General features: G+C 62.7%; 53 protein-coding genes and 2 pseudogenes (1 of these 55 only partly in view). 15 read left to right on the forward strand and 40 right to left on the reverse strand.

Annotated elements, in window-relative coordinates; genetic code table 11:
- Nucleotides 1-205: 205 nt before the first annotated feature.
- The 12 genes from NKI73_RS00005 to NKI73_RS00060 all read right to left on the reverse strand — a co-directional run bounded on the left by NKI73_RS00005 (nucleotide 206) and on the right by NKI73_RS00060 (nucleotide 9564).
- Nucleotides 206-481, reverse strand: coding sequence for a sarcosine oxidase subunit delta (locus tag NKI73_RS00005; RefSeq protein ID WP_352626384.1), 276 nt, complete (start codon nucleotides 479-481; stop codon nucleotides 206-208).
- 17 nt (nucleotides 482-498) lie between these two features.
- Nucleotides 499-1752, reverse strand: a complete 1254-nt coding sequence (locus NKI73_RS00010; RefSeq protein WP_352626386.1) for a sarcosine oxidase subunit beta family protein — start codon at nucleotides 1750-1752, stop codon at nucleotides 499-501.
- A gap of 36 nt (nucleotides 1753-1788) precedes the next feature.
- The gene (gene glnT / locus NKI73_RS00015) at nucleotides 1789-3096 is read right to left on the reverse strand and encodes a type III glutamate--ammonia ligase (protein ID WP_352626388.1); all 1308 of its coding nucleotides are present in this window, start codon (nucleotides 3094-3096) and stop codon (nucleotides 1789-1791) included.
- Nucleotides 3097-3159: 63 nt separating this feature from the next.
- The gene (locus NKI73_RS00020) at nucleotides 3160-4488 is read right to left on the reverse strand and encodes an FMN-binding glutamate synthase family protein (protein WP_352626390.1); all 1329 of its coding nucleotides are present in this window, start codon (nucleotides 4486-4488) and stop codon (nucleotides 3160-3162) included.
- 6 nt (nucleotides 4489-4494) lie between these two features.
- Nucleotides 4495-5220 (reverse strand): GltB/FmdC/FwdC-like GXGXG domain-containing protein, encoded by a 726-nt coding sequence (locus NKI73_RS00025; protein ID WP_352626391.1) that lies wholly within the window; start codon nucleotides 5218-5220, stop codon nucleotides 4495-4497.
- Nucleotides 5221-5224: 4 nt separating this feature from the next.
- Nucleotides 5225-6121, reverse strand: a complete 897-nt coding sequence (locus tag NKI73_RS00030; protein ID WP_063167616.1) for a class II glutamine amidotransferase — start codon at nucleotides 6119-6121, stop codon at nucleotides 5225-5227.
- Nucleotides 6122-6206: 85 nt separating this feature from the next.
- On the reverse strand, nucleotides 6207-6530 hold the full coding sequence (locus tag NKI73_RS00035) for a hypothetical protein (RefSeq protein WP_352626393.1): 324 nt from the start codon (nucleotides 6528-6530) through the stop codon (nucleotides 6207-6209).
- Entirely contained in the window at nucleotides 6527-7216 is a 690-nt protein-coding gene (locus NKI73_RS00040; RefSeq protein WP_352626395.1) for a hypothetical protein, read from the reverse strand. Before NKI73_RS00040 ends, NKI73_RS00035 begins: the two co-directional genes overlap by 4 nt.
- A gap of 46 nt (nucleotides 7217-7262) precedes the next feature.
- Nucleotides 7263-8657 (reverse strand): APC family permease, encoded by a 1395-nt coding sequence (locus NKI73_RS00045; RefSeq protein ID WP_352626396.1) that lies wholly within the window; start codon nucleotides 8655-8657, stop codon nucleotides 7263-7265.
- Nucleotides 8658-8671: 14 nt separating this feature from the next.
- Nucleotides 8672-8833: a hypothetical protein gene (locus tag NKI73_RS00050; RefSeq protein ID WP_292180450.1), complete on the reverse strand. Its 162-nt coding sequence runs from the start codon at nucleotides 8831-8833 to the stop codon at nucleotides 8672-8674.
- A 53-nt stretch (nucleotides 8834-8886) separates the two neighbouring features.
- Nucleotides 8887-9264 (reverse strand): hypothetical protein, encoded by a 378-nt coding sequence (locus NKI73_RS00055; RefSeq protein ID WP_023759015.1) that lies wholly within the window; start codon nucleotides 9262-9264, stop codon nucleotides 8887-8889.
- Nucleotides 9265-9276: 12 nt separating this feature from the next.
- Nucleotides 9277-9564 carry a hypothetical protein gene (locus NKI73_RS00060; RefSeq protein ID WP_352626397.1) on the reverse strand — a complete coding sequence of 96 codons (288 nt, stop codon included), beginning with the start codon at nucleotides 9562-9564 and terminating at the stop codon, nucleotides 9277-9279.
- Between the two features lie 285 nt (nucleotides 9565-9849).
- Between NKI73_RS00060 and NKI73_RS00065 the strand changes: the two genes are divergently transcribed.
- The 4 genes from NKI73_RS00065 to NKI73_RS00080 are packed head-to-tail and all read left to right on the forward strand — an operon-like array spanning nucleotide 9850 to nucleotide 13633.
- On the forward strand, nucleotides 9850-10983 hold the full coding sequence (locus tag NKI73_RS00065; RefSeq protein WP_352626399.1) for an aminomethyl transferase family protein: 1134 nt from the start codon (nucleotides 9850-9852) through the stop codon (nucleotides 10981-10983).
- A 41-nt stretch (nucleotides 10984-11024) separates the two neighbouring features.
- A complete protein-coding gene (locus tag NKI73_RS00070; RefSeq protein WP_352626400.1) occupies nucleotides 11025-11621 on the forward strand; it encodes a dimethylamine monooxygenase subunit DmmA family protein in 597 nt (198 codons plus the stop codon).
- Nucleotides 11618-12583 carry a PDR/VanB family oxidoreductase gene (locus NKI73_RS00075; RefSeq protein WP_352626402.1) on the forward strand — a complete coding sequence of 322 codons (966 nt, stop codon included), beginning with the start codon at nucleotides 11618-11620 and terminating at the stop codon, nucleotides 12581-12583. Before NKI73_RS00070 ends, NKI73_RS00075 begins: the two co-directional genes overlap by 4 nt.
- Nucleotides 12584-12592: 9 nt before the next feature.
- Entirely contained in the window at nucleotides 12593-13633 is a 1041-nt protein-coding gene (locus NKI73_RS00080; RefSeq protein WP_352626404.1) for a heme-dependent oxidative N-demethylase family protein, read from the forward strand.
- Between the two features lie 168 nt (nucleotides 13634-13801).
- On the opposite strand, the gene NKI73_RS00085 is transcribed toward NKI73_RS00080, so the two are convergent.
- Nucleotides 13802-14512 carry a helix-turn-helix domain-containing protein gene (locus NKI73_RS00085; protein WP_352626406.1) on the reverse strand — a complete coding sequence of 237 codons (711 nt, stop codon included), beginning with the start codon at nucleotides 14510-14512 and terminating at the stop codon, nucleotides 13802-13804.
- A gap of 258 nt (nucleotides 14513-14770) precedes the next feature.
- Here NKI73_RS00085 and NKI73_RS00090 point away from each other — a divergent pair, with 258 nt between their 5' ends.
- The gene (locus NKI73_RS00090) at nucleotides 14771-16129 is read left to right on the forward strand and encodes a trimethylamine monooxygenase (RefSeq protein ID WP_352626408.1); all 1359 of its coding nucleotides are present in this window, start codon (nucleotides 14771-14773) and stop codon (nucleotides 16127-16129) included.
- Between the two features lie 15 nt (nucleotides 16130-16144).
- On the opposite strand, the gene NKI73_RS00095 is transcribed toward NKI73_RS00090, so the two are convergent.
- The 7 genes and pseudogenes from NKI73_RS00095 to NKI73_RS00125 all read right to left on the reverse strand — a co-directional run bounded on the left by NKI73_RS00095 (nucleotide 16145) and on the right by NKI73_RS00125 (nucleotide 24573).
- Entirely contained in the window at nucleotides 16145-16522 is a 378-nt protein-coding gene (locus tag NKI73_RS00095) for a GFA family protein (protein ID WP_352626410.1), read from the reverse strand.
- A 30-nt stretch (nucleotides 16523-16552) separates the two neighbouring features.
- On the reverse strand, nucleotides 16553-18535 hold the full coding sequence (locus NKI73_RS00100) for an ABC transporter permease (protein ID WP_352626411.1): 1983 nt from the start codon (nucleotides 18533-18535) through the stop codon (nucleotides 16553-16555).
- Complete coding sequence (locus tag NKI73_RS00105; protein WP_352626413.1) at nucleotides 18532-19617, reverse strand: quaternary amine ABC transporter ATP-binding protein; 1086 nt, start codon at nucleotides 19615-19617, stop codon at nucleotides 18532-18534. The genes NKI73_RS00100 and NKI73_RS00105 overlap by 4 nt, the downstream gene beginning before the upstream one ends.
- Nucleotides 19618-19695: 78 nt before the next feature.
- Entirely contained in the window at nucleotides 19696-20670 is a 975-nt protein-coding gene (locus tag NKI73_RS00110) for an ABC transporter substrate-binding protein (protein WP_352626415.1), read from the reverse strand.
- A 507-nt stretch (nucleotides 20671-21177) separates the two neighbouring features.
- On the reverse strand, nucleotides 21178-21942 hold the full coding sequence (locus NKI73_RS00115) for an SDR family oxidoreductase (RefSeq protein ID WP_352626416.1): 765 nt from the start codon (nucleotides 21940-21942) through the stop codon (nucleotides 21178-21180).
- Nucleotides 21943-22031: 89 nt separating this feature from the next.
- Nucleotides 22032-22829 carry a DUF427 domain-containing protein gene (locus NKI73_RS00120; RefSeq protein ID WP_502909536.1) on the reverse strand — a complete coding sequence of 266 codons (798 nt, stop codon included), beginning with the start codon at nucleotides 22827-22829 and terminating at the stop codon, nucleotides 22032-22034.
- 89 nt (nucleotides 22830-22918) lie between these two features.
- Nucleotides 22919-24573, reverse strand: a pseudogene (locus tag NKI73_RS00125) (ABC transporter substrate-binding protein).
- Nucleotides 24574-24685: 112 nt separating this feature from the next.
- On the opposite strand from NKI73_RS00125, the pseudogene NKI73_RS00130 reads away from it, so the two are divergent.
- Nucleotides 24686-25586 (forward strand): annotated as a pseudogene (locus NKI73_RS00130) (LysR family transcriptional regulator).
- Nucleotides 25587-25619: 33 nt separating this feature from the next.
- On the opposite strand, the gene NKI73_RS00135 reads toward NKI73_RS00130, so the two are convergent.
- The 9 genes from NKI73_RS00135 to NKI73_RS00175 all read right to left on the reverse strand — a co-directional run bounded on the left by NKI73_RS00135 (nucleotide 25620) and on the right by NKI73_RS00175 (nucleotide 35373).
- On the reverse strand, nucleotides 25620-27662 hold the full coding sequence (locus NKI73_RS00135) for a dipeptide ABC transporter ATP-binding protein (protein WP_352626418.1): 2043 nt from the start codon (nucleotides 27660-27662) through the stop codon (nucleotides 25620-25622).
- Nucleotides 27655-28533, reverse strand: a complete 879-nt coding sequence (locus tag NKI73_RS00140) for an ABC transporter permease (RefSeq protein ID WP_352626420.1) — start codon at nucleotides 28531-28533, stop codon at nucleotides 27655-27657. The genes NKI73_RS00135 and NKI73_RS00140 overlap by 8 nt, the downstream gene beginning before the upstream one ends.
- Nucleotides 28533-29483, reverse strand: a complete 951-nt coding sequence (locus NKI73_RS00145; protein ID WP_352627283.1) for an ABC transporter permease — start codon at nucleotides 29481-29483, stop codon at nucleotides 28533-28535. The genes NKI73_RS00140 and NKI73_RS00145 overlap by 1 nt, the downstream gene beginning before the upstream one ends.
- A gap of 71 nt (nucleotides 29484-29554) precedes the next feature.
- Nucleotides 29555-31219: an ABC transporter substrate-binding protein gene (locus NKI73_RS00150; RefSeq protein WP_352626422.1), complete on the reverse strand. Its 1665-nt coding sequence runs from the start codon at nucleotides 31217-31219 to the stop codon at nucleotides 29555-29557.
- A gap of 238 nt (nucleotides 31220-31457) precedes the next feature.
- A complete protein-coding gene (locus tag NKI73_RS00155) occupies nucleotides 31458-32210 on the reverse strand; it encodes a mandelate racemase/muconate lactonizing enzyme family protein (protein ID WP_352626424.1) in 753 nt (250 codons plus the stop codon).
- The gene (locus NKI73_RS00160) at nucleotides 32207-32641 is read right to left on the reverse strand and encodes a mandelate racemase/muconate lactonizing enzyme family protein (protein ID WP_352626426.1); all 435 of its coding nucleotides are present in this window, start codon (nucleotides 32639-32641) and stop codon (nucleotides 32207-32209) included. Before NKI73_RS00160 ends, NKI73_RS00155 begins: the two co-directional genes overlap by 4 nt.
- A gap of 1 nt (nucleotide 32642) precedes the next feature.
- Nucleotides 32643-33749: a mandelate racemase/muconate lactonizing enzyme family protein gene (locus NKI73_RS00165; RefSeq protein WP_352626428.1), complete on the reverse strand. Its 1107-nt coding sequence runs from the start codon at nucleotides 33747-33749 to the stop codon at nucleotides 32643-32645.
- 35 nt (nucleotides 33750-33784) lie between these two features.
- Complete coding sequence (locus NKI73_RS00170) at nucleotides 33785-34477, reverse strand: GntR family transcriptional regulator (RefSeq protein WP_352626430.1); 693 nt, start codon at nucleotides 34475-34477, stop codon at nucleotides 33785-33787.
- A 107-nt stretch (nucleotides 34478-34584) separates the two neighbouring features.
- Nucleotides 34585-35373, reverse strand: a complete 789-nt coding sequence (locus NKI73_RS00175) for a HalD/BesD family halogenase (RefSeq protein WP_352626432.1) — start codon at nucleotides 35371-35373, stop codon at nucleotides 34585-34587.
- A 104-nt stretch (nucleotides 35374-35477) separates the two neighbouring features.
- Between NKI73_RS00175 and NKI73_RS00180 the strand changes: the two genes are divergently transcribed.
- On the forward strand, nucleotides 35478-36410 hold the full coding sequence (locus NKI73_RS00180; RefSeq protein WP_352626434.1) for a LysR substrate-binding domain-containing protein: 933 nt from the start codon (nucleotides 35478-35480) through the stop codon (nucleotides 36408-36410).
- A gap of 22 nt (nucleotides 36411-36432) precedes the next feature.
- Here the strand turns inward: NKI73_RS00180 and NKI73_RS00185 are convergent, their stop codons facing one another.
- From NKI73_RS00185 to NKI73_RS00195, 3 genes are read right to left on the reverse strand one after another with little or no spacing between them, the layout of a single operon-like run.
- The gene (locus NKI73_RS00185; RefSeq protein ID WP_352626435.1) at nucleotides 36433-37584 is read right to left on the reverse strand and encodes an efflux RND transporter periplasmic adaptor subunit; all 1152 of its coding nucleotides are present in this window, start codon (nucleotides 37582-37584) and stop codon (nucleotides 36433-36435) included.
- Nucleotides 37585-37599: 15 nt separating this feature from the next.
- A complete protein-coding gene (locus tag NKI73_RS00190) occupies nucleotides 37600-40776 on the reverse strand; it encodes an efflux RND transporter permease subunit (RefSeq protein WP_352626437.1) in 3177 nt (1058 codons plus the stop codon).
- Nucleotides 40770-41024, reverse strand: a complete 255-nt coding sequence (locus tag NKI73_RS00195; RefSeq protein ID WP_352626439.1) for a hypothetical protein — start codon at nucleotides 41022-41024, stop codon at nucleotides 40770-40772. The genes NKI73_RS00190 and NKI73_RS00195 overlap by 7 nt, the downstream gene beginning before the upstream one ends.
- A gap of 260 nt (nucleotides 41025-41284) precedes the next feature.
- Between NKI73_RS00195 and NKI73_RS00200 the strand changes: the two genes are divergently transcribed.
- Complete coding sequence (locus NKI73_RS00200) at nucleotides 41285-41875, forward strand: TetR/AcrR family transcriptional regulator (RefSeq protein WP_352626440.1); 591 nt, start codon at nucleotides 41285-41287, stop codon at nucleotides 41873-41875.
- Nucleotides 41876-42215: 340 nt separating this feature from the next.
- Here the strand turns inward: NKI73_RS00200 and NKI73_RS00205 are convergent, their stop codons facing one another.
- From NKI73_RS00205 to NKI73_RS00225, 5 genes are all read right to left on the reverse strand, one after another.
- Complete coding sequence (locus tag NKI73_RS00205; protein WP_352626442.1) at nucleotides 42216-43238, reverse strand: LacI family DNA-binding transcriptional regulator; 1023 nt, start codon at nucleotides 43236-43238, stop codon at nucleotides 42216-42218.
- A gap of 87 nt (nucleotides 43239-43325) precedes the next feature.
- On the reverse strand, nucleotides 43326-44117 hold the full coding sequence (locus tag NKI73_RS00210; RefSeq protein ID WP_352626443.1) for an ATP-binding cassette domain-containing protein: 792 nt from the start codon (nucleotides 44115-44117) through the stop codon (nucleotides 43326-43328).
- Nucleotides 44118-44120: 3 nt separating this feature from the next.
- Entirely contained in the window at nucleotides 44121-45107 is a 987-nt protein-coding gene (locus tag NKI73_RS00215) for an ABC transporter permease (protein WP_352626444.1), read from the reverse strand.
- 117 nt (nucleotides 45108-45224) lie between these two features.
- Nucleotides 45225-46160: a substrate-binding domain-containing protein gene (locus NKI73_RS00220; RefSeq protein WP_352626445.1), complete on the reverse strand. Its 936-nt coding sequence runs from the start codon at nucleotides 46158-46160 to the stop codon at nucleotides 45225-45227.
- A 367-nt stretch (nucleotides 46161-46527) separates the two neighbouring features.
- Nucleotides 46528-47679, reverse strand: a complete 1152-nt coding sequence (locus NKI73_RS00225; protein WP_352626447.1) for a fumarylacetoacetate hydrolase family protein — start codon at nucleotides 47677-47679, stop codon at nucleotides 46528-46530.
- 215 nt (nucleotides 47680-47894) lie between these two features.
- Here NKI73_RS00225 and NKI73_RS00230 point away from each other — a divergent pair, with 215 nt between their 5' ends.
- From NKI73_RS00230 to NKI73_RS00255, 6 genes are all read left to right on the forward strand, one after another.
- Entirely contained in the window at nucleotides 47895-49178 is a 1284-nt protein-coding gene (locus tag NKI73_RS00230) for an NAD(P)/FAD-dependent oxidoreductase (RefSeq protein ID WP_352626449.1), read from the forward strand.
- A gap of 99 nt (nucleotides 49179-49277) precedes the next feature.
- Nucleotides 49278-50162, forward strand: coding sequence for an ABC transporter permease (locus tag NKI73_RS00235; RefSeq protein WP_352626450.1), 885 nt, complete (start codon nucleotides 49278-49280; stop codon nucleotides 50160-50162).
- Complete coding sequence (locus tag NKI73_RS00240; protein WP_352626452.1) at nucleotides 50159-51022, forward strand: ABC transporter permease; 864 nt, start codon at nucleotides 50159-50161, stop codon at nucleotides 51020-51022. The genes NKI73_RS00235 and NKI73_RS00240 overlap by 4 nt, the downstream gene beginning before the upstream one ends.
- Nucleotides 51007-52077 (forward strand): ABC transporter substrate-binding protein, encoded by a 1071-nt coding sequence (locus NKI73_RS00245; protein ID WP_352626454.1) that lies wholly within the window; start codon nucleotides 51007-51009, stop codon nucleotides 52075-52077. The genes NKI73_RS00240 and NKI73_RS00245 overlap by 16 nt, the downstream gene beginning before the upstream one ends.
- Before the next feature lie 269 nt (nucleotides 52078-52346).
- Nucleotides 52347-52955 carry a cupin domain-containing protein gene (locus NKI73_RS00250; RefSeq protein WP_352626455.1) on the forward strand — a complete coding sequence of 203 codons (609 nt, stop codon included), beginning with the start codon at nucleotides 52347-52349 and terminating at the stop codon, nucleotides 52953-52955.
- The gene (locus tag NKI73_RS00255) at nucleotides 52945-54030 is read left to right on the forward strand and encodes an ABC transporter ATP-binding protein (protein WP_352626456.1); all 1086 of its coding nucleotides are present in this window, start codon (nucleotides 52945-52947) and stop codon (nucleotides 54028-54030) included. The genes NKI73_RS00250 and NKI73_RS00255 overlap by 11 nt, the downstream gene beginning before the upstream one ends.
- A 484-nt stretch (nucleotides 54031-54514) precedes the next feature.
- Here the strand turns inward: NKI73_RS00255 and NKI73_RS00260 are convergent, their stop codons facing one another.
- On the reverse strand, nucleotides 54515-55219 hold the full coding sequence (locus tag NKI73_RS00260) for an SOS response-associated peptidase (protein WP_352626457.1): 705 nt from the start codon (nucleotides 55217-55219) through the stop codon (nucleotides 54515-54517).
- A 187-nt stretch (nucleotides 55220-55406) separates the two neighbouring features.
- Here NKI73_RS00260 and NKI73_RS00265 point away from each other — a divergent pair, with 187 nt between their 5' ends.
- Entirely contained in the window at nucleotides 55407-55760 is a 354-nt protein-coding gene (locus NKI73_RS00265) for a SnoaL-like domain-containing protein (protein WP_352626459.1), read from the forward strand.
- A gap of 96 nt (nucleotides 55761-55856) precedes the next feature.
- Here NKI73_RS00265 and NKI73_RS00270 read toward each other — a convergent pair whose 3' ends face one another.
- Together NKI73_RS00270 and NKI73_RS00275 are read right to left on the reverse strand one after the other, a co-directional pair.
- On the reverse strand, nucleotides 55857-56336 hold the full coding sequence (locus NKI73_RS00270; RefSeq protein WP_352626460.1) for an SRPBCC family protein: 480 nt from the start codon (nucleotides 56334-56336) through the stop codon (nucleotides 55857-55859).
- Nucleotides 56333-56643 carry the 3' portion of an ArsR/SmtB family transcription factor gene (locus NKI73_RS00275; protein WP_352626461.1) on the reverse strand. The gene runs 46 nt beyond the window's last position, so the window shows 311 of its 357 coding nt (coding positions 47-357); its start codon lies beyond the right edge, outside the window; its stop codon occupies nucleotides 56333-56335. Before NKI73_RS00275 ends, NKI73_RS00270 begins: the two co-directional genes overlap by 4 nt.

A 56643-nucleotide genomic window follows, 5' to 3' on the forward strand; every position in this document is an offset into this window, starting at 1 on the left:
CCCCCGCCCAGCGTCCCCTTGCCTCGTGCCGGGCGGCTGCCCTCCACCCCCCCCCCGCCCGCGGGGGGGGGGGGGGGCGCGCCCCCCGGGGGGGGGGCGCCCCCCGCGGCGCCGACCCCCACCCGGACCTGCGGTCCGACCTCCCCACAAGGGGGAGGTAGGGGCGTGGCGCCCTTCGCAGCAGCACTGAGCTGAACAGAAAAGCTCATCGCGCGACCTGCCTCGCCCCAGCGCCGACCGCCGGCTCCACCGCCGAAATCTCGTGCGTCAGCGTGTTGCGGGTGACCTTCAGCCAGGCCCGGCAGCCGCCGCCATGATACCAGTATTCGCTTGTCTCGCCGGCGACGTTGTCGCGCAGATAGACATAGTCGAAGACCTCGTCTTGTGAGGCGCCGGCTTCGGGCCGCACCGGCTTGGCGTCGCCGAGATAGGTGAACTCGCCGAGTTCACGTTCGCCGCAGAAGGGACAGACAATGCGCATGCTGTTCTAGACCGCCTTCAATGCAGGTTCGGTTGGGCGCCCTGGCCCTTTTCGTCGATCATCGCACCAGTCCGGAACCGGTCGAGGCGGAACCGCGCCGCCTCTTCGTGCGGCGTGTCGCGGGCCAGAAGGTGGGCGAACACGAAGCCTGATCCCGGTGTCGCCTTGAAGCCGCCATAGCACCAGCCGGCATTGAGGTAGAGCCCTTCTACGGGCGTCTTGTCGATGATCGGCGAACCATCCATCGACATGTCCATGATGCCGCCCCACTGGCGCAAAAGACGCACACGGCCGATCATCGGCATCAGCGCCATACCGCCCTCGCAGACGTCTTCCATCACAGGCATGTTGCCGCGCTGGGCGTAGGAATTGTAGCCGTCTATGTCGCCGCCGAAGACCAGCCCGCCCTTGTCGGACTGGCTGACATAGAAATGGCCGGCGCCGAAGGTCATGACGCCGGGTATGAGCGGTTTGATCGCCTCGGAGACGAAGGCTTGCAGCACATGGCTTTCGATCGGCAGGCGCAGGCCGGCCATCGCCGCGACGCGCGAGGAACTGCCGGCAACAGCCATGCCGACCTTGCCGGCGCCGATCTTGCCGCGCGATGTCTCGACGCCGGTCACCTTGCCGTTGCCGTCGCGGGTGAACCCTGTGACCTCGCAGTTCTGGATGATGTCGACGCCGAGTGCGCTCGCCGCATGCGCGTAGCCCCAGACCACCGCGTCGTGACGCGCCGTGCCGCCGCGCCGCTGCAAGAGGCCGCCTTGCACCGGAAAGCGTGCGTTGTCGAAGTTCAGGAACGGTATCATCTTCCTGACTGCGGTGAGGTCGAGCAGTTCGGCGTCGATGCCGTTGATGCGCATGGTGTTGCCGCGCCGCGCATAGGCGTCGCGCTGCGCGTCGGAATGGTAGAGGTTGATGACACCGCGCTGGCTGACCATCGTGTTGTAGTTGAGGTCCTGCTCCATCCTTTCCCACAGCTTCATCGACAATTCGTAGAAGCCGGTGTTGCCGGGCAGACCGTAATTGGAGCGGATGATGGTGGTGTTGCGGCCGGCATTGCCGGAGCCGATCCAGCCTTTTTCGAGCACGGCGACATTTTTGATGCCGTACTCGCTGGCCAGGAACCAGGCGGTGGCCAGGCCGTGGCCGCCACCGCCGATGATCACCACGTCGTAGTGGTCCTTCGGCGTGGCATCGCGCCAGGTGCGTTGCCAGTTCTTGTGGCCGGACAGGGCGGCGCGGGCGAGCGAGAAGATCGAGTATTTCATACGTTCATTCCGAGGTCGCTCGCACCACGCAGGCCGTTAAATATCCAGCGTGTGGTCGCGCTCCCATTGCGTGAAGTGCGAAGCATAGGAATTCCATTCCTGGTGCTTCAGCTTTAGGTAGGCCGACGAAAATTCCTCACCCAGCGCCGCCTTGAGCGATTTGTCCTTGTCGAACTCGCGCAAGGCGTCGAGCAGGTTGAGCGGCAGCTTCGGCGCGCCCTTCACCGTATGGCCGTTCTGGTACATGTCGATGTCGTAGCGCTTGCCGGGATCGGCCTTCGAGCGGATACCGTCGAGGCCCGCCGCGATGATGACCGCCTGCAGGAGATAGGGGTTGGCGGCACCATCCGGCAGCCGCAGTTCGAAGCGGCCAGGGCCGGGCACGCGCACCATGTGGGTGCGGTTGTTGCCGGTCCACGTCACCGTGTTCGGCGCCCAGGTCGCGCCCGAAATGGTGCGCGGCGCGTTGATGCGCTTGTAGGAATTGACCGTCGGATTGGTGATGGCGGCCAGTGCCGAAGCATGCTTCATGATGCCGCCGAGGAAATTCCTGCCCTTCGCCGACAGGCCAAGTTCCATCGAATTGTCGGCGAAGACGTTGGTCTTGCCGGCCTTGTCCCACACCGAGATATGGGCATGGCAGCCATTGCCGGTCAGCCCCTGGAAGGGTTTGGGCATGAAGGTCGCGCGCAAGCCATGCTTTTCCGCGATCGACTTGACCATGAACTTGAAGAACGAGTGCTTGTCCGCGGTCGCCAGCGCGTCGTCAAAGGCCCAGTTCATCTCGAACTGGCCGTTGGCATCCTCGTGGTCGTTCTGGTAGGCGCCCCAGCCGAGCGCCAGCATGTGGTCGCAGATCTCGGCGATGACATCGTAGCGGCGCATCACCGCTTGCTGGTCGTAGCAAGGTTTTGACGCCGTGTCGTACTCATCGGAAATCGTCTTGCCGTCTGGCGAGATCAGGAAGAACTCGGCCTCGACGCCGGTCTTGACGTGCATGCCGTCGCTGGCAGCTTCCGCTATCAGCCGATTCAGCGTGTTGCGCGGCGCCTGGTCGACCTCCTTGTCGTCCATGATGCAATTGGCGGCGACCCAGGCGACTTCAGGCTTCCATGGCAGCTGGATGACTGAATCCGGATCCGGTACCGCCAGCATGTCGGGATGCGCCGGCGTCAGATCGAGCCAGGTGGCGAAGCCGGCAAAGCCGGCGCCGTCCTTCTGCATGTCGGCGATCGCCTGCGCGGGCACCAGCTTGGCGCGTTGCCCGCTGAACAGGTCGGTGTAGGAAATCATGAAGTATTTGACGTTTTTCGCCCTTGCGAATTCAGCAAGATCAATTGTCACCGCAGTTCCCCATTTTTTGTCGATTGTTGGCCCCAGAGCCTGTGGGCTTCGGCCCTTCGTTGATCAGAAGCCGTTCTTCCCCGGTATCCAGTTGGTGCCGGCCAGCGGTACGCCGGCCATTGCGGCTGCCTCGATCGTCAGCGCGACGAGGTCCTCGGGTTCGAGATTGTGCAGGCTGTTCTTGCCGCAAGCACGCGCGATGGTCTGCGCCTCAAGCGTCATCACCTTGAGGTAGTTCGCCAGCCTGCGTCCGGCGGCCACCGGATCAACCCGCTTCATCAGTTCGGGGTCCTGCGTGGTGATGCCGGCGGGGTCGCGGCCCTCGTGCCAGTCGTCATAGGCGCCGGCCGTGGTGCCGAGCTCGTTGTATTCCGCCTCCCAGCGGGGATCGTTGTCGCCGAGCGCGACAAGGGCAGCCGTGCCGACCGAAACCGCGTCGACGCCGAGCGCCAGCGCCTTGGCGACATCGGCGCCGTTGCGGATGCCGCCAGAGACGATCAACTGCACCTTGCGGTGCATGCCGAGATCCTGCAGCGCCTGCACCGCCGGCCTGATGCAGGCAAGCGTCGGCATGCCGACATTTTCGATGAACACTTCCTGGGTCGCGGCGGTGCCGCCTTGCATGCCGTCGACGACGACGACATCGGCGCCGGCCTTCACGGCAAGCGCGGTATCATAATAGGGGCGCGCGCCGCCGACCTTGACGTAGATCGGCTTTTCCCAGTCGGTGATTTCACGCAGTTCGAGGATCTTGATCTCGAGATCGTCGGGCCCGGTCCAGTCCGGGTGGCGCGACGCCGAGCGTTGGTCGATGCCTTTCGGCAGCGTGCGCATTTCGGCGACGCGGTCGGAAATCTTCTGGCCAAGCAGCATGCCGCCGCCACCGGGCTTGGCGCCCTGGCCGACGACGACTTCGATCGCATCGGCCCGGCGTAAATCGCGTGGATTCATGCCGTAGCGAGACGGCAGGTATTGATAGACCAACTGCTTGGAATGGCCGCGCTCTTCTTCGGTCATGCCGCCGTCGCCGGTGGTGGTCGAGGTGCCCGACAGGGTTGCGCCACGCCCGAGCGCTTCCTTGGCGGGGCCTGACAGCGAGCCGAAGCTCATGCCGGCGATGGTGATCGGGATCTTCAGCTCGATCGGCTTCCTGGCATGGCGAGAGCCCAGCACGACGCTGGTGTCGCAGCGCTCGCGATAACCTTCGAGCGGATAGCGCGAGATCGAGGCGCCGAGGAACAGGAGGTCGTCGAAATGCGGCAGCTTGCGTTTGGCGCCGGCGCCACGGATATCATAGATGCCGGTCGCGGCGGCACGGCGGATTTCGGAAAGCGTGTAGTCGTCGAAGGTCGCGGATTTGCGCGGCGTCGTCGGCGGGTTCCTGTAGGTCATGCTGCCTCAATACGCGTCGGCGTTGTCGATATTGAAATTGTAGAGCGTGCGCGCCGAGCCATAGCGCTTGAATTCCGACGGCTTGACGCCAGTGACGCCGGCGCGGTCGAGCAGACCCTGTAGCAATTCCAGGTGTTCTGGCCGCATCTCCTTGGCGATGCAGTCGGCGCCCAGGCTGTCGACCTTGCCGCGCACGAACAGCCGCGCCTCGTAGATGGAATCGCCCAGCGCGTCGCCGGCGTCGCCCAGCACCACCAGATTGCCCGACTGCGCCATGAAGGCCGACATGTGGCCGATATTGCCGTGCACGACGATGTTGATGCCCTTCATCGAAATGCCGCAGCGCGACGAGGCGTTGCCTTCGATGACCAGAAGGCCGCCCTTGCCGGTGGCGCCGGCATACTGGCTGGCGTCGCCCTTGATGGTGATCGAGCCTGACATCATGTTCTCGCCGACGCCGGGGCCCGCCGAACCATGCACGGTGATCGTGCTGCCGGAATTCATGCCGCCGCAGTAATAACCGACGCTGCCGCGCACATCGATGGCAACTGGCTGGTCGACGCCGACGGCGACCGAATGGCTGCCTTTCGGGTTCAGCACTTCCCATGCTGTTTCATTCGAGCCGGGAGCCAGATTGTGCAGCGCCTGGTTGAGTTCGCGCAGCGACAGCTGGTCGAGATCGAAGACCCGGGGGTCGTGCGCCGCCGTCTTTGAAAGCGTGGTTGCCGGCATGAATTCAATGCTCCCAGAAATAGACGGTTGCGGGCTCGGGTTCCCAGACCCTCGCATTGTCTATGCCGGGCAGTTTGGTCAGCGCGCGATATTCCGAGCCGAAGGCGACATACTGGTCGGTTTCGGCCATCACGGCGGGCTTGCAGGCGATCGGATCGCGCACCACGCCAAAACCGTTCTTGGTGCCGACGACGAAAGTGAAGAAGCCGTCGAGATCCGAGAGCGTGCCTTCCAGTGCCTCGCCGAGATTCTTGCCATGCGCCATCTGCGATGAGAGATAGGCGGCCGCCACTTCGGTGTCGTTCTCGGTCTCGAAGGTCATGCCTTCGCGGATCAGCTCGCGGCGGACATTGTTGTGGTTGGATAGCGAACCATTGTGCACCAGGCACTGGTCGGCGCCGGTCGAGAACGGATGCGCGCCCATCGTCGTCACCGCCGATTCCGTCGCCATGCGGGTATGGCCGATGCCATGCGTGCCGGTCATCTTGCGGACGTCGAAGCGATCGACGACCGCCTCGGGCAGGCCGACTTCCTTGTAGATCTCGACAACGTCGCCCGCGCCCATGATGCGGATGTCGGGGCGCAACGCCTGGATGGTTTCGCGCGCTTCATCGATCTTGGCGGGCGTTGTCCTGACGACGGCATGGGTGGATTTCACCGCGATCGTCACCGGCGTGCCGATCGCTTTGGCGAGCTCCGCCTCGAGGCCGCGGAAATCGCGGTCGGGCTTGGCCGACTGGATTGTGATCTTGGCCTCATTTTTGGAAGGCGCGCCGTAGATGGCGATGCCGGCGCTGTCCGGACCACGATCGCTAAGCGAGATCAGCATCTGCGACAGCATCGCACCAAGCTGGGGTTCCAGGGACTTGTCCTTCAAGAACAGTCCGACAATTCCACACATGTCAGCCTCCCGGCGTTTGCAGCTAAGAGATGATGTATCGAATGAGTCTTATAAATTCAATCATATGAAAAAAATATTCCTCTAGTTACGTATGCGTCTCGATGTCGCTCTGCGCACTGCCGCCTTCTCGCCGGGTATTGTGAACCCATTTGGCGGTGCGAATGCGGGCGATCTTGTATGCATCGAGAATCGACAAGGCATAGATCAGGAAGCCGCCGGCGTGACGGCCGACAAAGCTGGCGTCCGGCGGCGCGATCTTGGCAGTGACCCATGCCAGGATCACCATGAAGAAAAGGAACTGAAGGCCGCGCACCGGCACGCCCAGAATGACGTGACCGCTTGCCGGCAGCACGATTGCCGCGCCGAGAACCAGATAGGGGTTGGTGGGTGCAGTGGCCGAACTGGTCATGCGGCCTGCCGTTCGCTTTTGTCGATGGCGTCGCGAAGCGCCGACGCCGACACCAGCAGCCTTTCAATCAGCGCCGGCTCAAGAGTGGCCTCGCCAAATTCGGCTTGCCGGAAAACGCCGTAGCGCGCCCGTTCGGCCTCCGCCAGCAGCCAGACGATGCGCACTCCGTTCGGGGTGATCAGCAGTTCCTTGGCGCGCCCTTCGGAAAAGATCTCGATATGGCTGGCGATGAGGCCCTGGGGAAAGCGCGCTGCCCTGCGGTCGGTGCGCAGCACCGCCTCGGCAGGAAATCCCGGAGCTTTGGGCAGCGTATGCTCGAGGTGATCGAAATTGGAGAAGGTCGTCGGCGAGCCCGGCCGCATCATCATGTCGAAGGTCGCTGGCACCGCGACCTTTTCGGTGATCGAAACACTGAGCCAACGTGCCGGCAGTTTCCGCGTCGCCAGCGTATCGACGATGGTGCGCACCTGGACGCGTTGGCCGTTCCACGATCCTTCCCAGGTGATGATGCCGGCGGTGCCGTCCGAAACATTGGCTGCGTCGGCGATGACTGTGCGGATGCGGTCCTGCTCGACGGCGAGCGCCATCGATGCCCTGTTGCGGCTGGCACGCGCCTGCCAGACTAGGTGGAGGACGAGAGCCAGGATCATGGCCCCGGCAAGCAGTGCTGACGTCAACTCGGACATTTTCTCATTGCCAGGCCCGCCCTGGATCTGGACGGGCCTATTGCCATCAATATCCCTGCGGCTTTGGCCACGGCATGGTGAACTGGTCGCCGCGCCGCACGAATCTGTAGCGGTAGAAATGGAACCACAGCGAGATCAGGAAGTAGAAGGCGACCATGGCGATCAGCTGCGAGCCGAAGCCGAGGAAGATGGCGAAGAAGGTCACCACGCAAAGGCAAAACAGCACGATGGCCGGGACCGGGTGGAAGGGATGCGTGTAGCCGCGGCGGATAGAGCCCAGCGGCCACTTCTTGCGGAACATGATGATGTTGATGCTCATGAACGTGTATTGCAACACGCCCGACAGGATCGAGAAGGTGATCGCCTGGTTGAGGTCGGCGATGAAGGCGAAGGCCAGCGCGATCGGCAGCAGGAACAGGATCGAGCGGTAGGGCGTGCGGTATCTCGGATGCACGGCCGAAAACCAGGTCGGCAGATAGCGGTCACGGCCGAGCGAGAACCAGGCGCGCGCCGCATCGTTGATACAGCCATTGGCCGACGCCAGCGCGGCAAGCAGCGTCGCGACGAACAACAGGTTTTCGAGCAGTGGGCTGCCGGTCAGCTTGCCCGCGTCCCATAGCGGATAATAGGTGATGCCCAGATATTCCCACGGCATCATCGAGGCGCAGACATACCAGGTCATGGCGGCGGCGATCAAAAGCGTGATCATGCCGGCCATGGTGCCGTAAGGCAGCGAACGCGCCGGCGAGCGCACTTCCTCGGCGGCCTGCGTAGTGCCCTCGATGCCGAGATAGTACCAGATGCCGAACTGGAAGGCGGCGATGACGCCGATCCAGCCATAGGGGAGCGCATTGCCGGGAGTGACCAGTTCGTTCAGCTTCAGCACCGCGCCTTGCGTCCACGGGCTGACCGAAAAGAACAGGATGACGATCGAGATATAGGCGATTGCGGTGATGACGAAGTTGACGTTGAGCGTCATCAGCACGCCGCGATAGTTCAGCCACGCCAGCACGACGATGGTCGCGGCGATGAAGGAATTATGGGTGAGCCCTTCGACCCCGGCCTTGGCGACGACGGTGTCGCCGAGCAGGATGGCGTCGGACACTTCGAGCATGGTGTAGGCAAAGACCAGGAACAACGCGACATTGAACGCCATCAGCGGTCCGACGATGTGCTTTGCCTGCGCATACTGGCCGCCGGCGGCGGCGACGGTCGAAGTGACCTCGGAATCGATCATCGCGACCGAGGTGTAGAGCAATCCGACGACCCAGCAGACGATCAGCGCGGCAAGCGCACCGCCCTTGTCGGCGGCAAAATTCCAGCCGGTGAATTCGCCGACGAGAACGATGCCGACGCCGAGTGCCCAGACATGGGCCGGGCCAAGCACGCGGAGCAGTGAAACCCTGTCCCCGTGAACTGCCGGTTCAAGTGTGACTGTCATTGTTCAATCCCCACTCAGATCCGGTGTTTTTCGGAAACGGCTTCAAGCTCACCTTCGCGCGATGAGGTCAGCACCTCTTCGGAGAAGGTCGTGTCGACCTTGAACCAGTCGTAGAGCATCCACAAAGCGAGCACGATCGAGATACCCCAGCATGCGTAAGAGAGTGCCACCCACATGATCGTGTCCCCAAATTACTTGTCGTCAAAAGTTTACTTGTTCGTCGAAACTCTTACTTGTCGTCGAATTTTTCGTTGATGACGTCGCGATATTCGCGGTCGGATGCGCGAAACAGGAAGACGAAATAGCCGATCAGCACCGCGGCCATGATGATCAGCGTCGGCCAGTCGATGACGTAGTGGAAGCGGTTCTGGATGATGTCGTGCGCGGTCTCGGGCGTGTAGCCGAGCTTTTCCCAGATCGACGCCATGGTCGGGTTCTGGCCGAGCGCTTCCCACGTCTTGGCGTCGAGCGCGTCGATGGATTTCGCCGCACCGGCAAGGCCCAGCTTGAGCGGCAGCCACAGCGCCACGAAAATGGCGACCACGACGACGGCGATGTCGAAAACCTGCCCAGCCTTGCTTTGCTCCGGTGGCGTGTAGCGCGGCATCTCTTCTACCCCTCAGGACTTGCGGTTGCGGAACGCGTCGGCGTTCTTGATATCGAGCCCGTAGATGAATTCCTTGTCTTCCTTGTAGTGCTTGACCATCGCCAGGATGGCGGCCGTGTTGAAGATCAGCACGGCGGCGGCGGCGACCGCGACGACGGCCTTGATGCCGCCGTGCGGGATGTAGGGCCATGTCATGAGGAGCACGAAGAGGATCGTCGCCCACAGGCAGACGATCAGGAGCGCGGATCCGCGCACGTCGGAACGGTACAGCGCTTCGATGCGCTGGTGCATGTCTGACATCGGTTTTCCCCTTTTTCCAACGGTCGACCCCGAATTGGCCGCCCGCTGCCCTCTTTCAAGAGAGTGAAATTTTTTTCATAAATTCCGTCCGAATTCCGCAATTGTCAAGCGCGATTTACGTCAGGTTAACCGTTTGCTTCGCGCAGCGGATTTTGCCTGACAATGAAATTAATTGCTTATGGGTATTGCGGCGCCGCAACGTTTGCGGTCAATATTCGACCAAAGCTCCCGCCGCTGCGCAGGGAGCAGGGAACAGCAAAGACTTTCGAAACGGAGGACGAGCGGATGACGGCATCCTGGAGATTTTCGACCCTGGCGGATCGCCATCGCGCGCTTGGTTCGAAGCTCGAAGACTGGAGCGGCATGGGGACCGCCTGGACCTACGACAAGGATGCCGACGAGGAGTACATCGCCATCCGCACCAAGGCTGGGTTGATGGATGTCTCCGGCCTCAAGAAGGTCCACATCACCGGGCCGCATGCCTCGCACCTGATCGATCTGGCGACGACGCGCGATGTTGAAAAGATCTATCCCGGCAAGTCGGCCTATGCCTGCATGTTGAACGAGGCGGGAAAATTCACCGACGATTGCATCCTCTACCGCACCGGACCGAACGCCTGGATGGTCGTGCATGGTTCCGGCACCGGCCATGAGGAGTTGCAGCGAGCTTCCGTAGGACGCGACGTCTCGCTCCGCTTCGACGACAATCTGCACGACCTGTCGCTGCAGGGGCCAACCGCCGTCGACTATCTGGCCAAGCATGTGCCTGGCATCCGCGATCTGAACTATTTCCATCATGTGCAGACGCAGCTGTTCGGCTTTCCGGTGATGATCTCGCGCACCGGCTACACCGGCGAGCGCGGCTACGAGATTTTCTGCCGCGGCCAGGATGCCGGCACGATCTGGGACAGGATACTCGACGAGGGCAAGAGCGCCGGCATCATTCCATGCCGCTTCACCACGCTCGACATGCTGCGCGTCGAAAGCTATTTGCTCTTTTATCCCTACGACAATTCGCAGAAATACCCGTTCGACAATGAAGGCCCCGGCGACACGCTGTGGGAGCTCGGCCTCGACTTTACCGTCAGCCCCGGCAAGACGGGTTTCCGAGGCGCGGAGGAACATTACCGCCTCAAGGGCAAGGAACGCTTCAAGATTTATGGCGTTCTGCTCGATGGCAAGGAGCCGGCAGACGAAGGCGCGCCCGTCTATCGCGACGGCAAAAAGGTCGGCGTGGTGACCTGCGCCATGTATTCGCCGCTGGTCGAGAAATCGATGGGCATCGCCCGGCTCGACGTCGACTGCGCGGTCAAGGACACCAAGCTCGAAATCCGCAACAAGAGCGGTGCGATCAAGGCCACCGCGCAGCCGCTTCCCTTCGATGATCCCAAGAAGACCAAGCGCACGGCGAAAGGTTGAGGCATAGTCAACGGCGAGAGGTTCGAGGCACGAAGAGTTAGATGGCAGTCAAAAGCATCATCAGCCGGCCCGTTTACGGAACCCTGTCTCCCCAACCCGGCAAGCACCATCTTTTTATCGCGGATGCAGAAGGGGCGCTGGCGATAAGGGACATGGCCGGGGGCGCGCCGGCCGGGTTCTTCGAAGGGGCCGAGATCGTCTACATTCCTGGGCCTGACGGCAAACACATCGCCGCCCTCGAAGCGTTGAAGCCGGCACAGTTTCATCAGGCGCCGTCCTTCGCCAGCCTGCTGCCACGGCTCAGGCAGACACTCGCCAACGCGCATATGGGCTTGCGCCTCTATCTCTCGGGCACTGAAGGCCTGATCGGCCAGGCCATGCAGGTGGCGCTTGAAGCCGGCATCGACCACACCTCGATCCAGACCGAGCATCGCGGCTCGCTGGCGCGGCGCATGCAGTGCGTGCACTGCAAGGGCATCACCGAGAATGTGACGACGCAGCCGGCGACCTGTGCACATTGCGGGCTGCTGCTCCTGGTGCGCGACCACTATTCCAGGCGCATCGCCGCCTTCCAGGGCGTCTGCATCAATGCGGAAGATCGCTCGGAGAGTCCTCCGATGGAGGAGGTCTTCCGATGAGCACCGGAACAACAAAACTCGACGTCGTCGTCAGCGATGTCGTACCGGTCAACGACCTGGTCACCCGTTTCCATTTCCGCCGGCGCGACGGCGAGCTTTTGCCGACCTTTTCCGGCGGCGCCCATGTCGTGGTCGAGATGCGCGACGGCGAGCGCACCAGGCTCAACCCCTATTCGCTGATGGGCTCGCCGCTCGACACGCGCGAATACACGATCTCGGTACGCCGCGACGATGTCGGCCGCGGCGGCTCACTGTTCATGCACAGGCATGTTCGCCCCGGCATGGAGATGGTGGTCAGCTATCCCGTCAATTTGTTCTCGCTCGACCTGCGCGCCAGGAAGCACCTGATGCTGGCGGGCGGCATCGGCATCACCCCGTTCATGGCGCAGACCGCGCAGCTGGCGGCGGAAGGAGGCAATTTCGAACTGCACTACACCTGCCGCACCGCATCGCTCGGCACCTATGCCGATGTGCTGCGCGAGCGCTACGGCCGCCGCATCAGGGTCTATCACGACGACCGTGAGGAGCGCATCGAGCTCGACCGGTTGCTGTCGACACAGCCGCTCGGCACGCATCTCTATGTCTGCGGTCCGGCCGGCATGATCGGCTGGGTGCGCGACCGCGCCACTGCCCTTGGCTGGCCGTCGGAGACCGTGCATTTCGAGCATTTCGCGGCACCCCAGCCCGGGTTGCCGTTCGACGTGACGCTTGCCGTCAGCGGCAAGACGATTCGCGTCGATGAACAGCAGAGCCTGCTTGAGGCGATCGAGGCGGCCGGCGTCGATCCGCCCTATCTCTGCCGCGGCGGCGTCTGCGGCCAGTGCGAAACCAACGTCATCTCTTGTGACGGCAAGTTCATCCACAACGACCACTGGCTGAGCGAGGAAGAGCACCGTTCGGGCTGCAAGATCATGCCGTGCGTGTCGCGCTTCGAGGGCCGGTCGCTGGTCTTGGAACGGTAGGAGAAAATCATGGGCATCACCTTTCGCAAGGAAACGTTCCGCGACGATTTCACCTTCAAGAACAGCCCGGAGCACATAAGGCGCTTCCCGTTTCCGTTCCACGAAGACGCCTACATGTATGCGGTCAACATCGAGCCGCATGTCGTCGGCCCGAAGGGCAGCGTGCTGGAAAACCTGATCGACGTCGACGAGCACTATGTCGCCGAGATGCAGGATCGTGCGCTGGTGCTGGCCGAGGATCCGCTGCGCTGCCAATCGCTTCCGCACATGACGCTGGCCGGCTGGGACCTGCTGGAACTCCTGATGGAGCAGCAGGCGCTCGGCTATCCCGAGCACTTCACGCTGACACGCGATGGCGACCGCTGGCGCTGGATCAACCGGCCGCTCGGCATCGACGATACCTTCACCTTCGGCGACACCTCGACACTGCCTTACGGGCCGATGGAATACATCACTCGCCAGAGCCAGGGCGATTTCTGTATCCTCGACCAGCGCGACGGCAATCTGTGGATGGATGCCGGCATGGTCACCACTCAGGCCGACTGGTCGCTCGATTTCGACATCGGCATGAACTTCTTCGAGTGGCACGCACCGGTGCCGCTGGCGCATGAGAAGGGGATTTTCGTCAGGGCGCTGAAATTCCTGACCAACATCCAGCAAGGCAAGCCGGCCCGGCGCCTGAACTGGACGATGACCATCAATCCACGCCTCGATACGAGCCCGGAAAACTACCACAAATGGGGGCCGGACCGGGCGACGGTGACGCCTGAAAATGTCGGTGACAAGGTGCATCTGCGCGTCGAACTGCAGAGCTTCTGGCGCCTGCCGCGCTCGAACGGCATCGTCTTTCCGATCCGCTGCTATCTGATCAAGATGGACGAGCTGGTGACGCAGCCAAAATGGGCACGGCGCCTGCACCGCGTCATCCGCGATCTTCCCGACGAACTCGCCAATTATAAGGGCCTGACACGATACCGCCCGGCGTTGGTCGAGTGGCTGTCGAAGCTCGATGATGGGGGTGCGACAAGTCCGGGGTTTGGGCCGGATTGAGCAAGGCCCCCTCATCCGGCCGCTACGCGGCCACCTTCTCCCCGAGGGGAGAAGAAATAGCCAACGTTGGCGCCAGCCTCCTCTCCCCTCGGGGAGAGGTCGGATTGCCCCGAATTGCCCTTCGCAATTCGGTTGGCAATCCGGGTGAGGGGGCTGCTTGCGTCCCGCTCAGCCCGCACTCTGCGGATAGCAGATGATCGAGAGATAGCGCATCGGCAGTTTCGTCAGCTGTTCCGGTCCATGCGGCGCGTCGGCGTCGAAGAACAGGCTGTCGCCGGGCTTCATCGGGTAGAGGTTGCTGCCGTGTCGGTAAACGACCTCGCCCTCGAGCATGTAGAGGAACTCCATCCCCTCATGCTGGAAGGTCGGGAACACGTCGGAATCCTCGGTCAGCGTGATCAGATAGGGCTCGACGACGACGCCGCTGGTGTTGGAGCCGATATGGCCGAGCAAATTGTACTGGTGGCCGGCGCGGGTGCCGCGGCGCTCGACATCGAGACCTTGGCCGGCCTTGACGAAGACGGCGCTGCGCTCTTCCTCGAAACGGCGGAAGAAGGCGGTGACAGGAACGCCGAGCGCCCGCGACAGCGCCTGCAAGGTGGTCAGCGACGGCGAGGTGATGCCGTTCTCGATCTTCGACAGCATGCCCAGCGAAATGTCGGTGGCGACCGCCAGGTCGGCGACGGTGATGCCGAGCTTCTTGCGGAAGGCCCGCACCTCGCGGCCGATCGCCACCTCCAGCACTTTTTCACGCGTGTCGCGAATGGCATGCGGGTTCTGCGTCAGCGGCGCACGGATCGTCCGCCCGTCAGCTGCCTTTGACGATGGCTTTGCCTTGGGAACGGCGCCGGGCTTGGGATTGGATGCTGTTTTCGCCATGTAACCGCCCCAGGATCTGCCGATTTATTTCACTCAAGGTGAACATATTCGGTGCCGATACAGAAACGCAATGGTGACAGCAAGCCCCCTTAAGTCGAATGGCGTTCTTTGGGATTTCGGGAGGCGTCGGGTTTTGCCAGAAAATCCGGTGTGGCCAAACGAGCTTTCGCCACAACCCAGTTGACAGCATTGAAGGGCCAATTACTGTCCTGTCAGTGAAATTTGTTTCGTTGGGGAAATCACAAAAGGAGGCCTGCAATGAAAAGTCGCGTTGCCGTCATCGGAGCCGGACCATCCGGCCTGGCACAGCTCAGGGCTTTCAAGTCGGCGGCCGACAAGGGCGCCGAGATTCCCGAAATCGTCTGCTTCGAAAAGCAGTCGGACTGGGGCGGCCTTTGGAATTACACCTGGCGCACCGGCCTCGACGAGCATGGCGACCCGGTGCACGGCTCGATGTACCGCTACCTCTGGTCGAACGGACCGAAGGAATGCCTGGAATTTGCCGACTATACCTTCGAGGAGCATTTCGGCCGGCCGATCGGCTCCTATCCGCCGCGCGCCGTGCTGTGGGACTACATCAAGGGCCGCGTCGAAAAATCCGGCTTGCGCAAATGGGTGCGCTTCAACAGCCCGGTGCGCATGGTGACCTTCTCAGAGGCGACGAAGAAATTCACCGTCACCGCGCATGACCGCACCAGCGACGTCACCTATTCGGAAGAGTTCGACAATGTCGTCGTCGCTTCCGGCCATTTCTCGGTGCCCAACGTGCCCTATTTCGAGGGTTTCTCCACCTTCAACGGCCGCATCCTGCACAGCCATGATTTCCGCGACGCGATGGAGTTCAAGGGCAAGGATATATTGATCATCGGCCGCTCCTATTCGGCCGAGGACATCGGCTCGCAATGCTACAAATACGGTGCCAAATCGATCACCTCCAGCTACCGCTCGAAGCCGATGGGCTTCAAATGGCCGGAGAATTGGAAAGAGGTGCCGCTGCTGCAGAAGGTCGTCGGCAAGACAGCCCATTTCAAGGACGGCACCACCAAGGATGTCGATGCCATCATCCTGTGCACCGGCTATCTCCACTCGTTCCCGTTCCTCACCGAGGACCTGAAGCTCAAGACCGCAAACCGCATGTGGCCGGACGGACTCTATGAGGGCGTCGTCTGGGAGAAAAACCCTCAACTGTCCTTCATCGGCATGCAGGACCAGTTCTACACTTTCAACATGTTCGACGCGCAGGCCTGGTTTGCGCGCGACATCATCATGGGCCGCATCAAGCTCCCCTCTGCCGAGGCGATGGCAGCGCATGGCGCCAAGTGGCGCGCGCGTGAAGAGACGCTGGAAGACGCCGAGCAGATGATCTGGTTCCAGGGCGATTACACCAAGGAACTGATGGACCAGACCGACTATCCCGGCTTTGACGTCGAGGCGGTCAACAAGACCTTCATGGAGTGGGAGCATCACAAGGGCGAAGACATCATGAGCTTCCGCGACCACGCCTACCGCTCGCTGATGACCGGCACCATGGCACCGCTGCATCATACGCCGTGGCTGCAGGCGCTGGACGATTCGATGGAGAGCTATCTCGACGTGAAGGGGGTTGCAGCGGAGTAGTAGCTCAGCTTGCCGTCAGGCGGGCACCGCGACCCAGCCGTGGCGACTCTCGCCGTAGACAGACTGCGTTGGCGCCGGGAATGACGGGTCTCCGAAACAGCCGACGGCAACGGCCACTGCCGCCGGTTTTCGTGACGGATACCAGAAGACCGTCGAGCCACACGTTCCGCAGAAATGGAAGGTGACGGGAAAGCCGCTGTCGGAATCGCGTTGGTATGTCTGGAATGAGCCGCTGATCTCGGTCGCGGCGGCATCAAAGAAAGCTGCGATCCCGAACGCACTGCCGGTCCGCCGCTGACAGTCCAGGCAATGGCAAAGCGAGACCTTGGCCGGCTCCTGCGGGCAGCGGATCTGCAATTGACCGCAGGTGCAGCAAGCGATCCGGCCAGTCATCATTCTCTCCTGTATTGGGGCGGCAGAATCCTATCCCAGCCTGGCCCTGGCCTTCCCCGTCCAGGCGCCGAACAGCCGGTCGGCGACGATACCGATGAAGGCGATGGCGAGACCAGCGACGATGCCGCGGCCGGAATCGGCCTTGGACAGCGCGATGAACACTTCCTGGCCGAGATCGCGCGTGCCGACCATGGCGCAGATGATGATCATCGCCAGCGCCATCAGGATCGTCTGGTTGACGCCCAGCATGATCTCGGGCAGCGCCAGCGGCAATTGCACACGAAAGAATGTCTGGCGCGGCGTGCAGCCCGAAACCTTGGCCGCCTCGATCAGCGCCGGCGGCACCTGCCTGATGCCGTGATTGGTGTAGCGGATCGCCGGCACCACGGCGAAGGCGACTGTGGCGATCATCGCGGTGACGTCACCGACCCGAAACAGCATCACCACCGGAATGATGAAGCAGAAGGATGGCAGCACCTGCAACGTGTCGATGATGGGCGTGACGATCTTCTCGAAGCGGTCGCTGCGCGAGGCCGCGAGCCCGATGGGGATGCCGATCAGGCAGGCGATGAAGGCCGAGATGCCGCAGAGATAGACCGTCGCCATGGTCTTTTCCCAAAGGCCGGTGATGGCGCAGAAGGCGGTCAGCGCGGCTACCAAAGCGGCCAGACGCACGCCGGAGAGCTGATAGCCGGCAAGGCCGAGCAGGAAGACGGCACCCAGCCACGGAAACCCTTCGCAGAAGGCGCGCAGCGGGTTCAGCACGTTGAGGATGAGCGCCACGCGAAACGCTTCGATCGTGTCGAAGAAATTGATCGTCACCCAGGTCACCGCCGCCTTCCACAGCGGCGCGGTGGTGAAGGTGACCGCCTTCGGCACCGCCGCGAAGGCCGGGATGAGCAGGCCGAGCAGTGTGGTCACGACAAGGATGGCGATGGCCAGCGTCAGATTGGGGTAGCGCCGCCAGACGCTCGGGCTCACCTCCCGATGGACATGACCCGTGGCCTGTTTGTGCGCGATGGCCTGGCTCAGCCGGTCGAGTGCGATGGCCAGCGCCACGATGGCAAGACCGGCTTCCATCGCTTCGCCGACCTTTAGCGCGCGCAGCGCCAGCAGCACATCGTAACCTAACCCGCCGGCGCCGATCATTGAAGCGATGATCACCATGTTCAGCGCCAGCATGATCACCTGGTTGACGCCGACCATCAGCGTCGGCCGTGCCGAGGGCAAAAGCACCCGCCACAGTTTCTGCCGCGCCGTGCAGCCGGCCATCTCGCTGAAATCGTCGATCTCGGACGGCACCCGCGACAGCCCCAGCATCGTCGCCCGCACCATCGGCGGCGTGGCGAAGATGGCCGTCGCGATCATCGCCGACACCGGGCTGTTGCCGAACAGCAGTAGCATGGGGATGAGGTAGGCGAAGGTCGGGATCGTCTGCATCAGGTCAAGGGCAGGGGAGACGACGAGCCTTTCCGCCCATGGCTTGCGCCACGCCCAGATGCCGGCGAACAGGCCGGTGACGATGCAGAACGGCACGGCGATGGAGATCAGCGCCAGCGTCAGCATGGCGCTGGTCCATTGGCCGAACAGCGCGATGTAGAGGAAGCAGCCACCAACCAGCAGGCTGAGTTTCCGGCCTCCAACGGCACGTCCGGCGAAGAAGGCGGCAGCGCAGACGCCGACCCAGGACAGGCGCGGCAGGACATAGGCCTCAGTGCCGTGGCCGATCTTGAAATTCTTGGCGAGCAGATTGAGCGCGAAATCAAGGGGAACGCCGAGCACTGCGGTGATCGAGCGGGTCAGCCACGACAGGTTCGACTTGATCCAGCGCATCAGCGCGCTGACCCAGTCGGCGACCGGCACGACGGCGCTTGCCGGATAATTGACCGCCCAGGGCAGGCGGTCCTGCAGCAGGAACACGACAAGCACGGCGGCAAGCGCGAACGCCCAGATCAGCAGCCAGATCTGAACCGGCCGCGCCCTTGCCTCATTGGCGCTTGCCGTCACCGTCATGCGCCGGCCCTCGAGCGGTCGATGCCGGCCAGCAGATCGATCACCGCTTGCGGCGTCACCTCGCCGATCGGCTCGCCGGTGCCGTTGATCACCGCGAACGGCTTGTTGGCGGCAACGATACCGGCCGAAAAGCTGGCGATCTTGGCATCGGGTGCCACCGTGCCGCCATGCTCCGAGCCGTCGCAGGGGCGCATCAGGCTGCGTGCCGAGATCACCTTGGCGCGGTCGACGTCGCGGGTGAACTCGGCGACATAGTCGGTCGCCGGATTGACCACCAGCTCCTCCGGCGTGCCGATCTGGATGACCTCGCCGTCCTTCATGATGGCGATGCGGTCGGCCAGCCGTATCGCCTCGTCGAAATCATGGGTGATGAAGACGATGGTCTTGTGCAGCATGGTCTGCAGCCGCATCAGTTCATCCTGCATCTCGCGGCGGATCAGCGGGTCGAGCGCCGAGAACGGTTCGTCGAGAAACCAGATTTCCGGTTTGGTCGCCAGGCTGCGGGCGATGCCGACACGCTGCTGCTGGCCGCCGGAAAGCTCGCGCGGATAGAAATGCTCGCGGCCGCTTAAGCCCACAAGCTCGATGACCTCGCGCGCCCTTGCTTCGCGTGTCGGCCGGTCCTGCCCCTGGATGCTGAGTGGGAAGGCGATGTTCTCCAGCACGTTGAGATGCGGCAGAAGCGCAAAATTCTGGAACACCATGCCCATGCGGTGTCGCCGCAATTCGATCAGTGCTGCATCCGAGATTTTCAGCAGGTCCTTGCCCTCGAATTCGACCTTGCCGTGGGTCGGCTCGACCAGCCTGGACATGCAGCGCACCAGCGTCGACTTGCCGGAGCCCGATAGGCCCATGATGATGAAGATCTCGCCCTGGCGGATTTCGAGGTCGACGGCGCGCACCGCGCCGACCAGTCCGGCGGCAGTGACGTCGGCCATGCTGGCCTTGCCGTCGCGTTCGCGGATGAAGTTCGCCGCATTCGATCCGAACAGCTTCCAGACATTGCGGCAGGCAAGTTTTATCGGACGGGCATCCTTTGGCGTGCCCGCCACGTTTGGCTCCTGTTCAATCTTGTCCGTCATTCAAACGTCCTTCTGGAACATCAAGAATTGAGACCCGGCTGATCAAGCAGCCGGGTCTCATTTTTCCAGTTGGAACGATCACTGCGCCCAGGCTTTCCAGTCGGCCTCGTGGGCCGCGATCCAGGCTGCGGCGACATCTTCCGGCGTCTTGCCGCCGAGATCGATCTCGCCGCTCATCTTGTTGAGCTCGTCGGTGTCGACCGTGTAGGACTTCGCCACCTTGTAGGCGACCGGCCATTTGTCCTTCATGCCGGCCCAGGAATACTTCCAGATCTCGCCATGCGGCTTGCCGCAATCATATTTGGCGTCGGGGTTCACGCCCCATTTCGGGTCGCTGTAGCACTCGGCTGTGTATTCGGGGAATTCAATCCACTCGCCCTTGTATTTGGCCGGCGCCCAATGCGGCGAATAGATCCACAGCATGATCGGCGCCTTGCGCTGATAGGCAGAGTCCAGTTCGGCGAACATCGCCGCGTCGGTGCCGGCATGGATGACGGTGAAGGGCAGTTTCAGCGCCTCGACGCGCTCGTCGTCAAAGCCTTCCCATGTTACCGGGCCGCCGAGATAACGGCCCTTCGGCACGGTCTCCGCCGTCGAGAAGGCTTCGGCGCATTTCGGGTCTTTCAGCGCTTCCCAATTGGGCAGGCCGGGGCATTTCTCTTTCATGTATTCGGGAAACCACCACTCTTCCTTGGCCTTGGGTCCGAGCTTGCCCAGCCGTTCGGTCTGGCCGGTCGCATCGGAGGCTTTCATCGCCTCGCCGGCGGTCGTGTCCCAGAATTCCAGGCCGACATCGAGATCGCCGTTGGTGAGACCGGTGGTCAGGCTGGAGAGGTAGTCGGCGGTCGGATATTCGACGGTATAGCCGAGCTTTTCCAGGATGCCGCCAAGGATCTTGGCGTTCAGATTGACACTGGTCCAGTCGAACAGCGCGATCTTGATCGGATCGTTGGATTCCGGTGCGGCGGCTTGGGCGGAAGGCGTCAGCAGGCTTAACGTCGCCAGCGCGACGGCGCCCATCGAGAGTTTCGAGATGTGACTGCGAAATGACATGCTTGTTCTCCTTCAAGCTGTGACAATTATCGGTCGTTCCCTTCTTGCGGCTTTTCTTGATTGTGTTGGAAAGGCGGTTCGTTGCGCAAGGCCGTCGGCGCCAAATTGTTGCCCTGGCCCTGGCCAACGCAGGCAAGATGGTGCTCAATTCTGGTGATGGTGAAAAATGCTGGGAGTCTCAGCGTCATGGCTGCCGACGGATCGCTGCGGGAGCGATCATCTGCGGATCAATTGCCAGTCCTGCGGCGCCCTGCAATGTGTTCCCATGACCCAGAGCATTTCCGGCGAAACACGATCGCCTCCATGCTCTATCCGTTTGTTTTTTACGCAATTCCGGACGCAAAACCGCTTAGCACTTTTGCTGGAATTGCTCTCGGCTGCTGGCCCAGCAAGCCCCATCTCGCCAAGGCCGTTTCACAGGATGAAATTATATATACCAAGGTTCATGTCGCGCAACGACTAACGCCTGCGGGACGCATAAATTCAGACTGCAGGCGAAGTCGAAGCCTACCAGCAGACGTAGCCGCCATCGACGATCAGGTCGAGGCCGGTGACGAAGCTAGAGGCGCGGCTGGCCAGGAACACCGTCGGTCCGACCATTTCCTCCGGCGCCGCCATGCGCCCCATCGGTGTGTCGCGCTTGAAGATCTTCACCTCTTCCGCCACCTCCGGGCGCTTGTTCATCGGCGTCAGCGTGTAACCCGGGCTGACGACGTTGACCCGCAGCCCACGGTCGGCCCACTCCATGGCGAGGCTCTTCGACATGTGGATGACGGCGGCTTTCGAGGAATTGTAGTGCGCCTGCGTCAGGCCCCGATTGACGATGGTGCCCGACATCGAGGCGATGTTGATGATCGAGCCCTTGCGTCGCGCCAGCATCTTGCGGGCTTCGGCCTGACAGGACAGGAACACGCCGGCGACATTGACCTCGTGCACCTTCTGCCATGTTTCCAGCGGCATTGTCTCGGCGGGCTCGGAGCCGGCAATGCCGGCATTGTTGACGGCGACGGTCAGCGCACCGAGTTCGCTCTCGACGCGATCGATTGCCGCCGCGAGATCGCTCTGCGACGTCACCGTGCCGGTCAGCACTATCGCCTTGCGGCCGAGTGCCGCGATCCGGTGCGCGGTTTCGTCCAGTCCACCCTTCGACGCATGACCGAAACAGGCAACATCGGCACCCGCCTTGGCCAGTCCGATCGCGATCGCCTGTCCGATGCCGCTGCCGGCGCCGGTGACCAGCGCGACATCGCCGCCCAGCTTGAAAATATCCATCGATAGCCCTCCCTGCTTCAGGGAGGGTACGCGCTGCGCTGTGTTTCGAGCAAGCTCCCAGCGCGCAATCGGACAAAGAGCGTTGTCGTTCAGAAATAGCCGCTCGACGCGGCCGTGGCTTCCTTGGGAATTTCGACGCCGTCGACCAGGATCTTGTCGACCAGTTCGTGGTGGAAGCAGACCAGCCCCTTGATGCGCTCGGCCTCGTGTACCGGCTCGGGATAATACCAGACCAGGTTCTCGTGGCGCTTGGCCTTGGTCGTCACGTGATAATAGTTGGAGATGCCCTTGTAGGGGCAGCGCGAGATGTAACGGCTGGGCGCAAACATATCGAGCCGCGTGTCGGCGATCGGCAGATAGTGGCGCACCGGATGGCCGGTCTCGAACAGGAACACGCCACGGCGTGAATCGGCGACCTGTTCGCCGTCGAGAATGACCCGCACGCGCCGCGAGGAGGGCAGGCAATCGACCCGGCGGAACGGATCGCGGGCGTGGACGAAGATCTCCTCGTCTTCCTCGAACCAGTGTCCCATCTTGCTCCAGGTGAACGACATGTAGTCCGATATTGGCGGACAGCCCTTGACCGGATCGAGATAGCGCCAGGCCGCATCCTCGACCAGCGTGATGCCGGTGTTGAGCGAATAGTGGGTGGCTATGCCCTTGAAAGGGTCCTCTGTCGTCGTCTTGCTCGGCAGCAGGAACTCCTCGCGAACGTCGCCGATCGGGAAGTAGTAGACCGGCAGGTGATCGGATTCGTAGAACACCAAGGCGTTGGTCGTATCGGCCACGATCATTGACCCAACCTGCACCCGCAATCGCTTTTGCGTGGGCATGGTGAAGGCGACATAGCCAGGCTCGAATTCGTACTGCACGATGTTGTCGAGCAGCGGAAAATGCGGCCCGCGGCCGCGCAGATGGGGTTTGCGAATGGTAGTCTCCCGTTTCTTTTCTTTCGTGATCGGGCGTTGTCGCACGATCAGCTCAATGATACGCGATCAAGCAGCAGCCCGGCGGCGATCGGCGGCAAGCCGCTGACATTCTTGCGCACCGGCACCAGCAGATCGGGGAAATAGCTGAAAATCACCGGCGTCTCGTCGAGCAGCAGTTTCTGGATGTCGGAGGCGGCACTGCGCTGCGCGCCGACGTCGAGCGCCTTGAGATAGCTGGCGACCATACCATCATAGGCCGGGCTCTTGAAATGCGCCGCATTCCACGGGCCGTCGCTGACCAGCGGGCTCTTGAGGAAGACGTTCGGCACGCTGCGATGAGCGTAGTCGGTGATGCCGAGCGGGCTGTCCAGCCAGTCCGACTGGCCGAACACCGCCTTGCCGTAATATTTGTCTTGGTCCTCGATGTTGAGCGAGATGCGCGCACCGATCTCCTTGGCGAAATTCTGGAACAGCTGCGCGTAGCCGGGAATGTCGGAATAGCGCAGCGTCGTCAGCGTGATATCGAAGCCGCTGGCGAGGCCCGCCGCTTCGAGCAGTTGCTTGGCCTTGGCGATGTCCTGGACGCGCTGCGGCACCGTCTTGTCGGTCGCGGGGAAGGCCGGCGCGAAGGGGCTGTCATTGCCGGTCGCGGCCATGCCACGGCACAGGCCGTCGACCAGCTTGGAGCGATCGATGCACAGCGCCAGCGCCTGACGCACGCGCTTGTCGGTGAAGGGGCCGGTGTCGCAGCGTATATGCAACTGGCGGTGCGCGGTCGAGGCGACACGCAGCACGGTGATATCGGGGCTGTTCAGCACCACCTGACTGACATCGAGCGGAACCGCGTCGAGAATGTCGACCTCGCCGGCCTGCAGCGCCAGGATGCGTGGCTGCACATCTCCGTAGAACTTGAACTCGAGACGGTCGGGCAATGCCTTCTCGCCCCAATAGCCGGGGTTGCGGATGAAGGTCGCACCAACCTTCGGTGTGTAGGTCTCCAGCCGGAACGGCCCCGTGCCTTCAAACGTCTTTTCGTAGTCGCCCTTGTAGCTCGCCGGCAGGATCACGGCGTTGTAATTGTCGATCGACACCGAATAGGGAAAGCTGCCATTCGGCGCATCGAGATGGAAGGCGACGGTGTGGTCGTCGACCTTCTGGGTACCGCCCTTCGACAGCAGGCCTTTGAACACCGACAGCGCATTGGAAGCGCCGTTGGGGTCGGCCAGCCGCTCGAAGGTCGCGACGACGTCGTCCGCCTTAAAGTCCTCGCCATTGTGGAATTTCACGCCCTTGCGCAGCTTGAAGGTCCACACGCTGCCGTCCTCGTTCGGCGCCCAGCTCTCCGCCAGCACCGGTCTCAGGGTGAGGTCCGGCTGGGTTACGCAGAGAATGCAGCGGTCTGGAAAACCAGCTGGTAGCTGCCGCTGTCATAGTAGGTGACGGGATCGATGGCGCCGCCGGGCGTCGCGACGCCGGCGCGCACGGTGCCGCCGGGCTTGCCCTCGGCGCGTGCCGGCTGCGTGTTGAGGCCGGCAGCCGCGACAAGGCTGCCGAGGAACGGCAGGGAGAGGCCGAGCACGCTGCCATGGCGCAGGAAATCGCGGCGGCCCATCCTGCCGGCCAGCAATTCGTCGACAGCGGAATTTTCGATTGCGGTGAGCGTTTTGCGAGCGTTGTCGATCATCCTGAAATGCTTGGGCATGGCTGGATTCCTCGCTTGTCTTGGGGTTTGGCTATCTAGTTCATTGTTGACTGCCGCCGGAAAGCGATATTTTTTGATAGGGGCCATCGAAATTTTCGATGCAAGATGAGCCATGGACACTGAAAATCTGCGCAGCTTTCTCGAAGTCGCCACGCATGGCAGCTTCACTGTCGCGGCCAGCCGGCTCAACCTCGCCCAGTCCACCGTCAGCGCGCGGATCAGGGGGCTGGAGGAGCAGTTGGGACGCCGGCTTTTCGTGCGCGACCGCGATGGCGTCACGCTGACGCCGACCGGCCGGCAGTTCCTGCCGCATGCTTCTTCAATCACCCGCACCTGGGAACAATCCAGACAGGACATCGCCGTTCCCGATGGCTATGAGACCTTGCTGCGGCTGACCGCGCCTGCCTATTTGTGGGACCGCATAACCTCGCCATGGGTTGAATGGATGCGTGCCAGGCGGCCGAACGTGGCGCTGCGGCTGGAAGGCAGTTTCCCGGATCTGGCGATCGACCAATTGGCGGAGGGCCTGCTCGATATCTGCATCCTCTATCTGCCGCGCCCGCATCCAGGCATCGTCTACGAAACACTGGCCGTCGATCAGGTGGTGCTTGTCCAGCACGCCGCGCAGACGAAGCCGTGGACCGAAAACTACATTCTGATGGATTGGGGGCTGGAATTCCGCATCGAGCATGACCGCGCCTTTGCCGGCATGGTCAAGCCGGCCATATCGGCCGGGCTGGTCTTCATCGGGCTGCAGCATGTGCTGTCGCAGCAGGCGGCCGCCTATCTGCCGCTCAGCACCGTCAGCGGTCATATCGAGCGCGGCGAGATGCGGCGCATCGACAACGCCCCGGTGTTCCAGCGGCCGATCTATCTCGCCTACCCCTCGAATCCTCTCGTCGGACGTTCTGGATGTCGCGCTCGCAGGACTGCGCACGTTGGCCAGGGACTGGGCCGAAGGGCAGGGCTTTTCGGAAGGTGATCGTTCCCTGAGCATGGCCGGCCAGATCTGACTGGCCAAGCCACACGAGCGACGGTGACGCTCGCTATGCCGGCTCGGTCACGGCCGCTTTCTGTAACCTGGCCAGTTCGGCGTAGGGAATGTGGCATCGGATCGAATGGCCGGGCTGCGCCTCGCTCAGTGGCGGCTCCTGCCGTTCGCAGATCGGACCGATCTTTCGCGGGCAGCGCGTGTGGAACACGCAGCCCGACGGCGGGTTGGTGGCGCTGGGGATTTCACCGTCGAGACGAATGCGCGCGGTCTCGGTCTGGTCGAGTTTGGGCACGGCCGACAGCAGCGCTTCGGTATAGGGATGATGCGGGCCGGAAAAGACGTCTTCGGACGGTCCGAGTTCCATGATGCGGCCGAGATAGAGCACGGCGATCTTGTCGGAGAGGTAACGCACCACGGCAAGATCATGCGAGATGAAGATGTAGCTGACATCTTCCTTCGACTGCAGGTCGGCGAGTAGATTGAGGATGGCAGCCTGCACCGAGACGTCGAGTGCCGAAGTCGGCTCGTCGCAGACGACGATGCGCGGATCGCCGGCGAAGGCGCGAGCAATGGCAACGCGCTGCTTCAAGCCGCCAGAAAGCTGGCGTGGCTTGACGGCCAGATGCCGGTCGGTAAGCCGGACCGAACGGACGAGGTCGTTGAGACGCGCCTCCAGCGCCTTGCCGGAGAGACCCGCCAACCGCTTCAACGCACGGCCGATCAGATGGCGGATCGAATGCGAGCGGTTCAGCGCCGAGTCCGGATTCTGGAAGACGATCTGCATCGCCTTGATCTGGTCGTCGCTGCGGTTCTCCAGCCTGGGCGCCAGCGCCTTGCCCTCAAGCTCGATGGTGCCGCCTTCATCCGGCGGCACCAGGCCGAGCAGCAGCCTGGCGAAGGTCGTCTTGCCGCTGCCGGACTCGCCGACCAGCCCGAGCGTCTCGCCGGGCCGCAGGTCGAGCGAGACATCCTTGACGGCGCGCAGCGCATGGCCATGGCTGGCATAGGTCTTGTTCAGCCCCGCGACGCGCAACACTGGTGCTGCCTCCGCCTTTGGCACAGGCGCCACATCGCTCGGGGTTGCACGCGGCAGCGCTTGTGCCTTGTCGTGATGGAAGCAGCGCGACAGCCGCCCCCCGCGCTCGTCACCCAACTCGTAAAGTGGCGGCAACTCGCTGCGGCAGCGGTCGTCGGCGAGTGCGCAACGGTCGGCGAAGGCGCAGCCTTTGATGTCGGCACCGATGCCGGGCAGGAAACCCGGAATGGTGTCGAGACGGCCCTGATCCTTGCGCTGGCCGCCTCGCGGCAGGCAGCGCAGCAGTGCGACTGTATAGGGATGGCGCGGATCGTTGAACACGACCTCCGTCGGCCCTTCCTCGACCAGCATGCCGGCATAGAGCACGCCGACCCGGTCGCACATGTTGGAAACGACGGCCAGGTTGTGGCTGATGAACAGGATCGAGGCCGACAGTTCCTGCCGCAGCTGCGCGATCAGGTCGAGCACTTCGGCCTCCACCGTCGCATCGAGGCCGGTGGTCGGCTCGTCGAGGATCAGCATCGAGGGATCGTTGGCCAGCGCCATGGCAATCGCCACGCGCTGCTGCATTCCGCCGGAAAGCTGATGCGGGTAGCGTTGCATAACGCTGACGGGATCGGAGATGCGCACCCGGTTCAGCATGGCGATCGCCCGGTCCTCGGCCGCCTTACCCGTTTTACCGCCGAGTTCAAAAATCTCGGTCAGCTGGCGGCCGACGCGGATCGACGGGTTCAGCGCCTTGCCCGGGTCCTGGTAGACCATCGAGACGCTTTCCGCGCGGGCGCGCCTGAGTGCCTCGGCATCCAGCTTCATCACATCCTGGCCGTCGAGCGAGATAGCGCCGCCAGTGATCGAGCCGTTGCGCGGCAGATAGCGCACGACGGTGAGCGCCACGGTGGATTTGCCACAGCCGGATTCGCCGACCAGCCCATAGGCTTCGCCTTGGCCGATGGTGAGGCTGAGGTTGCGCAGCACCACGCGATTGCGACCGGCGACGCGATAAGCGACCGACAAATCGTGCAGTTCGAGCGCGTTTTTGGCCTTGGCGGGCTTAGTCATTGAGCGCTCCGTGAACGCCGTCTGCCGCCAGATTGACGCCAATCACCAGCGAGGCGATGGCGAGCGCATCGAACAGCACCGTCCACCAGAAGCCGCCGCCGATCATGCCGTAATTGTTGGAGATAGAGAGCCCCCAGTCGGGCGAGGGCGGCTGGATGCCAAAACCCATGAAGGAGAGCGTGGCGACCGCGAAGATAGCATAGCCGAGCCGCACCGTGGTCTCGACCAGGATCGGCGGGATGACGTTGGGCAGGATCTCGACGAACATCGTATGCAGTGCGCTTTCATGCCTGAGCTGTGCGGCGGCGACATAGTCGAGTTCGCGCTCGGCGAGCACGGCGGAGCGCACGGTGCGGGCGATGATCGGCGCGAAGCTGAGGCCAATGACGACGATGACCGTCGTCTTGGAGGTGCCGAGCGCCACGATGGCCAGCAGCGCGACAATGACCACCGGGATCGCCATGAAGGCTTCGAGGATGCGGCTGACGACATCGTCGACGAGGCCACGAAAATAACCGGTGAGCAGGCCGAGCGCCGTGCCGGCCACCGTCGCCAGCAAGGTTGCCAGCGGTGCGACGGTCAGGATATCGCGCGAGCCGACGATAACGCGCGAGAAGACGTCGCGGCCGATCTGGTCGGTACCGAACCAGTGTTCGGCCGAAGGCGGCGCCAGCGCATTGATGATGTCGTCGGTAAGCGGATCATAGGGTGCGAAATGCTCGCCGAACAGCGCGCAGGCAACCCAAAACAGCACGATGGCGAACCCGACAAGGAACGTTCGCGAGCGCAGCAGGGAAAAAAAGACCTCGGCAAGCGGGCCGCGCCGGCGCGTGTCGTCTGGTGTGGGGGAGGTGGTCTGGACGGCGCTCATTAGTCTGACCCCAGCCGGATGCGCGGATTGAGCACAGAATAGAGAAAGTCGGCGGCAAGCGTCGCCACCGCATAGACAATGCCGATGGTCAGGATTCCCGATTCCAGCATCGGGAAATCCTTGCCGCGCGCCGCGGTGAAGATCAGCGAGCCGATGCCCTGGTAACGGAACAGCGTCTCGATGACGACGAGGCCGCCGATGAGATAGCCGGTCTGCGTTGCAATCACGGTGATGGTCGGCAGCAGCGCATTGCGCAGCACATGTCGCCAGATCACCGTGCGCCAGGGCAGGCCTTTCAGCACGGCCGTTCGCGTGTAGTCGGAATCGAGCGCTTCGATCATGCCGGAGCGTGCCATGCGGGCGATGTAGCCGAACAGCACCAGGAACAGCGGCAGCGAGGGCAGGATAAGATAATAGAGCTGCGTGAAGAAGCCGGCATTGCGCGGCCATGCGGCCGATATCGGCAGCCAGCGCAGCCAGACGCCGAAGATCAGGATCAGGATGATGCCGGTCACGAACTCCGGCAGCACCGTCACCGACAGGCCGCCGAGGCTGATGATGCGGTCGAGTGGGCGGTTGAGATTGAGCGCGGCAACGACGCCGCCGAGGATACCGATCGGCACCACCAGCACGAAGGCGACCGCCGCCAGCTTCATCGAATTGCCGAGCGCATCGATGACGAAGGGGGCGACCGGCGAGCGGAAGATATAGGACGTGCCCATGTCGCCCTGGACGAAGCTGGAGATCCAGCCCCAGTACTGCGCAAGCAGCGGGCGATCGACGCCGAGCGTGTGATTGAGCGTGTCGACCGCGCGTTGGTCGGCGAACGGACCCAATATGGCGCGCCCAACATTGCCGGGCAGCACCTGGCCGCCCAGAAACACCATGATGCTGAGCAGGAACAGCGTGACGAGCGACAGCGACACACGCCGGGCAAGGAAGGAGAGAATGGCTAGGACTCCTTGTGGAGCCAGCCCCCGTGTGGGAGCTAGCTGTTAGAGGATTGGCTTTCCCTTTCCGTTCAGGCCTTCGATGCCTTGTCGAGGAACAGCTGCGACATGGCGGTCGGCTGCACGCCGGCCACGCCTTTCGCCGTCGCTGTCAGATAGTCGTAAAAATAGCCGAAGATGACGGGCGTTTCCTCGAGCAGCAGCTTCTGGATCTTGCCGGCGTCGGCCTTCTGCGCTTCGAGGTCGAGGGCGGCGATATAGCTTGTCGCCAGCGCGTCATAGTCCTTGTTGTTGAAATGCGCCGCGTTCCAGGTGCCTTCGCTCTTCAGCGGTGCCGCGAGATAGACATTCGGCACGCCGCGGTGGCCGTAGTCGGTGATGCCCATCACCGAATCCAGCCAGTTCGATTTGCCGAACACCGCGTCTCCGTAATAGCCGCCCTGGTCGAGGATGTTGAGGTCGAGTTCGACACCGATCTCCTTGACCCAGTTCTGGATCAGCTGGGCATATTCGGGGATTTCCAGGTAGCGCTCGGTGGTCAGCGTTATCTTGAAGCCCTGGCCGAGGCCGGCTGCTTCCATGAGCTGCTTGGCCTGGGCGATGTCCTGCTTGCGTTGCGGCACGCTTGTATCGGTCGAAGGGTAGACGGCGGCGAACGGGCTGTCATTGCCCAGTGCGGAGCGTCCCTTCATCAGGCCGGCGGCCAGCTTGTCGCGATCGAGGCAGAGCGCAATGGCCCGACGCACGCGCGCATCCTTCAACGGCCCCTCATCGCAGCGCATGTGCAGTTGCTGATGGGCCGACGACTTCAGGCTGATGATGTCGATGTTCGGATCGTTGAGCAGTGCGACGCCGGCCAGCACCGGCAGTTGGTTGATGATGTCGACCTGTCCGCCCTGCAGCGCCAGGATCTGCGGCTGCGTGTCGGTGAAGAAGGTGAACTCGGTGCGCTCGGGCAATGCCTTCGGCCCCCAATAGTCCTCATTGCGGACGAAGGACGCACCGACCTTTGCCGTGTACTTCTCGATCTTGAACGGCCCGGTACCGTCGAAGCTCTTCTCGTAGTCGCCCTTGTAGCTCGCCGGGATGATGACGGCGTTGTAGTTGTCGGACGACAGCATGTAGGGGAAGTTGCCGTTCGGCGCGTCGAGGTGGAATTCCACCGTGTAGTCATCGACCTTCTTTGAGGCGCCCTTCTGCAGGATGCCGGTGAACACCGACAGCGCGTTGGACGAGTTTGCCGGATCGGCAAGGCGGTCGATGCTGGCCACGACGTCGTCGGCCTTCATCTCGCCGCCGCTGTGGAATTTTACGCCCTTGCGCAGCTTGAAGGTCCACACCGTGCCGTTGTCGTTCGGCTTCCAGCTTTCGGCCAATGCCGGCTGCAGGACGAGGTCGGGCCCGTCGACGCACAGGAACTCGGCAACCTGCTGCATGACCAGCAGGCCGCCGGCGTCCGCGATGGTGACGGGATCGATCGTCGCTGCCGGGACGCTGCTGGCGACGCGGATGGTGGCGCCGGGCGCGCCCTGGGCGCGCGCCAGCGACGGCATGCCGCCAAGGCCGGCGGCCATGCCGATACGGCCCAGCAGCGGCAGCGACAGACCGAGCAGGCTGCCGTGGCGGACGAAGTCGCGGCGGCTGACCCTGCCGTCGACCAGGCCGTCGATAAGATGGTTTTCAAGCGGCGAGCGATTGCGCCGGATCAGGTCGAGGATGCTGTAGTTCTTGCTCATGGGTTTTTACCCTTTCCCCTATTTCTTATGGTTGACGAAATTTCGTGGATTTCTCCATTTTTCCGGCTGCCAGAGAGGCCTGTCGACCGGAACTTAGCATGCGGTTTTGTTCGGTCCATCCAGTCGTGGCGGACGCGCCGGGCTGCACTGCTTCCATCGTCTTTGTCCGACCTTCCCGACCGAAGTCGCGGCGGCTGGCTTCTCGTGTCTTGGCCGTTTGTCTGGCCGCGTGCCGTCATTAGTTCAGCGGCAAACGGCGATAGGTTCCGGGCTTTGCCGGGTCATGATACTTGTTGCACGGTCCTTTCTCGGTAAAGTCTCTGTGACAGGCAGCGAGGTTTTCGCGCGACAAGATGACGCCGAGGCCGGGACCTTCCGGGACGCGCACGACATTGTTCCTCGGCGAAAACGGCTCTTCCTCGGTGATGTCAGTCGGCAGCATGCGAAACAGCGACTGGTTCGGCTCCCTGGTCCAGCCGAGTGCCGCGCACAGATGCAGATAGGCAGCACTTCCGATGCCGCTGTCGCCGCTGTAGCACCAGAAATCGATACCGGCATGCTCGCAGGCGCCGACGAAGCGCAGCAGCCGGCCGATGCCGCCATGCGTCGTCGGGTTGCCGACGAAAGCGTCCGGCACCTTGGTTTCCATGGCACGCGCAATGTCGATGTTGTGGGTCGAAAACGGGATCGAACAATGGCGCCGCAACTCGCGCATCTCCTCGATCGTCGCCACCGGATCCTCCCAGTTGCGCACGCCGAGATCTTCCAGCGGCCGCGCCAGCCGCCGCGCGGTGCTGAGCGAATAGGCCTGGTTGGAATCGATGCGGATCATCGCATCGTCGCCAAGTTTGCGGCGGATCAGTTCGACCATCCTCAGTGAGATTTTCGGATCTTCGGTCGAGAATTTACCTTCGAAGAAGGTCGTTCCATACGTCTCGTGCAGCTCGACGCAATAATCGGCGACCTCTTCCGGCGTCGTCTCGCCCTTCACATCAGGCCCACCGCCACGCAGCGAAAATAGTCGGTGAACGGGATGTCCTTGCGCACGGCGCCGCCAAGCAGCTGGTAGAGCGGCTGGTTCCATGCCTTGCCGCGCAGATCCCACAATGCCATCTCGATGGCGCCGAAAGCCATGATGCGGGTGCGGTCGTTGATCGACTGCACACCGGTCCAGTAGGGCAGGCAGACGTTCTCGGCGCCGGCGATGTCGAAGGCATCGCGGTCGACCAGCCGTGGCGCTAGGACATCATTGATGATCGCCGCCGCTGCCGGCGTCGGTGCTTCGCCGAGGCCGATCAGCCCATCCTCGGTCTCGACCTCGACAATGGTCGGCGAAAACCCGTCGAGCTCGCCGAACACCCAGGCGTAGGGCGCTTCGAGGCGCAGATTGATCGGCGTGGCTTTGATGCCGCGGATTTTCATCTCAACGGCCGACTTCGAAGAAAGGCTTCCCGAGCAGGTCGGGAACGACGTCGATGCCAAGGCCCGGTCCATCCGGAATGCCCATGCGGCTGCCGGTGACCGGCGGCATGTTCGACGCCGTGCGCACCGTCACCCATTCATGGAAGGCGATGGCATGCAGCCGGCGCTCCTCCGGCGTCGACAGCGATAGATGCGCCATGGCCGCGGTGTCGATCTCGGCGCCGCCGGTGTCCTCGACGGTGATCATGAAGCCGAGGTCGACGGCGAGGTCGCGGATCTGCCGCGTCTTGGTCACGCCGCCGAGCCGCGAAATCTTCAAGGTCAGCCCGTCGGCCGCACCCTTGCGGTGGATGTCGAGCATGTCGTCCAGCGAGGCTACGGACTCGTCGAGCACCATCGGCTTGTCGAGCGAGCGGCGCACCGACATGCATTCGTCGATCGTCGTGCAGGGTTGCTCGAATGTGTAGTCGATGGCGCGGGTCGCATCGGCGAACTGGCGCGCCTGGTAGGGTGTCCAGCCGGCATTGGCGTCGCAGAAGATGACCGTGCCTTTCGGCACCGAGGCGGCGACCGCGGCGACGCGCTCGATGTCGTCATGGACATTGCCGCCGACCTTGACCTGCAGCCGGTGGAAGCCGTCCTTGACGATCCGCTTGGCAAGTGCTGCCATGGCGTCGACGCTGCCATGGGTGACGACCTTGTAGAGTTCGGCGGTCTCGCTCTCCCTGCCGCCGAGCAGCGTCACCAGCGGCACATCGGCGGCACGCGCGGCGAGATCCCAGCAGGCCATGTCGAGCGCCGACTTGATGTAGGGGTGGCCCTTGAACACTGTGTCCATCAGCCGGCCGATGCCGGCCAGTCCGCGTGGATCGTGGCCGATCAGATGCGGCGCGATCTCCACCACGCCGGCGCGAACGCCGGCGGCGAAGGCAGGCGAGTAGAAATTGCCGAGCGGTGCCATCTCGCCCCAGCCGGTGATGCCGCTGTCTGATGTAATGGACACGATCACCGCGTCGAAGGCGTCGGCCTCGCGCCCCTTCGACATGCGATAGGGCCCGTCCACGAAGGGCTGCACGACATGGTAGGCTTTGATGGTCTCGATCTGCACGTGTCTTTTCCGTTGGCTGCGATGTTGGGGTCGGGTCAAACGCCTTTCGACGGGCGCTGTTCGAGGCCGCGCGCGTAGGAAAGAAGCTCTTCGAAATCGAGGTCGATATGCTCGCGGGCATGGCGCTGGGCGGCGCGCATGTCGGTGCCTTTGAGCAACCGCGCATAGGTCTCGTGAACGTCTTCGGCTGGCACCGCCTCATTGCGTGCCTGCTGGTGCAGGGCGAAATACATCTGCAAGCGGCTGGTCAGCCGCTGCCACGTTTCCAGCAGCACCGAATTGTCGGCCCATTCGTAGATCAGGCCATGCAGTTGCAGCGCGGTTTCGATTTGGCGTGTCGTGTCCAACGCACGGGTCGCCTGCTTCACGGCTTCGTGGCGCCGGTCGAGCTCGTCGAAGAAGCGCTGGTCGCGCAGCGGCCACGCCCGCTCGATGGCCAGCTCGTCCATCACCTTGTTGAACGAATAGGCATCGTCGATGTCCTTGGCTGTGACCTCGATGACGAAGGTGCCGGCATAGGGAATGCTGGTCAGGATGCCTTCCTGCACCAGCTCGCGCATCGCCTCGCGCAGCGGTGCGCGGCTCACGCGCATTTGTTCGGAGATACGGAGCTCGTTGAGCTTCTGGCCGGGTTCGAGCTGGCCGGTAAGGATCGCGCGCCGCAGCAGCGCGACGATCTCGGCGCGGCGCGTGGTGTCCGCGATCGGACTGAAATCCGCTTTCCCCATTCGGCTGCTCCCAAGGAAACCGAAAGCAAGACAAGCAGATTGTCGACAATCTAACAAGAGGTCATCGTCGGATTCTTGGGGACCGCTGCCATGTTGCTTCTTCAGTCTCAGGCCGCGCGGCCGTAGAAGCCGACGCGCTCCTCGGGGCTGAACATCACGCCCGGCTTCTCATAGTAGGAAAACACCGCGATCATGCGCTCGCGCTCGCCTTCGACCGTGGTGACGCGATGCGCGGTGTTCTTGCCGCGAAAGACGTTGAGCGTGCCCGGTCTCATGCGCAGGATCTTGGCATCGGGGTCACGCCCTTCGAGCAATCTGGCGACGCCGTCATAATTGGGATTGTCGTCCGACCGCAGATCGGTGCGGTATTCGAGATCGCCGCCGCGCTCCGCTGCCTGCAACAACAGCGTCGTCGTGAATTCCGAACGATCGAAATGCCAGTTCAACGCCTCGCCGGCGCGATAGGCCATGACATTGGTGCGAGCCAGCGGATCCTGCATGATATGCAGTCTGGTCTTGCCCATCGTTGCGGCCAGGAAGCGCAGCAGCGGCTCATATTCGTAGATGGCGAGCACGACGCTGCCCGGAATCTGGTCGGCACAGACGGTATGGCTGATCGTCTCGACCTTGCGCAGCGCCGGATGGTCAGGCGCAAGCTCGGGAATATCCGGCTTGAAGTAGATGTTGTGCATGCGCTTGTGCACATGCGATCGCGCGGCCATCACTGGCTGGATTTCGCGCGCGGCTTGTTCCGCCATGCCGGAGCGCAAAAACCCTTCGAGATTGAACATGCCGTCGGCTTCGAGCGCGGCGACTGATTGTTCGACAAGGCGCAGCCAGTCGGCGCTGCCTTCGCGGTCGAGCGGATAGCGGTCGAGATCGAGGATGTCTTTCATAATCATAAGCTCCGAGGTTTCGAGCCTATGAGATGGCAAAAAAAATCTTTCTCTCAACGTGGAAAATAATTAGGATTGAGCAAGAAAAACTTATGGAGCCGGGTGTGGAACGGTTGCCGCCGCTGAATGCGATCAAGGCTTTCGAGGTTGCGGCGCGTGCCGGCAGCTTCACTTTGGCCGCCTCTGAACTCGGCGTATCGTCGGCAGCGGTCAGCCAGCAGATCCGCAACCTCGAGAGCTGGTTCGGCAAGCAGTTGTTCGTGCGCAGCGGCAACCGCATCGCGCTCACCGACGCCGGCCACGCCATCTATCCGCAGACCGCGAAGGCCTTGGGCGACATCGCCGCGATCGGCCGGCGCATGCTGGAGGGCGGCTTGCGCACGCGCCTTGTCGTCAGCGTGCCATTCTCCCTGGCCGAACTGTGGCTGGCGCCGAGGCTGGCCGTGCTTCTCGATGCCTTTCCGCAAATGGCGATCGACGTCCGCGTCGAGGACGATCCGGTCGATCTGATGCGCCAGAACATCGATCTGCGCATCAGCTATGGCGACTATCACTATCCCGGATTGAAACTTGTCCGGCTCGTCCATGATGACGTCGTGCCCGTCTGCGCGCCCGAATTCTGGCACCGGCACGGCAATGGCGATTCAGGTCTGACGGATTTGCACGAGAGCCTGTTCATCCACACCAATTGGGGGCCGAACTATGCCTCGCACCCGACCTGGGCGGATTGGTTCGCGGCATCTGGCGGCAGCCGTTCGCCCGACCCGTCGCACGGTCGCCGCGTCGGCCTGTCCAGCCTGGCGATCGCCTCGGCGAGGTTGGGTCTGGGCATCGCCCTTGGCCAGCGGGTTATGGCGGGAGCCGATCTGGAGGCCGGCCGCTTGATCGCGCTCTCCTCCGTCTCGGTGCGCCTCGGGCACCCCTACTGTGCATTCATGCCGCCGGCCAAGGCCGACCGCGCCGATGTTGCCGGTCTGGTGGAACTGCTCATGAAAGCGGCGCCCGCGACCTGTGGGAAGGCCGGGGCGCCGCGCTGAAGCCGGGTCCTGACGGGGGTGTTCAGGTGGCCGGCTTTTCCGGTATCGGCGATACAGGCGCTCCGGGTCCGATCTTTTGCAGATTGCCCGTGATCACCTGGTCGCCCTCGGCGACGCCACTCAAGATGGCGACCTGATCGCCGCTCGTCGGTCCGAGCGAAACCAACCGCTGGTCGACCGTGTTGCCCTTGCCGACGACATAGAGATATTTGCCGAGCTGGCTCGAGCCCAGCGCCGTCTGTGGCACCATGAGCGCGTCGGCCTGCTCTCTCACATGCAGCCGGACACGAACATATTGGCCCGGCAGCAGCGTGAACTTGCCGTTGCCGATCGTCGCGCGTGCGGTGATGGTGCCGGTCGAGCGGTCGACCGAATTGTCGATGAAGGTAAGCTCACCCTTCTGGCTTGCCTCGGTCTGGCCGGGGAGCAGGACCTCGACCTCGATCGGGCCGTTCGCACGGGCTTGCTCGATCTCGGCCAGATCCGTCTCGCTCGGGTTGAAGGTGACGTAGATCGGGTCGAGCTGAATCAGCGTGTTGAGCACGGTGCCGGCGACGCTGACCAGCGTTCCGACCGAGGCCTGGTTGCGGCCAAGGCGCCCGCCAAACGGCGCACGGATTTCGGCGTAGCTCAGATTGAGTTCGGCGGTGCGGACCGCCGCCTGGTTGAGAGCCAGCGATGCCTGTGCTTCGCGCAAGGTGCTGGTGCGCTGGTCGAAGCCGTCCTTGGCGAGGTAGCCGCTCTTGGCGAGTTCGGTGCCGCGGCCAAGGTTGGAGCGGGCATAGTCGAGCGTTGCCGTGTCGCGCTGCACCTGCGCCTTCGCCTGCTCGAGAGCGGCCTGGAAGTCATCCGGGGAGATCTTGTAGAGAAGATCGCCCTGCCGGACATCGACACCGTCGGCAGCGGTCTGCTCCTGCAGATAGCCAGGAATCCTGGCCTGCAAGGTGATGCTACGGATCGGTTCGGTCCGCGCGGCATAGTCGAGGTAGATCGGGATCGTCTTCTTGACGACGCTGACCACCGGCACCGGCATGACGAATGCCGCCGGGGCGGGCGCCGCGCCAGCCGTGCCGGCATTGAGGCTGAGATTGCCCATGTCGAGCAGGTGGACGCTGGCCACCGAGATTGCACCCAGCGCGACAGCCGTTCCCAACGCGATTTTCCATTTACGCATGATCAGTCTCCAATCTTATTCGGCCGCTTCCGCCAGGGGCGGGAAGGCGGGCTTAGTCGTTGGTTCATTGTCTTGAGAGGCGGGTTCGTCATTGCCACGGCGTTCGCGCAGCTGTTCGATGACCGCGTAGAAGACCGGCACGAACACCAGCGACAGGATGGTCGCCGCGACCATGCCGCCGAACACGGTGGTGCCGATCGACTGCCGGCTTGCAGCACCGGCGCCGGTCGCGAACATCAGCGGCAGCACGCCGAGGATGAAGGCGAAGGCCGTCATCAGGATCGGCCGCAGCCGCAGCCGTGCGGCTTCCATCGCCGCCTCGACAATGCTCAAGCCTTCCTCGCGCCGTCGCCGGGCGAACTCGACGATCAGGATCGCGTTCTTCGCCGCCAGGCCGATCAGCATGACGAAGCCGATCTGCGAGTAGACGTCGATCTGCATGCCGCGCATCCACAGCACCACGAACGCGCCGAACAGAGCGAGCGGCACCGCCAGCAGCACCATGAACGGCATCGCCCAGCTCTCATACTGCGCCGCCAGGATCAGGAAGACGAAGACGATGGCGAGGCCGAAGACGACGGACGCGATCGATCCTGCCTTTAGTTCCTGGAAGGTGATGCCGGTCCATTCGAAACCGAAATCCCTGGGCAGCGCGGTGGCGGCGGCCCGTTCCATCGCGGCGACCGCCTGGCCCGAGGAAAAGCCGGGTGCAGCGCCGCCATTGATCGAGGCCGAGGCGTTGTTGTTGTAGTGCGGGACGGTTTCCGGGCCGACGAACGGCACAAGCTTGCCCAGCGTGCTGAGCGGCACCATGCCACCGGAGGCATTGCGCACATAGAGCCGCGAAATGTCGGCGGCGCCCGCACGTGCATCCTTGTCAGCCTGGATGGTCACGCGGAAGGTGCGGCCGAACAGGTTGAAATCGTTCACGTAGAGCGAGCCGAGATAGATCTGCAGCGTGCTGAACACATCGGGCAGGTTGAGGCCGAGCAGCTTCGCCTTGCTGCGGTCGAGGTCGTAGTTGAACTGCGGCGTCGAGGTCGAGAACGGCGAGAACAGCTGTTGCGGATTGATCTCCGGCTGCTTGCGCGCCTCGGCGATCACGGCTTGCGTGGCGTCGTTGAGAGCTGAACTGCCGCGACCGGTGAGGTCCTCGACGACGAATTCGAAGCCGCCCGTAGTGCCTATGCCGGGGATCGACGGCGGATCGAAGCTCAGCGCGAAGGCTTCCGGAATCTGCATCAGCTTGCCGCGCACGTCGGCGACGAGCTTCGAGGCGCTCTGGTCTGGACCGCGTTCCTCCCATGGCTTCAGGATGGCGAATTCGACCGCCGAATTCGATTGCGCGGCACTGGTCAGGAAGTTCAGGCCGCTGATCGAACCGACGATGTCGACGCCGGGTGTCGCCTGCAGGATGTCGCGCGCCTTTTGCGCCACCGCGTCGGTGCGCTCGAGCGAAGCGCCGTCTGGCAACTGGATGACGACGAAGAAGTAGCCCTGGTCCTCGACCGGAAGGAAGGTCGAGGGCAGTCGCTGCCAGACGAAGTAAGTGGCGACCAGCCCGGCCGCGAACAGGCCGAGCATGATCCAGCGCAGGCGGATGAGAATGCGCACGCCGTTCGCATAGGCATGCGACAGCCTGTCGAAGCCTGTGTTGAACCAGCGGAACAGCACGAACTGCGTCGACCCGCGATGCCGCAGGAAGGCGGCACTGAGCGCGGGGCTGAGCGTCAGCGAGTTGAAGGCAGAGATGCCGACGGAAATCGCCACTGTCAGCGCGAACTGGTTGTAAAGCTTGCCTGAGACGCCGGGGATGAAAGCGACCGGCACGAACACCGCCATCAGCACGGCTGTGGTGGCGATGATCGGACCGGTGACTTCGGCCATCGCGGCCTTTGTCGCCGCCAGCGGCTTGAGCCCGGCCTCCAGTTGTCGTTCGACATTCTCGACCACCACGATGGCGTCGTCGACGACCAGGCCGATCGCCAGCACCATTCCGAGCAGGGATAGCATGTTGAGCGAGAAACCGAGCATCTCCATAACGACCAGCGTCGCCACCAGCGACACCGGAATGGCGATGGTCGGGATGATAGTCGTGCGCCAGCTTTGCAGGAAGATGAACACCACGGCGACGACCAGCACCAGCGCTTCGCCGAGCGTGATCAGCACGTCATGCATCGACGCCGAGACGAAGCGGGTCGTGTCGTAGTGCATCGCATAGGAGACGCCCTTGGGGAAACGGCCCGAAAGCTCCTGCATCTTGTCCTTGACGCGCTGCTGAAGATCGAGCGCGTTGGAACCGGGCATCTGATAGACGGCGAGCACCACGGTCGGGTCCTTGCCGAAGAAGGCCGACGACGAATATTGCAGCGCGCCGAGTTCGATGCGGGCGACGTCGCGCAGCCGCACCAGCGAGCCGGTGTCGGTGTTGGCGCGCACCACGATATCGCCGAATTCCTTGGGATCGCTCAAGCGGCCTATAGCGTTGACCTGCATCTCGAAGGCGGTGCCGGCCGGGGCCGGCGACTGGCCGATCTTGCCGGCCGCCACCTGGACGTTTTGCTCGGAGATGGCGTTTTGGACATCGACCGCGGTGATGCCGAGATTGGCAAGCTTGTCCGGATCGAGCCAGACGCGCATCGAATAGCGCCGCTCGCCGAAGATCTGCACGTCGCCGACGCCGGGCAACCGCTTCAGCGGATCGACCACCTGCAGATAGGCAAGATTGCTCAGCGCCACCGGATCGACCGAACTGTCGGGCGAGGTCAGGTTGACGATGAGGACGAAGTTCGGATTCTGCTTCTTGATCGTCACGCCACCCTGATTGACGATCGCCGGTAGCGATGAAGCAGCCTGCGAGACGCGGTTCTGGACGTCGACGGCGGCAGTGCTGAGCGAATAACCGACATCGAAGGTGATGGTGATGGTCGAGGAGCCGTCATTGGAGCTCGTCGACGACATGTAGGTCATGCCTTGCACGCCGTTGATCTGCTGCTCCAGCGGCGTCGTCACCGTGTCTGCGACCACCTGCGCGCTGGCGCCCGGATAGTGGGCGCTGACCACGACCTGTGGCGGCGTGATGTCGGGAAACTGCGAAACGGGCAGCAGGAAATAACAAATCGTCCCGGCGAGCACCATGATGATGGCGATCGCCGAGGCGAAGATCGGACGGTGGATGAAAAAGTTTACCACGACACGCACGCCTCTCCGACTGCTCTTGCCCGTCCGAAGGCGCTGGCAACCCTGGACAGCCTTTGGCCGCGCCCGTCACTGCGTTCCTCCAGAGAACGCAGCAACGGCACCTCGCGGCGCTGTGCATCGGCGAGCGAGCGCAGCATCGTCTCGAAGGCGCGCGGGTCGACGCCATCGGCTTTCATGACCAGCCGGATCATCGGATCCCGGACGGCTTCATCTATGGTAAGATCGCGGCGCTGTGGCATTGGCCGGCTCCTTGTCTGTCGATTCGCAGCCCATGCTCGCGAACCGTTTTCATCTCTTCACCGGCCGAGGCCGCATGATCTGCAATTTTTCGCCTGTCTCGATCTGGGCTGTTTTGATCTGGTAGGACCAGTTCACGGCCTTGTGATTGACGAAAGACGACATAGGTGTTACCAGTAAGTAACATTCGTGACGTTACAGACCGGTAACACCCTAGTCAAGAGGCGTACCGAGGGATTTTTGGGAAACCAAGGAGGTTTTGATGGAAGACGGCACTGTGGAGCGCGCTCGCCCCCGGGACAGGATCCTGGAGACGGCGCAGGACATGTTTCACAAGCATGGCATCAAGGGCGTCGGCATCGACGCGATCACTGAGGCCGCCGGAACCAACAAGATGACGCTCTATCGTCATTTCGATTCAAAGGACGACCTCATCATCCAATGCCTGCGCGCCACCGCCTGCAAGGCTGGTGCAATGTGGGAAAAGTTCGAAACCGAGCACCCTGGCGACAAGCTGGCACAACTGCATGCCTGGGTCCGGGTCGCCGCCGATATGCTCAGGGCGGATGGCCGCGGCTGCGATATGGCCAATGCCGCCGTCGAACTCAGTGAGACCGATCATCCGGCCAGGCGCGTGATCAAGGAACTCAAGGAAGCTCAGCGCGATCGCCTCGTGACGCTGTGCAGGGATGCCGGCATCGGCCAGGCCGAGCTGCTTGCCGACACGCTGTCGCTTCTGCTTGAAGGCGCTCGTGTCAGTGTTCAGAGCGTCGGCACGGAAGGCCCGAGCGCGCAGTTCGTCCGCATGGCGGAAGGGCTGATCGTCTCCTTCAGGGGCACCGCCGCCGGCTGAAGTTTTACTGCGGCAGCTGATGGCCTTTATTCAATCTTGCGACCCGAGAGCGAACGATGTCTCGCGTCTTTTGACGTGAGCAATGTTGCAACCGTCGCCAGAACGAAAAAAGCCCGCTGCCGGGAGGAGGTGGCAGCGGGCTCGATTTCGAATGTGGCGCGGGAGGAGGTGCACCCCACTCAGCGTCGGCATCGCATCTGGGAGGAGTAGATGGCCGACAACCAGAACCTACGATTTGCCCAATGATTCGGCAATCATGAATCCTGCATAGCTGCTGTGCAGATTTGCCGTGTCAATTATCATACAAATCCGGAAATAAGGTCTGCCAAGCCGCTCCGCCTTACTGCACCGGCACGTTTTCCCTGAAGATCAGTCTCGGTTCGATGAACTTCCGCGTCAGATAGGGCGCCGAGGATGCAATCGAGCCGAGCAGGCGAATGACCGACTGTTCCGCGATCAGCCTGGCATTCTGGTCGATGACGACATCGAGCAGGTCGTCGACGAGATGGCCGCGAGTGTCCTTGGTGAGGTCGTGGCAGATGAACACCGGCTTGCGGTTCGGCCGGGCCTCCCGGATCGCCTTTGCAACGCCCGAGTGTCCGGCTCCGACGCAATAGATGCCGAGCAGTTCCGGCTCGTTGTGCAGCGCCTTCATGGTCTCGGCATAGCTGACATCAGGCTCGTCGTTGATCTCGACGGCGCTGCTGATGGTCAGATTGGGAAACTCTTCATTGAGCACCGAGCGGAAACCCATTTCGCGTTCCTCGTGGCCGCGATAGGAGCGTGAGCCGACGACCATCGCCAGATGGCCTGTGCGGCCGCCAAGGAAGCGTCCCATCAATAGCGCCGCCGTTCGTCCCGCCACCCGGTTGTCGATGCCGACATAGGCCGAGCGTGGGGCCGCCGGAACGTCCGACACCAGCGTCACCAGGCGCATGCCGGCGTCGACGATGTCGCGCAGGATGTTGCGCGTACGCGGATGATCGACGGCGATGACACCGACGCCATTGGCCCTGAGCGAGAGGTTTTCGACGGCGGTCTGCAGCGCGTTCGGCGAGATACCGGCGAGGTTGTGGATCCGGCACGAGGCGACAAGCGGCAGGCGCGCGGCATAGTCCTCGATGTGCCCGGCGAGATCGCGCATGAAGGCATTGCTGCCAATCGGCAGCAGGAATTCGAGGTGGGCGGGCCGCGAGGGAAGCGTCACCTGGTCGGCGACCGGCAGATAGCCGAGCTGCTTGGCTGCCTCCATGACCCGCTGCCGGTTGGCGGCGCTCGCACCCGGCCGGTTGTTGAGCACCCTGTCGACGGTTGCGGTCGACAGCCCGCAATTGCGCGCGATATCGGAGACGGTGGCTTTCATGCCGCAATCCTATGCACCGATGCGATGCCGCGCCAGACGAGCGATGCGATCTGAGGTGACGGATGATTGCCGCCCATCCCCTGATAGTCAGTGCGATGGCTTGCCATCGGCGATGGCATCGCGGATTTCCTTGTCCGACATGCCGGTGATGATCCGTTCGACCTCCGCCACGCTGGTTTTCTTCGGGTCGATATCGTCGGCGACCACCTTGCCCCGGCGCATGACGACGATGCGGTCGACCACCTGGAAGACATGGTGAATGTTATGGGCGATGAAAATGCAGGAGTGACCGGAATCGCGGGCGTTGCGCACGAAGCTCAGCACGCCTTGCGTCTCGGCGACGCCGAGATTGTTGGTCGGCTCGTCGAGGATGATCAGGTCGCTGTCGAAATGCATGGCGCGCGCGATCGCCACCGCCTGGCGCTCGCCGCCCGACAGCGAGCCGATCGGCGTCGTCGGCGGGATGTTCTTGGAAATGCCGACCTGCTTGAGCAGGTCGCGGGCGACCACGTTCATGGCGTCCTGGTCCATCCGGTTGAGGAAGCGCGGCGGCTTGATCGGCTCGCGCCCTAGGAACAAATTGCGGGCGATCGACAATTGCGTAACCAGCGCCGAATCCTGGTAGATCGTTTCGATGCCCTGGGCGATAGCGTCGCTGGTGTGGCGCAAATTCACCTTCTTGCCGCGGATGAAGATGTCGCCGCTGGTCAGCGGCACAGCCCCCGAAAGCACCTTGATGAGCGTCGACTTGCCGGCGCCATTGTCGCCGAGCAGGCCGACGATCTCCCGTTCGTTGACATGGAAATTGGCATCCACCAGCGCCTGCACGCGGCCATAGGACTTGCGGATGTTCTGCATGCGGATCAGTGGCTCGGCCATGGTTCAAGTCCCTGCCTGATGCCGGCGTTCCAGCCATGAATGAAGCGCCATCATGCCAAGGATGATCGCGCCGATGAAGATGTTGTAGGCAAGGCCGGGCACGCCGATCAGCACGATGCCGTTGCGCATCACCCGCAGGATCAGGATGCCGAGCACGGTGCCGATGATGGTGCCGCGCCCGCCGGTCAGTGCCGTGCCGCCGATCACCACCATGGCGATGACCTCCAGCTCATAGCCGGTGCCGCTGTTGGGATTGGCCGCCGAGGTGCGTAACGAAGAAATGACGCCGGCGAGCGAGGCCATGACCGATGACAGCACGAACAGGCCGATCTTGACGCCGCTGACATTCACGCCGCGGGCGCGTGCCGCATTGGGATTGCCGCCGGCCGCCTGGATCCAGTTGCCGGTCCTGCTCTGTGTCAGGACATAGCCGAGCGCTATTGCCGCAGCGATGAACCAGAACAGCGACATGTAGATGCGGAACGGCCCGATGAAGAAGTCGCCGACCAGCGCCTCCGCCAGCCAGCTGCCTTCGGCGCTCCAGGTGCGCTGCGGAAAACCATCAGTGACGAACAAGGCGGTGCCGCGCACCACCAGCAGCATGCCGAGCGTCACCAGGAAGGACGGGATCTTGAGTTGCGTCACGAACCAGCCGTTGACCAGCCCGATGAAGGCGGCAACCAGCAGTGCGGCGACAAAGCCGACTTCCAGCGATGTGAGGCCGCTGTTGAACAGCGTCCACATCAGCACCGGCGAGAAACCGAACAGCGAACCGACCGACAGGTCGAATTCGCCAGACGTCATCAGCAGCGTCATCGCCAACGCGATCAGGCCGAGTTCAACCGTGAAGGCCAGCGTGTTGGAGATGTTCTGCGGCGACAGGAAGTCGTGATTGAGGCCCCAGAAAACGGCGATCTCGACGACGAGCAGCACGAAGGGGCCGAATTCAGGCCGCGCGACCAGGTGTTGGATGAGCGAACGATTTTCCACGAGCAACCCGCGACATGAGTGGAAAGGCTGAGCCTTGCACATTCGCGTGCGAAGGCTCGGCGAAAATGGAACGTCAGTCGCGACCGCCGGGGCGGCCGCGACTGTTGAGGCGGGATCTTATTTGCCGGACAGGATGTCGTCGTAGACCTGCGCGGTGTCCTTTTCGTAGAGCGCGCCGGTGATCACGTTGAAGCCCGGAGGGATGCCGCTGGCGGCCATATTGGCCAGCGAAAGCGCGACATAGCTGGTCGCCTGCGGATCCTGCCACTGGCCGGCATTGACGTAGCCGTTCAGCACTTCCTGGGTGGTGTCGAGCGAGTTGCCCCAGCCGACCACCGGGATTTCGCCCGGCTTGATGCCGGCCTGGTCGAACACCCGCTTGATCGAACCGGTGACGAGATCGCCGAGACCGATGATCGCCTTGACCTTGGCCTTGTTGGCGGTGAGGTAATCGACCATGCGGTTGATGGCTTCGGCCTGGTCGAGCGTCGCTTCGGTGATTTCATAGGTGATGCCGAGCGGCTCGAAGACGCTCTTGATGCCTTCTTCCTCCTGCACACCATAGGTGGCGCCCGGGATCTCGACCGGCATCCAGACGAAGTCGCCCTTCTTCACCAGGCCCTTGTCGACCAGATACTGCGCCCAGTGCTTGCCGAAGGTGACATTGTCGCCGCCGACATAGGCGTTGAAACTCGCCTTGGGATCTGGCGTGTTGAAATTGATGATCGGAATCTTGGCGGTGTTCGCTTCCTTGGCGATCTCGATCAGGCTGCCCGGATCGGGGCTGGTCGTGACGATACCGTCGGCCTTGGCGGAGAGGGCTGCGCGCACAGCTTCCTGCTGCGAGGCAACGTCGCCATTGTGGAACGAGGTGTTGACGGTGTTGCCGGTGTCCTTGGCCCATTGCTTGGCGCCGGCGAGGAAGTAGGTCCAGACCGGATCGGCCGGGCCACCATGCGAAATCCAGTAGAACGTCTTGGCCTGTGCCGCTGCCGGAACAATCGTCAGCGCCACCAACAGGCCGTATAGAACGAGTCTTAGCCGTGTCAGCATTTGATTTCCTCCCGTTTGTAGATGGTCAGTTCTCAATCCGTCCTTGTGTTCCGGCAACAGCCGGATTGCGTCTTTTGCCAGCGCCGGTTGGATGCGTGAGAGCATTCCCTTTTTCGACGGATGGCAAGCCTCCATCTGCAGATGTAGTTGGCGCCTGACGGGGCGCCATCAACGGTCCCATCAGATTGCATCAGTTGAGGTGATTTTCCGACTGTCGGATAATTGGCGTCGAGGCTTAGCCGAGCGGATAGTCCTTGCCTCGGGCCGCGATAGCGCAACCAGTGCCGATATGGATGACGCCGGCGGCCACCCCACGCCTATCCGGACCGGCGTCAACAACCGCATCCTGGCTGGGGTATCAAAGATGCTAGATGAGATCGGCCTTCGCCAGTTCCCGCATCAGATGGCTGGCGCCATAGGTCCAGTGCGGGCAATCGGGCGACAGCCGCACCCGGTTGACCAGCGCACCAAATTTTTCCGACGAGATGGTGACGATGTCGCCGACCTTGTGGGTAAAGCCCTTGCCCTTTTCGCCGCGATCCTTCGACGGCACGAACATGGTGCCGAGATAGAGCGCCAGCCCGTCCGGATACTGATGGTGCGGCCCCATGGCGGCGGCCACCAGCTCTTCCGGCGAGCGGCTGATCTCGGCCATCGAGCTTGCGCCCTCCAGCGAGAACCCATCCTCCCCCTCGACCTTCAGGCGCACGACGGCCCGCTTGACGTCGTCGATCGAGAATTTGTCGTCCAACAGGCGGATGAAGGGGCCGAGCGCGGCCGAGGCATTGTTGTCCTTCGCCTTGCCGAGCAGCAGCGCCGAACGCCCTTCGACGTCGCGCAGATTGACGTCGTTGCCGATGGTGGCGCCGACGATCCTGCCGCTGCTGGCGGCGATCATGGCGATCTCGGGCTCCGGATTGTTCCAGGTCGACACCGGGTGCAGGCCGACATCGGCGCCGAAGCCGACCGAGGCCATCGGCTGGCACTTGGTGAAGATCTCGGCATCGGGGCCTATGCCTACTTCCAGATATTGCGACCAGGCGCCGCGCGCGATGAGCTTGGCCTTGATCTCCATCGCTTCGGGCGAACCGGGCTTCAGCTTCGACAGATCGTGGCCGATCAGTCCGGCAATGTCGGCGCGGATGGCATCGGCTTTTTCAGCCGAACCGCGCGCCTGTTCCTCGATCACCCGTTCCAGCAGGCTGACGACGAAGGTAACGCCCGAGGCCTTGACCGCCTGCAGGTCGACCGGCGACAGCAAATACGGCTTTGCCGGATCGCGCCTGGTTTCAAAACTGTTGGCGGCGATGTCATCGAGCGACCCGATCGGTTTGCCCCTGGCCGAGCGGACGTGCCCTGCCGGATCGGCCATCTCGCAAAGGTCGCGCATGGTTGGCGCTGTGCGCGACGTGATGTCGAAGACCGTGCCGTCGCGCACCGTGACCACCAGCGGATGCGAGGCGCTGCGGGCGCGGCCGACAAAGAGCCCCTCAGTCGGCAGGTGCGTCTGGTTCGTCATGGCGTTTGGTCCTCTGAAATGATCGACAATGCGGCTGGCTGGATCGGCGCGGCACTTTCACCGGATTCCCTTCAAAGGTCTATCCCGTCGCTGGCGATCGAGATTCCAGCTTCTGATCATCTGTCGGGTTCACAGACGACAACTGAAGTGCTCTTTCAAAAATATGAAATCGTCACTACAATTTTCACCGACCCGCAACGCATCCAGGTGACCCTTTGCCCGCACCATTCTCCGATCCCATCTGGCGCAAGCCGCAGTCAGATTCCAGGTTTCAATCGCTTTTTCCAAGCGGTGATCGTGTCGATGTCGTGGTTGTCGGTGGCGGCATCTTGGGCCTGTCGACGGCATTGCATGCTGCCCGGCTTGGCCTGTCCGTGCAGGTGTTGGACGCCAGCGAAATCGGCCAGGGTGCATCGGGGCTCAATGGCGGGCAGGTCATTCCCGGCCTGAAATACGATCCGGAATGGCTGCTGGAGCATTTTGGCCCGGAGCGCGGCGAGACGCTTGTCAACTTCGCCGCTTCGACCGCAGATACGGTCTTCGAGCTGATCCGGGACGAACGGCTGGCGGTCCCCTTTGTTCGCAAGGGCTGGATTCAGGCGGCGCACACCGAGGTCGCGCTGAAAGCGGCGGCAAACCGCGACCGGCAATGGCGGGCGCGCGGCGCCGATGTTAGACTTTTGAGCGCGACGGAGATCGCGGCGATGACCGGCGCGCGCGGTTATCTCGGTGGCTGGCTCGATCGCCGCGCCGGTGTGATCGATCCGCTCGCCTACACGTCGGAACTCGCTCGGGCAGCAGTGGCGGCAGGTGTGCTGATAGCCGAGCGCCATAAGGTCGTGCGGCTCACCAATGCCGCCGGTTTTTGGCGTGTTTCGACCGAAAATGGCCCGGAATTGCAGGCAAAGGCAGTCGTGCTGGCGACCAATGCCTATACGGACGGTCTGATCCCCGGTCTCGCCGAGACGATCGTGCCGTTGCATTCCTTTCAGATCGCCACAGCGCCGCTGTCGCCCAATCTGGCGGCCACGATCCTGCCGGAAGGACAGGCGGTGTCGGACTCCAGGCGTATCCTCGTCTATTATCGCAAGAGCGCCGACGGCCGGCTGGTGCTTGGCGGGCGCGGGCGCATGGCGCTGCCGACCAGCGAAGGCGACTGGGCACACCTCGAGCGGGCACTGCGGCGGCTCTATCCCATGCTGTCCGACATCGCCATCGAGAAGCGCTGGTTCGGCCGGGTGGCGATGACGCCGGACCACCTGCCGCACATTCACGAGCCCGAACAGGGCCTGTTGGCCGTGGTCGGCTGCCAGGGTCGCGGCGTCGGCCTGATGACAGCGCTCGGCGAGCGCCTCGCGGGCTATCTCCAAAGTGGCGATGCCAGGCAATTGCCATTCCCGCTCTCGCCGATCCGGCCGATCCCGTTCCACGCCTTCCGGCAGGTCGGCGTCGCCGCGACCATCGCCTGGTATCGCCTGCTCGATGCGCTGGAGCGCTGACCACGGCAATTCATGTAGGTTTCGGTTGGGGATTCCGCTTGACAGTTTCATGAATATGAAAAACTCTAGGATAATTTCAAGTTTTCGATTGGCAGGTCGATGTCGACCCTAGTTGCAACCCCAGCGCCAGAAGCCCGGTCGTCATCTGGCTTCCGGGTCGCCATGCTGCTGCCGGGCGCGTTGGTCACCTTCCTGCTGATCCTGTTTGCCCTCGGCCTCGTGCTTTTCCTCGCCTTCCGCAGCAATGACGGTTCGCTGCTCGGCGCCGGTTTCACCGTGGCGAATTTTGTCACCGTGGTGTCCGATCCGCTGTACTGGACGGTCACACTGCGCTCGCTGATCATCGCCGCTCTGGTCACCCTGGCGACCGTCGTCACCGCCTATCCCGTCGCCTACTATCTCGCCTTCCACGCCGGCCGGCGGCGCGGCCTGCTGCTGTTCCTGGTGACGCTGCCGTTCTGGACCAGCTATCTCTTGCGCGTCTTCGCTTGGAAGATCGTGCTCGCCTATAATGGCGTGCTGAACTCGGCGCTGATCGAAAGCGGCATCTGGTCCGAGCCCACATTGGCTTTTCTCAACACGCCGGCCGCTGTCGTCGTCACGCTGGCGCACGCCTACGCGCCCTTCGCCATCCTGCCGATTTACGTGGCGCTGGACACCATCCCGAAATCGCTGATCGAGGCCGCTTCCGATCTCGGCGCGCGGCCATTCACCTCTTTCCGCCGTGTCGTGCTGCCCAATTCGATGCCGGGCGTGCTGGCGGCAGCCCTCGTCGTCTTCGTGCCGACGGTTGGCGATTATGTGACGCCCGCTCTCGTCGGCGGCCCGGCCAGCACCATGATCGGCACGCTGATCCAGGCGCAATTCGGCAAGGCCAATGACTGGCCGTTTGGCGCCGCTCTCTCTGTCGCCGTCATGCTGGTTATCCTCTGCGTGGTGCTGGTCGCGCGTTTCGCCGACCACAGATTTGGCAGCCGCACATGAGCACCGTCCAGATCCAGCAGGGCGGCCGCTGGCTTGGCGCCTACGTCATCGCCTATCTGGTCTTTCTCTATCTGCCGGTGCTGCTGATCCCGCTGTTTTCCCTCAACAACTCGATCCAGGCAGCGTTTCCGCTGCAGGGCTTCACCTTGCAATGGTATGCGACTTTGTTCGGCAATTCGGCGCTGACCGGTGCGCTCCTGAACAGCCTCGCCATCGGTGCCATTGCCGCCACGGGGGCGACGCTGTGCGGCATCACCGTGTCCTACATGGATCTTTATGGCCGCTCGCCGCTGGCCGCCACCATCAGCGCCATTGCCCGGCTGCCGATCCTGATCCCCGGCGTCATCGTCGGCATATCGCTGCTGATCCTCATCAATCTCATCGGCCTCGGGCCATCACGCGTCGCCATCGTTCTTGGGCACATATTGGTGGCGCTGCCAACAACGGTGGTGATCATGCGCAGCCGCTTCGCCGCCATCCCCAAAACCATTCGCGAGGCGGCTCTCGATCTCGGTGCCTCCGACTGGACGACGTTCCGGCGGGTCATGCTGCCGCTTAGCCTGCCGGCCATCATCTCTGCCTTCATGCTGGCCTTCCTGATCTCCTTCGACGAATTCATCGTCGTCTTCTTCCTCGCCGGCACCGAGCCGACGCTGCCGCTCTACATCTGGAGCCAGCTGCGCTTTCCAAAGTCGCTGCCGACGGTCATGGCGCTGGGCACCTCGATCCTGGCGGTGTCCTTCGTCATCGCTGCAGCAGCCGAGATCTTGCGCCATCGCGGCTTGTCCGCACCGGCGCCCGCCGATCCATCACAACCAAAACAAACCAAGAGAGGAGAACTGCAATGGCATTCGACCTGAAATCGATCTCTGCAAAGACTGTTTGCGCTGGATTGACGGCGTTCGCGCTGGCGCTGTCGTCGACCGTGGCTTTCGCCGGCGACAAGCTGCAATATTTCACCTGGTCGGGCTACGAACTGCCCGACTTCAACAAGAGCTTCCTCGCCGCGCACCCCGATGGCGTCGAGGCCTCGATCTTCGGTGACGATGACGACGCCTTCACCAAGGTCAAGGCCGGCTTCCGCCCCGACATTGCGCATCCCTGTTATGACAAGGTGGCGCGCTGGAACAAGGAAGGCCTGCTGCAGCCGATCGACACCAAGCGCATCAAGAACTGGGATTCGATCTTCCCGGTGTTCAAAAACCTGCCCGACCTGCAGGCCGGTGACGGCAAGGTCTGGATGGTGCCGTGGGACTGGGGCAACACCTCGATCCTCTACCGCACCGATCTGGTGAAGAACCCGGAAGCGAGCTGGAATCTCCTGTGGGACAAGCAGTATGCCGGTCGCATGGCGACCATCGACGCCGTGCATGACACGCCCATCGTTGCCGCACTGCTGGCCGGCGTCAACCCGTTCGACATGACGCCTGCCGAGATGGACAAGGTGGCCGAGAAGCTGCGCGAGCAGCGGCCGCTGCTTTCCAGCTACACAACCGATATGACCTCGGTCGAACAGGCGCTGGCCAGCGGTCAGCTGGTCGCCGCCATGACCTGGAACGCGTCTGCCACCTCGCTGAAGAAGCAGGGCGTGCCGGTCGAGTTCATGAAGCCGAAGGAGGGCATGCTGACCTGGGCCTGCGGCTTCGTCATGCTCAAGGACGCCAAGAATGTCGATCTCGCCTACGATTTCATCAACAGCCGGTTGGATGCCGACTCCGGCAAATACCTGATCGAGGCCTATGGCTATGGCAGCTCGCTGAGTTCCGCCTTTGCCACCGTGCCGAAGGAGGAACTGGAGAAGCTGCAGCTGCCGTCCGATCCGGAAGTGATGCTGAAGACCACCATCTTCACCGGACCGATGAAACAGAATGACGACCTCGCCAAGATGTTTGAAAAGGTGAAGGCTGGCGGGTGAGCTTAGGCGTCCCCTTCTCCCCTTGTGGGGTGAGCAGCCGGTTCGCGTAGGCGAATTCATCGTGCCAGTGGCACGATGAAAGGCCGGCGAACGCCGGGACGCTGCGAAGCAGCGGGGACCCGGCAGGGTGGATCGACTAGCCACGCCCGGCCCTTCGCAGGCTCAGGGCGTTCGAAGCTCGAAAAGCCAAGCAATTGGCTTTTCGTTCGCTGCGCGAACCGCTTCTCACCCCACAAGGGGAGAAGGGAAAAGCAAACAAGGACCGACCAATGGACATGCTGGACGAAGCGGCTGAGAAGCCGAAGGACGATGCCGATGTGCGGGTCGGCCGGCGCGTGCGGGCGCTGCGGCTCGAGCGCAACCTGTCACTAGCCGATCTTGCGGCAAAAGCCGGCGTGTCGATCGGTGCGTTGAGCCAGATCGAGCGCGGCATGTCCTCGCTGCGCGTCAAGGTGATCTGGCCGCTCGCCGCTGCCCTCGACATCGAGCCGTCGGCGCTGATCGCCGACGGCAACGATGCCGTCAACGATCTCTATTGCGTGCGCGCCAACAGTCGCCGTGCCATCCCGGTCAAGTCGGAAGGCATTGCCAAGGCGTTGCTGTCGCCGCCTGGCGCGACTCTGACCGGCATGCTGGTGACGGTGGAAGCCGGCGGCGGCACCGCCGAGGCCTATGCCCATGCCGGCCATGAATTCGGCTTCGTCCTGTCGGGCGAGGTCGAACTGGTGGTGGATTCGACGAAATACGTGCTGAAGAGCGGCGACAGCTTTGCCTTCAAGAGCACGCTTTTGCACGCCTTCCGCAATCCGGGCACCGAGCGCTGCCAAATCCTCTGGGTCAACACCACGAAACCGTCCGAGGTTCGCGATGGCGCCTGATCCACTTGTGCGGCTGCAGGCGGTTTCGAAGGTTTTTCCCGGCGGCATTGTCGGGCTCGACGCCGTCGATCTCGATATTATCAGCGGTGAGTTCATTACACTGCTCGGGCCGTCGGGTTGCGGCAAGACCACCAGCCTGCGCGTCATCGCCGGTTTCGAAAGCCCGTCGAGTGGCAAGGTGCTGCTCGACGGCTGTGATATCACGGCGCTGCGGCCCTACGACCGGCCGGTCAACACCGTGTTCCAGGATTACGCGCTGTTTCCGCACATGAACGTTGAAGAAAATGTCGGCTTCGGCCTGTCGCTGCGCAAGCTTTCAGGCAGCCAACAGGCAAAACGCGTCGGCGAAGCGCTCGACATGGTCGGCCTCGCCGACAAGATCGGCGCCCGCGTCTCCGAATTGTCGGGCGGCCAGCGCCAGCGCGTCGCACTTGCTCGAGCCATCGTCTGCGAGCCGCGCGTGCTGCTGCTCGACGAGCCGCTGTCGGCGCTCGACGCGCATCTGCGCGAACAGATGCAGGTCGAATTGAAGCGGCTGCAATCGCGGCTTGGCACCACCTTCGTCATGGTCACCCACGACCAGACCGAAGCGCTGTCGATCTCCGACCGCATTGTCGTCATGAACAAGGGCCGCATCGAGCAGATCGCACCGCCGGCCACACTCTATGACCGGCCTGCCACCACATTCGTCGCCAGCTTCATAGGCACGATGAACCTGCTGCAATCGCGTTTCATCAGCCGCGACGGCGATCGCTTGCGTTTCACCGCCGGCACCCTGCCGCTGGAAGCCACGTCCGAAGCAGGCGACGTTCCCGTCGAAGGGGCCATACGCACCGTCGGGGTGCGGCCGGAGGATCTCCTGGCGACGACCGAAGCCGCAGCCGGCACGGCGCCGGCGCGCGTCAACAGCATCGTCTTTCACGGCCGAACGCTGCGCCTGCACGCCGAACTCGGGCCGGGCGCACCTGTTGTCATCGACGCGCCGCGCCAGGCCGAGGGTTTTCAATTCAGCGTCGGCGACGTGGCGCATATCAGCCAGCGCCGTGGCGCCAACTGCCCTATGCTACCAGGCTAGTTCATCGACGTAACGACCGAAGCACGCGTCTGCCGTTCGGCAGCTACAAGCTTGGCCCGCTTATGTGGATCTTCCTGCCGGTTGTGAACAACCAAGAACACGGAATTGACTGACAAGGAGTATATTCCTAAATCTAGCCGATGCCGGAACCTAGCAGCCGACCGCGCCGAAATGTGCAGACGCTGTGCCTCGCGCACGAAGTCGGGCAGCTCATTCGTGTCCGGTGCCGGCACTGCAACATCACTCGTCACTATCTACCCGGCGATCTCGCAAAGCTTGTAGGTGACATTCCCTTTTGGGACGTCGAACGGCATATGCGGTGCGAGCACTGCAAGCTTCGTGAGCTTGATGCCAGCATAATTTTGCCGAGCGCTGCTGAGCGTTTGAAAATTCGGGTCAGACGCCTTGTCGAAATCCGTATGGTTCGTCGGGTTATCTGGCGAGACGACGATTAAGGAAGCGGCTGATATGTCGATCCTGCAGCCTAGAACAGAGACCCTTGAGTTGGCACCTGCTGCGGAAACTTGATCTGTGTGGCTGGCTTCTCAACAATCATCAATGCATCGTCCGGCGCTGTCCGCTGCAAATGCCTCGCTTCTGCCCACGGCGCTGTAAGCCAGGCCTCGGCCTCCTCCGGCGTGGTCAGGATAACGGGCATAGCCTTCTCATGGATCGGCGCGATGACGGCGTTAGGCTTGGTTGTCATGAAGGCAAATAATTCGAAGTCGCCAGGACCATCCTTGACCTTTCTCACGCCCTGCCAACGGGTCCAGAACCCAGCGAAGAAGAACAGCGGCCGGCTCTCGTTACGCGCAAACCAGTAATTGCGCTGGATGTCTGTGTCTGGGTCTTTGTCGTTCGGGGTAGGGCTGGGTTCGGCAAAGCTGGTCACCGGCACGACGCATCTATGCTCGATGCCAACAAACTGTTGCCAGTGCGAATATTGCGGATTGCGAACGTTTGTCGTGCCGTAGTCCGCCTTGCCTTTCATGCGTTCAGGCGGCGTTGGCAAACCCCAAAGCAGCTTCGCCAACTCACGCTCGCCGTCCACCGTGTTGCGAACGACTAGGCCAGGCTGATTGGGATAGACGTCAAGCGAAGGTTCAAGGTTGCCGCTGATATCGCGCAGCGTGCGCGTCCATTGACGGACCGCCTCCTGCGTCGTGGTGATATTGTAGAGGTTGCACATGCACCTAGCATTGCGGAATTGGCTTGTGTCTGCAACCGAAGTCGCTGTCGGCGCTCCTGCAAATCGTCGTCGCAAAGCCACGCTATATCCATCGTCCTGACACGGATTGTCAGCTACGACCGGCCAGACGGTGGCAGGCCAACAAGCCGTCCCCTACTTGCATGACGTCTGAACAGGAGGAACACAAATGACCATCGCGGAAATTGCCAAGGATTTCACCGAACTCCTACAGCAGGGCGACCACGAAGCTGCTGCTGAAAAGTACAATGCCGACGATATCGTCAGCCTCGAAGCCATGGAGGGGCCGATGGCCATCTCTCGTGGCAAGGAGGCTCTCAGGCAGAAGGGCCAATGGTGGCAGGAGAACAACGAAGTGCATGGTGGCTCGGTCGAAGGCCCCTATGTCAATGGCGACCAGTTCGCGGTGCGCTTCAAGTTCGACATCACGCCCAAGGCTACCGGCGAGCGTGTCACCATGGATGAAGTTGGTCTCTACACGATCAAGAACGGCAAGATTGCCGAAGAGCGTTTCTACTACTAGGGCGAGGTACCGCCGGCTTTCGGGAGCTTGCTCTTGTCGCTGGGTCGAAACAGGCATGGGGCCGGGACGATGTCCTGGCCGCCATGTAGGGGAGGCTCATATCGTCTTCAGGTGCTCCGCAAGCTGATCGGCCACCGTGCCCCAGCCATCGAAGAAACCCATCTCCTCGTGGTTCTTTCGGGTCGCCTCGTCGCGATGGATGGCGGTGGCGGTGTAGCGCGTGCCTTTGCCGTCCGGTTGCAGGGAAATGACCGCAGTGATGAACGGCTCGCCTGACGGCCGGTAACCCGGCAGCAGCGCATCCGTCCACACCAGTCGCTCGTTCGGCACGATTTCGAGATAGCAGCAATGGCGGTCGTTGACCTCCTTGCCGTCGGGCGACTGCATGCGCGTGCGGAACAACCCGCCCGGCCTGAGGTCGATCTCGCAGTCGGTGATCATCCAGGGCTTCGGCGTGAACCATTGCTTGACATGGTCCGGCGTCGTCAAGGCGCGCCACAGCAATTCGCGCGGCGCATCGATGACGCGCTCCAGCACGAGGTCCAGCCTGGGATCCGGCTTGAGGGGATAGCTCATTTTTCGTTCTCCTTGAGGCTCATCACATAGGCGTCGAACTGGTCGAGACGGCGCTCCCACAATGCGCGCTGTTCGGCCAGCCAGTTTTCGGCGAGTTTCAGCGGCTCAGGCGCCAGTTGATAGGTCCTGACCCGGCCAGTCTTTTGCGAGCGCACCAGCCCGCAGCCTTCCAGAATCTTCAGATGTTCGATGAAGGAGGGCAGAGCCATGTCGAAAGGCTCTGCAAGTTCGCTGACCGAGGCAGGGCTGCGGTTCAGCCGCTCCACCACACGCCGCCGCGTCGGATCGGACAGCGCGCGAAAGATGC

Origin of the sequence: Mesorhizobium sp. M0496 (assembly GCF_040321205.1) — a bacterium.
Taxonomy (GTDB): Bacteria; Pseudomonadota; Alphaproteobacteria; order Rhizobiales; family Rhizobiaceae; genus Mesorhizobium.

Excerpts from the sequence above, each read along its gene's own strand:
- NKI73_RS00005 (WP_352626384.1), bottom strand. The coding sequence starts at position 481 with ATGCGCATTGTCTGTCCCTTCTGCGGCGAACGTGAACTCGGCGAGTTC.
- NKI73_RS00010 (WP_352626386.1), bottom strand. The coding sequence starts at position 1,752 with ATGAAATACTCGATCTTCTCGCTCGCCCGCGCCGCCCTGTCCGGCCAC.
- NKI73_RS00020 (WP_352626390.1), bottom strand. The coding sequence starts at position 4,488 with ATGACCTACAGGAACCCGCCGACGACGCCGCGCAAATCCGCGACCTTC.
- NKI73_RS00025 (WP_352626391.1), bottom strand. The coding sequence starts at position 5,220 with ATGCCGGCAACCACGCTTTCAAAGACGGCGGCGCACGACCCCCGGGTC.
- NKI73_RS00030 (WP_063167616.1), bottom strand. The coding sequence starts at position 6,121 with ATGTGTGGAATTGTCGGACTGTTCTTGAAGGACAAGTCCCTGGAACCC.
- NKI73_RS00035 (WP_352626393.1), bottom strand. The coding sequence starts at position 6,530 with ATGACCAGTTCGGCCACTGCACCCACCAACCCCTATCTGGTTCTCGGC.
- NKI73_RS00040 (WP_352626395.1), bottom strand. The coding sequence starts at position 7,216 with ATGTCCGAGTTGACGTCAGCACTGCTTGCCGGGGCCATGATCCTGGCT.
- NKI73_RS00045 (WP_352626396.1), bottom strand. The coding sequence starts at position 8,657 with ATGACAGTCACACTTGAACCGGCAGTTCACGGGGACAGGGTTTCACTG.
- NKI73_RS00050 (WP_292180450.1), bottom strand. The coding sequence starts at position 8,833 with ATGTGGGTGGCACTCTCTTACGCATGCTGGGGTATCTCGATCGTGCTC.
- NKI73_RS00055 (WP_023759015.1), bottom strand. The coding sequence starts at position 9,264 with ATGCCGCGCTACACGCCACCGGAGCAAAGCAAGGCTGGGCAGGTTTTC.
- NKI73_RS00060 (WP_352626397.1), bottom strand. The coding sequence starts at position 9,564 with ATGTCAGACATGCACCAGCGCATCGAAGCGCTGTACCGTTCCGACGTG.
- NKI73_RS00065 (WP_352626399.1), top strand. The coding sequence starts at position 9,850 with ATGACGGCATCCTGGAGATTTTCGACCCTGGCGGATCGCCATCGCGCG.
- NKI73_RS00070 (WP_352626400.1), top strand. The coding sequence starts at position 11,025 with ATGGCAGTCAAAAGCATCATCAGCCGGCCCGTTTACGGAACCCTGTCT.
- NKI73_RS00075 (WP_352626402.1), top strand. The coding sequence starts at position 11,618 with ATGAGCACCGGAACAACAAAACTCGACGTCGTCGTCAGCGATGTCGTA.
- NKI73_RS00080 (WP_352626404.1), top strand. The coding sequence starts at position 12,593 with ATGGGCATCACCTTTCGCAAGGAAACGTTCCGCGACGATTTCACCTTC.
- NKI73_RS00085 (WP_352626406.1), bottom strand. The coding sequence starts at position 14,512 with ATGGCGAAAACAGCATCCAATCCCAAGCCCGGCGCCGTTCCCAAGGCA.
- NKI73_RS00090 (WP_352626408.1), top strand. The coding sequence starts at position 14,771 with ATGAAAAGTCGCGTTGCCGTCATCGGAGCCGGACCATCCGGCCTGGCA.
- NKI73_RS00095 (WP_352626410.1), bottom strand. The coding sequence starts at position 16,522 with ATGACTGGCCGGATCGCTTGCTGCACCTGCGGTCAATTGCAGATCCGC.
- NKI73_RS00100 (WP_352626411.1), bottom strand. The coding sequence starts at position 18,535 with ATGACGGTGACGGCAAGCGCCAATGAGGCAAGGGCGCGGCCGGTTCAG.
- NKI73_RS00105 (WP_352626413.1), bottom strand. The coding sequence starts at position 19,617 with ATGACGGACAAGATTGAACAGGAGCCAAACGTGGCGGGCACGCCAAAG.
- NKI73_RS00110 (WP_352626415.1), bottom strand. The coding sequence starts at position 20,670 with ATGTCATTTCGCAGTCACATCTCGAAACTCTCGATGGGCGCCGTCGCG.
- NKI73_RS00115 (WP_352626416.1), bottom strand. The coding sequence starts at position 21,942 with ATGGATATTTTCAAGCTGGGCGGCGATGTCGCGCTGGTCACCGGCGCC.
- NKI73_RS00135 (WP_352626418.1), bottom strand. The coding sequence starts at position 27,662 with ATGACTAAGCCCGCCAAGGCCAAAAACGCGCTCGAACTGCACGATTTG.
- NKI73_RS00140 (WP_352626420.1), bottom strand. The coding sequence starts at position 28,533 with ATGAGCGCCGTCCAGACCACCTCCCCCACACCAGACGACACGCGCCGG.
- NKI73_RS00150 (WP_352626422.1), bottom strand. The coding sequence starts at position 31,219 with ATGAGCAAGAACTACAGCATCCTCGACCTGATCCGGCGCAATCGCTCG.
- NKI73_RS00160 (WP_352626426.1), bottom strand. The coding sequence starts at position 32,641 with ATGAAAATCCGCGGCATCAAAGCCACGCCGATCAATCTGCGCCTCGAA.
- NKI73_RS00170 (WP_352626430.1), bottom strand. The coding sequence starts at position 34,477 with ATGGGGAAAGCGGATTTCAGTCCGATCGCGGACACCACGCGCCGCGCC.
- NKI73_RS00175 (WP_352626432.1), bottom strand. The coding sequence starts at position 35,373 with ATGAAAGACATCCTCGATCTCGACCGCTATCCGCTCGACCGCGAAGGC.
- NKI73_RS00185 (WP_352626435.1), bottom strand. The coding sequence starts at position 37,584 with ATGCGTAAATGGAAAATCGCGTTGGGAACGGCTGTCGCGCTGGGTGCA.
- NKI73_RS00195 (WP_352626439.1), bottom strand. The coding sequence starts at position 41,024 with ATGCCACAGCGCCGCGATCTTACCATAGATGAAGCCGTCCGGGATCCG.
- NKI73_RS00200 (WP_352626440.1), top strand. The coding sequence starts at position 41,285 with ATGGAAGACGGCACTGTGGAGCGCGCTCGCCCCCGGGACAGGATCCTG.
- NKI73_RS00205 (WP_352626442.1), bottom strand. The coding sequence starts at position 43,238 with ATGAAAGCCACCGTCTCCGATATCGCGCGCAATTGCGGGCTGTCGACC.
- NKI73_RS00210 (WP_352626443.1), bottom strand. The coding sequence starts at position 44,117 with ATGGCCGAGCCACTGATCCGCATGCAGAACATCCGCAAGTCCTATGGC.
- NKI73_RS00220 (WP_352626445.1), bottom strand. The coding sequence starts at position 46,160 with ATGCTGACACGGCTAAGACTCGTTCTATACGGCCTGTTGGTGGCGCTG.
- NKI73_RS00225 (WP_352626447.1), bottom strand. The coding sequence starts at position 47,679 with ATGACGAACCAGACGCACCTGCCGACTGAGGGGCTCTTTGTCGGCCGC.
- NKI73_RS00235 (WP_352626450.1), top strand. The coding sequence starts at position 49,278 with ATGTCGACCCTAGTTGCAACCCCAGCGCCAGAAGCCCGGTCGTCATCT.
- NKI73_RS00240 (WP_352626452.1), top strand. The coding sequence starts at position 50,159 with ATGAGCACCGTCCAGATCCAGCAGGGCGGCCGCTGGCTTGGCGCCTAC.
- NKI73_RS00245 (WP_352626454.1), top strand. The coding sequence starts at position 51,007 with ATGGCATTCGACCTGAAATCGATCTCTGCAAAGACTGTTTGCGCTGGA.
- NKI73_RS00250 (WP_352626455.1), top strand. The coding sequence starts at position 52,347 with ATGGACATGCTGGACGAAGCGGCTGAGAAGCCGAAGGACGATGCCGAT.
- NKI73_RS00255 (WP_352626456.1), top strand. The coding sequence starts at position 52,945 with ATGGCGCCTGATCCACTTGTGCGGCTGCAGGCGGTTTCGAAGGTTTTT.
- NKI73_RS00260 (WP_352626457.1), bottom strand. The coding sequence starts at position 55,219 with ATGTGCAACCTCTACAATATCACCACGACGCAGGAGGCGGTCCGTCAA.
- NKI73_RS00265 (WP_352626459.1), top strand. The coding sequence starts at position 55,407 with ATGACCATCGCGGAAATTGCCAAGGATTTCACCGAACTCCTACAGCAG.
- NKI73_RS00270 (WP_352626460.1), bottom strand. The coding sequence starts at position 56,336 with ATGAGCTATCCCCTCAAGCCGGATCCCAGGCTGGACCTCGTGCTGGAG.